The sequence below is a fragment of the Glutamicibacter soli genome (assembly GCF_003309065.1).
GTDB lineage: Bacteria > Actinomycetota > Actinomycetes > Actinomycetales > Micrococcaceae > Glutamicibacter > Glutamicibacter soli.
Genome location: NZ_POAF01000006.1, coordinates 167,463 through 225,133, shown reverse-complemented (window position 1 = coordinate 225,133; position 57,671 = coordinate 167,463). Strand labels below are relative to the sequence as shown.

Annotated in this window: 48 protein-coding genes (2 of these 48 cut by a window edge); 24 read left to right on the top strand and 24 right to left on the bottom strand. The window is 65.0% G+C overall.

Translation table 11 applies throughout. The annotated features are described in order from the left end of the window. Window positions 1-483, bottom strand: the 5' portion of a protein-coding gene (locus C1H84_RS13505) for an IclR family transcriptional regulator (RefSeq protein ID WP_160309066.1). 252 nt of this gene lie to the left of the window's left edge; the window shows 483 of its 735 coding nt (coding positions 1-483); the start codon lies at window positions 481-483; its stop codon lies beyond the left edge, outside the window. A 413-nt stretch (window positions 484-896) separates the two neighbouring features. Then, complete coding sequence (locus C1H84_RS13500; RefSeq protein WP_181728143.1) at window positions 897-1,592, bottom strand: phosphatase PAP2 family protein; 696 nt, start codon at window positions 1,590-1,592, stop codon at window positions 897-899. A gap of 65 nt (window positions 1,593-1,657) precedes the next feature. Here C1H84_RS13500 and C1H84_RS13495 point away from each other — a divergent pair, with 65 nt between their 5' ends. The 5 genes from C1H84_RS13495 to C1H84_RS13475 all read left to right on the top strand — a co-directional run bounded on the left by C1H84_RS13495 (window position 1,658) and on the right by C1H84_RS13475 (window position 9,744). Beyond that, on the top strand, window positions 1,658-2,116 hold the full coding sequence (locus C1H84_RS13495; protein WP_181728142.1) for a 23S rRNA (pseudouridine(1915)-N(3))-methyltransferase RlmH: 459 nt from the start codon (window positions 1,658-1,660) through the stop codon (window positions 2,114-2,116). A gap of 44 nt (window positions 2,117-2,160) precedes the next feature. Continuing rightward, the gene (locus tag C1H84_RS13490) at window positions 2,161-6,825 is read left to right on the top strand and encodes an ATP-dependent helicase (RefSeq protein ID WP_113607652.1); all 4,665 of its coding nucleotides are present in this window, start codon (window positions 2,161-2,163) and stop codon (window positions 6,823-6,825) included. Window positions 6,826-6,879: 54 nt separating this feature from the next. Beyond that, window positions 6,880-7,707 carry a DNA-formamidopyrimidine glycosylase family protein gene (locus C1H84_RS13485; RefSeq protein ID WP_113607651.1) on the top strand — a complete coding sequence of 276 codons (828 nt, stop codon included), beginning with the start codon at window positions 6,880-6,882 and terminating at the stop codon, window positions 7,705-7,707. Window positions 7,708-7,754: 47 nt separating this feature from the next. Then, the gene (locus C1H84_RS13480; RefSeq protein WP_113607724.1) at window positions 7,755-8,768 is read left to right on the top strand and encodes a pseudouridine synthase; all 1,014 of its coding nucleotides are present in this window, start codon (window positions 7,755-7,757) and stop codon (window positions 8,766-8,768) included. 76 nt (window positions 8,769-8,844) lie between these two features. Further along, a complete protein-coding gene (locus tag C1H84_RS13475; protein WP_146956076.1) occupies window positions 8,845-9,744 on the top strand; it encodes a hypothetical protein in 900 nt (299 codons plus the stop codon). A gap of 24 nt (window positions 9,745-9,768) precedes the next feature. Here the strand turns inward: C1H84_RS13475 and C1H84_RS13470 are convergent, their stop codons facing one another. Both C1H84_RS13470 and C1H84_RS13465 read right to left on the bottom strand, forming a co-directional pair. Further along, window positions 9,769-10,545, bottom strand: coding sequence for an SDR family NAD(P)-dependent oxidoreductase (locus C1H84_RS13470; RefSeq protein WP_113607649.1), 777 nt, complete (start codon window positions 10,543-10,545; stop codon window positions 9,769-9,771). A 159-nt stretch (window positions 10,546-10,704) separates the two neighbouring features. After that, entirely contained in the window at window positions 10,705-12,132 is a 1,428-nt protein-coding gene (locus tag C1H84_RS13465) for an MDR family MFS transporter (protein ID WP_244910909.1), read from the bottom strand. Between the two features lie 216 nt (window positions 12,133-12,348). Here C1H84_RS13465 and C1H84_RS13460 point away from each other — a divergent pair, with 216 nt between their 5' ends. Next, entirely contained in the window at window positions 12,349-12,888 is a 540-nt protein-coding gene (locus C1H84_RS13460; protein ID WP_047118032.1) for an NUDIX hydrolase family protein, read from the top strand. Here C1H84_RS13460 and C1H84_RS13455 read toward each other — a convergent pair. After that, window positions 12,885-13,985: an FUSC family protein gene (locus tag C1H84_RS13455; protein ID WP_244910908.1), complete on the bottom strand. Its 1,101-nt coding sequence runs from the start codon at window positions 13,983-13,985 to the stop codon at window positions 12,885-12,887. The genes C1H84_RS13460 and C1H84_RS13455 overlap by 4 nt on opposite strands. 143 nt (window positions 13,986-14,128) lie before the next feature. Between C1H84_RS13455 and tgt the strand changes: the two genes are divergently transcribed. Then, window positions 14,129-15,427, top strand: a complete 1,299-nt coding sequence (gene tgt / locus C1H84_RS13450) for a tRNA guanosine(34) transglycosylase Tgt (RefSeq protein WP_047118034.1) — start codon at window positions 14,129-14,131, stop codon at window positions 15,425-15,427. 51 nt (window positions 15,428-15,478) lie between these two features. Here tgt and C1H84_RS18285 read toward each other — a convergent pair whose 3' ends face one another. The 3 genes from C1H84_RS18285 to C1H84_RS13435 are packed head-to-tail and all read right to left on the bottom strand — an operon-like array spanning window position 15,479 to window position 18,506. Further along, window positions 15,479-17,047 carry a DUF6297 family protein gene (locus C1H84_RS18285; RefSeq protein WP_220124913.1) on the bottom strand — a complete coding sequence of 523 codons (1,569 nt, stop codon included), beginning with the start codon at window positions 17,045-17,047 and terminating at the stop codon, window positions 15,479-15,481. Beyond that, complete coding sequence (locus C1H84_RS13440) at window positions 17,037-17,732, bottom strand: ABC transporter ATP-binding protein (protein WP_113607646.1); 696 nt, start codon at window positions 17,730-17,732, stop codon at window positions 17,037-17,039. Before C1H84_RS13440 ends, C1H84_RS18285 begins: the two co-directional genes overlap by 11 nt. A gap of 60 nt (window positions 17,733-17,792) precedes the next feature. After that, window positions 17,793-18,506 (bottom strand): queuosine precursor transporter, encoded by a 714-nt coding sequence (locus C1H84_RS13435; protein WP_047118037.1) that lies wholly within the window; start codon window positions 18,504-18,506, stop codon window positions 17,793-17,795. A gap of 337 nt (window positions 18,507-18,843) precedes the next feature. Between C1H84_RS13435 and C1H84_RS13430 the strand changes: the two genes are divergently transcribed. The 5 genes from C1H84_RS13430 to C1H84_RS13410 all read left to right on the top strand — a co-directional run bounded on the left by C1H84_RS13430 (window position 18,844) and on the right by C1H84_RS13410 (window position 25,686). Beyond that, entirely contained in the window at window positions 18,844-19,548 is a 705-nt protein-coding gene (locus C1H84_RS13430; RefSeq protein ID WP_113607645.1) for a TetR/AcrR family transcriptional regulator, read from the top strand. 144 nt (window positions 19,549-19,692) lie between these two features. Then, window positions 19,693-20,307 (top strand): hypothetical protein, encoded by a 615-nt coding sequence (locus C1H84_RS13425; RefSeq protein WP_146956074.1) that lies wholly within the window; start codon window positions 19,693-19,695, stop codon window positions 20,305-20,307. A 36-nt stretch (window positions 20,308-20,343) separates the two neighbouring features. Then, window positions 20,344-21,168, top strand: a complete 825-nt coding sequence (locus tag C1H84_RS13420) for a hydroxymethylpyrimidine/phosphomethylpyrimidine kinase (protein ID WP_113607643.1) — start codon at window positions 20,344-20,346, stop codon at window positions 21,166-21,168. Window positions 21,169-21,553: 385 nt separating this feature from the next. Then, on the top strand, window positions 21,554-22,042 hold the full coding sequence (locus C1H84_RS13415) for an FBP domain-containing protein (RefSeq protein ID WP_047118042.1): 489 nt from the start codon (window positions 21,554-21,556) through the stop codon (window positions 22,040-22,042). A 380-nt stretch (window positions 22,043-22,422) separates the two neighbouring features. Then, on the top strand, window positions 22,423-25,686 hold the full coding sequence (locus C1H84_RS13410; protein WP_113607642.1) for a S8 family serine peptidase: 3,264 nt from the start codon (window positions 22,423-22,425) through the stop codon (window positions 25,684-25,686). Window positions 25,687-25,803: 117 nt separating this feature from the next. Here the strand turns inward: C1H84_RS13410 and C1H84_RS13405 are convergent, their stop codons facing one another. From C1H84_RS13405 to C1H84_RS13395, 3 genes are read right to left on the bottom strand one after another with little or no spacing between them, the layout of a single operon-like run. Next, window positions 25,804-27,093 (bottom strand): glycoside hydrolase family 3 protein, encoded by a 1,290-nt coding sequence (locus C1H84_RS13405; RefSeq protein WP_181728140.1) that lies wholly within the window; start codon window positions 27,091-27,093, stop codon window positions 25,804-25,806. A gap of 56 nt (window positions 27,094-27,149) precedes the next feature. Beyond that, entirely contained in the window at window positions 27,150-28,442 is a 1,293-nt protein-coding gene (locus C1H84_RS13400) for a Y-family DNA polymerase (protein ID WP_113607640.1), read from the bottom strand. After that, window positions 28,432-28,878 carry a LexA family protein gene (locus tag C1H84_RS13395; protein ID WP_244910907.1) on the bottom strand — a complete coding sequence of 149 codons (447 nt, stop codon included), beginning with the start codon at window positions 28,876-28,878 and terminating at the stop codon, window positions 28,432-28,434. Before C1H84_RS13395 ends, C1H84_RS13400 begins: the two co-directional genes overlap by 11 nt. Before the next feature lie 166 nt (window positions 28,879-29,044). On the opposite strand from C1H84_RS13395, the gene C1H84_RS13390 reads away from it, so the two are divergent. Continuing rightward, the gene (locus tag C1H84_RS13390; RefSeq protein WP_113607639.1) at window positions 29,045-29,899 is read left to right on the top strand and encodes an NAD-dependent epimerase/dehydratase family protein; all 855 of its coding nucleotides are present in this window, start codon (window positions 29,045-29,047) and stop codon (window positions 29,897-29,899) included. A 96-nt stretch (window positions 29,900-29,995) separates the two neighbouring features. Here C1H84_RS13390 and C1H84_RS13385 read toward each other — a convergent pair whose 3' ends face one another. Continuing rightward, window positions 29,996-31,270 (bottom strand): NAD(P)/FAD-dependent oxidoreductase, encoded by a 1,275-nt coding sequence (locus C1H84_RS13385; RefSeq protein WP_047118047.1) that lies wholly within the window; start codon window positions 31,268-31,270, stop codon window positions 29,996-29,998. 308 nt (window positions 31,271-31,578) lie between these two features. On the opposite strand from C1H84_RS13385, the gene C1H84_RS13380 reads away from it, so the two are divergent. Next, window positions 31,579-32,802, top strand: coding sequence for a hypothetical protein (locus tag C1H84_RS13380; RefSeq protein ID WP_113607638.1), 1,224 nt, complete (start codon window positions 31,579-31,581; stop codon window positions 32,800-32,802). 88 nt (window positions 32,803-32,890) lie between these two features. On the opposite strand, the gene C1H84_RS13375 is transcribed toward C1H84_RS13380, so the two are convergent. The 3 genes from C1H84_RS13375 to C1H84_RS18035 all read right to left on the bottom strand — a co-directional run bounded on the left by C1H84_RS13375 (window position 32,891) and on the right by C1H84_RS18035 (window position 35,275). Next, window positions 32,891-33,511 carry a malonic semialdehyde reductase gene (locus tag C1H84_RS13375; protein ID WP_047118049.1) on the bottom strand — a complete coding sequence of 207 codons (621 nt, stop codon included), beginning with the start codon at window positions 33,509-33,511 and terminating at the stop codon, window positions 32,891-32,893. A gap of 341 nt (window positions 33,512-33,852) precedes the next feature. Beyond that, window positions 33,853-35,037 carry a sensor histidine kinase gene (locus C1H84_RS13370; RefSeq protein ID WP_113607637.1) on the bottom strand — a complete coding sequence of 395 codons (1,185 nt, stop codon included), beginning with the start codon at window positions 35,035-35,037 and terminating at the stop codon, window positions 33,853-33,855. A 46-nt stretch (window positions 35,038-35,083) separates the two neighbouring features. After that, the gene (locus tag C1H84_RS18035) at window positions 35,084-35,275 is read right to left on the bottom strand and encodes a hypothetical protein (protein ID WP_146956072.1); all 192 of its coding nucleotides are present in this window, start codon (window positions 35,273-35,275) and stop codon (window positions 35,084-35,086) included. An 85-nt stretch (window positions 35,276-35,360) separates the two neighbouring features. Between C1H84_RS18035 and C1H84_RS13365 the strand changes: the two genes are divergently transcribed. From C1H84_RS13365 to C1H84_RS13335, 7 genes are all read left to right on the top strand, one after another. Beyond that, entirely contained in the window at window positions 35,361-36,038 is a 678-nt protein-coding gene (locus C1H84_RS13365) for a response regulator (protein WP_053797285.1), read from the top strand. Window positions 36,039-36,161: 123 nt separating this feature from the next. Beyond that, window positions 36,162-38,717 (top strand): ATP-dependent Clp protease ATP-binding subunit, encoded by a 2,556-nt coding sequence (locus C1H84_RS13360; protein ID WP_113607636.1) that lies wholly within the window; start codon window positions 36,162-36,164, stop codon window positions 38,715-38,717. Window positions 38,718-38,848: 131 nt separating this feature from the next. Further along, window positions 38,849-39,205, top strand: a complete 357-nt coding sequence (locus C1H84_RS13355; RefSeq protein ID WP_113607635.1) for a VOC family protein — start codon at window positions 38,849-38,851, stop codon at window positions 39,203-39,205. 4 nt (window positions 39,206-39,209) lie between these two features. Next, on the top strand, window positions 39,210-39,797 hold the full coding sequence (locus tag C1H84_RS13350; RefSeq protein ID WP_113607634.1) for a hypothetical protein: 588 nt from the start codon (window positions 39,210-39,212) through the stop codon (window positions 39,795-39,797). A 94-nt stretch (window positions 39,798-39,891) separates the two neighbouring features. After that, window positions 39,892-40,800 (top strand): hypothetical protein, encoded by a 909-nt coding sequence (locus C1H84_RS13345; RefSeq protein WP_113607633.1) that lies wholly within the window; start codon window positions 39,892-39,894, stop codon window positions 40,798-40,800. Window positions 40,801-40,818: 18 nt separating this feature from the next. Further along, the gene (locus C1H84_RS13340; RefSeq protein WP_113607632.1) at window positions 40,819-41,487 is read left to right on the top strand and encodes an alpha/beta hydrolase family protein; all 669 of its coding nucleotides are present in this window, start codon (window positions 40,819-40,821) and stop codon (window positions 41,485-41,487) included. A 165-nt stretch (window positions 41,488-41,652) separates the two neighbouring features. Next, complete coding sequence (locus C1H84_RS13335) at window positions 41,653-42,201, top strand: AAA family ATPase (protein ID WP_181728138.1); 549 nt, start codon at window positions 41,653-41,655, stop codon at window positions 42,199-42,201. Between the two features lie 186 nt (window positions 42,202-42,387). Here the strand turns inward: C1H84_RS13335 and xsc are convergent, their stop codons facing one another. Then, window positions 42,388-44,229 (bottom strand): sulfoacetaldehyde acetyltransferase, encoded by a 1,842-nt coding sequence (xsc, locus tag C1H84_RS13330; RefSeq protein WP_220124912.1) that lies wholly within the window; start codon window positions 44,227-44,229, stop codon window positions 42,388-42,390. A 188-nt stretch (window positions 44,230-44,417) separates the two neighbouring features. Here xsc and C1H84_RS13325 point away from each other — a divergent pair, with 188 nt between their 5' ends. The 3 genes from C1H84_RS13325 to C1H84_RS13315 are packed head-to-tail and all read left to right on the top strand — an operon-like array spanning window position 44,418 to window position 47,971. Continuing rightward, window positions 44,418-45,245, top strand: a complete 828-nt coding sequence (locus tag C1H84_RS13325) for an IclR family transcriptional regulator (protein ID WP_053797278.1) — start codon at window positions 44,418-44,420, stop codon at window positions 45,243-45,245. A 5-nt stretch (window positions 45,246-45,250) separates the two neighbouring features. Next, window positions 45,251-46,267 carry an AAA family ATPase gene (locus C1H84_RS13320; RefSeq protein ID WP_113607631.1) on the top strand — a complete coding sequence of 339 codons (1,017 nt, stop codon included), beginning with the start codon at window positions 45,251-45,253 and terminating at the stop codon, window positions 46,265-46,267. Further along, entirely contained in the window at window positions 46,268-47,971 is a 1,704-nt protein-coding gene (locus C1H84_RS13315; RefSeq protein WP_113607630.1) for a cobaltochelatase CobT-related protein, read from the top strand. It abuts the gene before it with no gap. A 69-nt stretch (window positions 47,972-48,040) separates the two neighbouring features. Here the strand turns inward: C1H84_RS13315 and C1H84_RS13310 are convergent, their stop codons facing one another. From C1H84_RS13310 to C1H84_RS13275, 8 genes are all read right to left on the bottom strand, one after another. Next, window positions 48,041-49,606 (bottom strand): APC family permease, encoded by a 1,566-nt coding sequence (locus C1H84_RS13310; RefSeq protein ID WP_425323567.1) that lies wholly within the window; start codon window positions 49,604-49,606, stop codon window positions 48,041-48,043. After that, complete coding sequence (locus C1H84_RS13305; RefSeq protein ID WP_220124911.1) at window positions 49,603-50,643, bottom strand: phosphate acyltransferase; 1,041 nt, start codon at window positions 50,641-50,643, stop codon at window positions 49,603-49,605. Before C1H84_RS13305 ends, C1H84_RS13310 begins: the two co-directional genes overlap by 4 nt. Window positions 50,644-50,660: 17 nt before the next feature. Beyond that, entirely contained in the window at window positions 50,661-52,055 is a 1,395-nt protein-coding gene (locus tag C1H84_RS13300) for an aspartate aminotransferase family protein (RefSeq protein WP_113607628.1), read from the bottom strand. Between the two features lie 97 nt (window positions 52,056-52,152). Then, the gene (gene alr / locus C1H84_RS13295) at window positions 52,153-53,355 is read right to left on the bottom strand and encodes an alanine racemase (RefSeq protein ID WP_113607627.1); all 1,203 of its coding nucleotides are present in this window, start codon (window positions 53,353-53,355) and stop codon (window positions 52,153-52,155) included. Window positions 53,356-53,463: 108 nt separating this feature from the next. Then, complete coding sequence (gene pdxR, locus C1H84_RS13290) at window positions 53,464-54,978, bottom strand: MocR-like pyridoxine biosynthesis transcription factor PdxR (protein ID WP_113607626.1); 1,515 nt, start codon at window positions 54,976-54,978, stop codon at window positions 53,464-53,466. A gap of 3 nt (window positions 54,979-54,981) precedes the next feature. Beyond that, entirely contained in the window at window positions 54,982-55,881 is a 900-nt protein-coding gene (locus C1H84_RS13285; RefSeq protein ID WP_113607625.1) for a universal stress protein, read from the bottom strand. A gap of 28 nt (window positions 55,882-55,909) precedes the next feature. Beyond that, window positions 55,910-57,400 carry a helix-turn-helix transcriptional regulator gene (locus tag C1H84_RS13280; protein WP_181728137.1) on the bottom strand — a complete coding sequence of 497 codons (1,491 nt, stop codon included), beginning with the start codon at window positions 57,398-57,400 and terminating at the stop codon, window positions 55,910-55,912. Between the two features lie 118 nt (window positions 57,401-57,518). Next, on the bottom strand, window positions 57,519-57,671 hold the end of the coding sequence (locus C1H84_RS13275; RefSeq protein ID WP_113607623.1) for a CobW family GTP-binding protein. 813 nt of this gene lie beyond the right edge of the window; only the last 153 of its 966 coding nucleotides appear in the window; its start codon lies beyond the right edge, outside the window; its stop codon occupies window positions 57,519-57,521.

Below are 57,671 nucleotides of genomic sequence, written 5' to 3'. Positions count from 1 at the left end.
ATGGAAGTCGAAGATTTCGGCGCGTTGCTCCCGGGACATCAGGGCCATCAGCATGGTGCCCGAGGCCCCGAGGGTCAGCGGGTGGGAAGTGCCCACCGAGTAGCTGCACCGCAACGCCTGGGTGGACTCGATGGTTTCCACGCACACCGATTCGGCGCCATGGGCCACGATGAAGGCGGCGAGTTCGCCGGAGTCCTGCGACAGCTGGCGCAGGTAGGGGGCGACGGTTCCGCTCGCCAGGCTGGAATCCCAGTAACGTTCGGCAAGCTGCACGGCCGCGGCGCCGGCGCCGTAGTGTCCGGAGGAAGTTTTGTGGACGAAGCCGGAGAACACCAAGTGGTCCAGCAGACGGTACACCGAGCTCACCGGAATGCCGGTTTCGGTGGACAGCTCGCGCACGCTTGCCTGCGGAACCTTCGCCAATGCAGAGAGAATCCACAAGACCCGTGCGGTCTGTGAATCGGACTCTTTCCTTACGCTCATGGCACCTTCATCGAGAGGCCGTGGACGGCCGTGAACAACTTTTTCGTGCGGGTCCGCCCGCCGGCGGAAATTGGCACAATGAACCATTGTTCTGTCATGTATGCGGCGAGGACAAATCGAAATTCTCACCGAGTGAGAAAGAATCGGGGCAAATTCTCAGTCGCTGGAAAAAGGTGTGCCTCGCCGGCAGCGCCCCGGAATCATGCCCAAATTCTCCAATGGATTGTTGAACAACATGAAATCTCCCGAGGTTCCGCGTACTGACGTGCGCTAAAGCGGCGCTTTTGAACTCCGGGCTAGTTGAGCAACACCAATAGGGTCGTTAAGCAGCGCATCGCAGGCCGATAAGTCGGCCCGCGATGTCGGAATCATATTTGAAGTTAATGTCACATCCACCGGGGATGTTCAGCAAGCTAGGAAGATTGCCGAGTCCTCTTCGAGGGGACGAAGAAATAGTGCAAGATAGCGACAACAGCCGCCCAGCCTGCGCCAATGAGCAAGCCGACCAGGACGTCAGAAACCCAGTGGTGGGAAAGGTAGACCCTGGAGGCTCCCATGGCCACGACGAACAACACCGCTATGCCGCCCAGTAGGTATGCGTAGCGACGTAATCCGTAGACCACAGCCAGGTAGGTGGCGATGCCAATCAGCGCTGCCGCATTCAGCGTGTGCCCGCTGGGGAACGAGAAGGACCCCGGCGGCGCAGGGCCTCCGGGCACGCCAGTCGGGCGCGCAACCTGCAGCACTGATTTGAGCACCACCGTCAGCAGCACCGACCCCAAGGCGGTGAAGGCTACCGTGGCCAAAGGCCACCAGCTGCGCGCCCACAGGCAAATGATTGCCGTCAGGATCACCATGGTCACTGTCATGCCGGGCGTTGATCCCCAGAGATAGAGCACGGTGGCAACCGAGTGCCACACAGGATCCTGGTGAGCCAGAACCCACTGCTCGACGGGCAGGTCGACATCCTTGGACCATCCCCCGATCCTGAGGGAGACCAGCATTCGCCGGGTGAAATAGAACAGCACCACGATGAGTCCAAAGGCGATCCACAACGCCTGCACGCCGCGTGATCGCTGACCCGGGCGGAAAAACCATGAAGATCGCATGGTCTCCATCGTATCCACAGACCCACTGTGTTCGCTGACCGTCGGCTATGCGGAAGAATAGAACCATGACAATCAAGGTGTTGGCCGTCGGCAAGAAGCATGAGTCTTGGGTGGACGAGGGGATCTCCCGCTATGAGAAGCGGCTGAAGAAACCCTTCGACCTGTCGTGGCAGCTACTCTCGCATTCCTCGCGGGAAAACGACGCGGCACGCACCGAGGAGTCGGCCCGCATCCTGGCCAAAATCGACGACCGGGACTTCGTGGTGCTGCTCGATGAGCGCGGGAAGAACGTCGACTCCCCAGCGCTGGCCAATACCCTGCGCACGCCGATCGACTCCGCGCGAAATGTCGTGATCATCATCGGCGGAGCCTACGGCGTTGATCCAACCGTTCACGCGCGGGCGAACTTCACCTGGTCGCTGTCCAAGCTGGTGTTCCCGCACCAGTTGGTCCGCCTGATCCTCACCGAGCAGCTGTACCGCGCCCAGGACATCGCGGCCGGCGGCAAGTACCACCACGTTTAACCCAGTCTCTCCAGCTGTCCGTGCCAGAACGTAGGATCGATTCCATGAGCGATGTCCTGACCCGCTTCGGCGCGGCCACCCAGAAGTGGTTCACCGAAGTCTTCACCGAGCCGACCACCGCACAGGTCGGTGCCTGGACATCCATCTCCGAAGGCAACCACACGCTGGTCATCGCCCCGACCGGCTCCGGCAAGACCTTGGCGGCCTTCCTCTGGGCGCTGGATCGGCTGCACCACGCGGAATTGGATGCCCCGGCGCTGCCCGGACTGGACCAGGACAGCGACCATCCGACGGGCACCGGCACCAAGGTGCTCTACATTTCGCCGCTGAAGGCCCTGGGCGTGGATGTGGAGCGCAACCTGCGCTCCCCGCTGGCCGGCATCCGGGCCACCGCCCACGAGCTGGGACTCTCCCAGCCCTCGGTCTCGGTGGGCGTGCGCTCGGGCGACACCCCCGCTTCCGAGCGCCGGCAGCTGCTGCGCAATCCCCCGGACATCCTGATTACCACACCCGAGTCGCTGTACCTGATGCTGACCAGCCAGGCGCGCACCACGCTGTCGCAGGTGCACACGGTGATCATCGACGAGATCCACGCGATCGCCAACACCAAGCGCGGCACCCATCTGGCGCTGTCCCTGGAACGGCTGGATTCCCTGCTCGCCGCCCCGGCACAGCGCATCGGCCTGTCAGCTACCGTCGAGCCGCCCGAGGAAGTCGCGCGCTTCCTGGCCGGCTCCGCCCCGGTGAACACCGTGCGACCGGAATCCACCAAGCAATGGGAGCTTGAGGTGCGGGTTCCGGTCGAGGACATGACCGACCTGCCCTCCGCTGCCGCCGCCCACGACCTGGGCCCCGGCTCGTCTCCGGCAGCCGCGGCCAGCATCTGGCCGCACGTGGAGAACCAGCTGGTGGACCTGGTGCTGGCCAACCACTCGACCATCATCTTCGCCAACTCCCGGCGGCTGGCCGAACGGCTGACCGGGCGGCTGAATGAAATCTATGCCGAGCGCGAGGGCTTCGCGGTAGAGAACCAGCTGTCCTCCTCCCCCGCGGTGATGATGGCGCAGGCCGGGTCCACCGCGGCCGCGAATCCCGAGGCGCCGCTGCTGGCCCGCGCCCACCACGGCTCGGTCTCCAAGGACGCCCGCGCGGCCATCGAGGAGGATTTGAAGCTCGGCCGGCTGCGTGCGGTGGTCGCCACCAGCTCGCTGGAACTGGGCATCGACATGGGGCTGGTGGACCTGGTGATCCAGGTCGAGTCCCCCAACTCGGTGTCTTCCGGACTGCAGCGCGTGGGCCGCGCAGGCCACCAAGTGGGTTCGGTCTCCCAGGGAATCTTCTTCCCCAAGCACCGCGCCGACCTGCTCTCCACCGCGCTGGTGGTCACCCGCATGCGCGAGGGCAAGATCGAGAAGATGGCGATCCCTGCCAATCCGCTCGATGTGCTGGCCCAGCAGACCCTTGCTGCGGTGGCCATGGAAGACCTGGACGTCGAGGCATGGTTCGACACCGTCCGGCGCGCGGCCCCCTACCAGCAGCTGCCGCGCAGCGTGTACCTGGCCACGCTGGACATGCTCACCGGCAAGTACCCCTCCGACGAATTCGCCACGCTCAAGCCGCGGATCATCTGGGACCGCGACGCCGGGGTGCTCTCCGCGCGCCCCGGAGCGCAGCGCCTGGCCGTGATCTCCGGCGGCACCATCCCTGACCGCGGGCTGTTCGGCGTGTTCCTGGCCGGATCCGAGGACGACAAGGCGCCCAAACGCGTGGGCGAGCTGGACGAGGAAATGGTCTACGAGTCCCGGGTGGGCGACGTGTTCGCCCTGGGCGCCACCAGTTGGCGCATCGAGGACATCACCCACGACCGGGTGCTGGTCACCCCCGCCTTCGGCCAGCCCGGCAAGCTGCCCTTCTGGCACGGCGACGGGCTGGGCCGCCCGGTGGAGCTGGGCGCGGCGTTGGGCGAATTCACCACCGGCCTGCTGGCCCGCGAACGCTCCGAGGCCGCCGAAGAGCTGGGCGCAGGAGGACTGGATGCCTTCGCCGCGCAGAACCTGCTGAACTACCTGGGCGAGCAGCGCGAGGCCACCGGGCAGGTCCCCAACCACCAGACCTTCGTGGTGGAGCGCTTCCACGACGAGCTGGGCGACTGGCGGGTGATCCTGCATTCGCCCTTCGGGCTGGCGGTGCACGCCCCGTGGGCGTTGGCAGTCGGTGCGCGGGTGCGTGAACGCTGGGGGCTGGACGCCTCCGCGATGGCCGCCGATGACGGGATCGTGCTGCGCATCCCCGCCATGGACGACGAGCCGCCCGGGGCCGAGCTGTTCGCGTTCGAGTCCGACGAGATCGTGGATCTGGTCACCGGGCAGGTGGCCAATTCGGCGCTGTTCGCCGCGCGCTTCCGCGAATGCGCCGCCCGGGCGCTGCTGCTGCCGCGCATCAACCCGACCAAGCGCACCCCGCTGTGGCAGCAGCGCCAGCGCGCCAGCCAGCTGCTGGACGTGGCCCGCAACTACCCGGATTTCCCGATCATCCTGGAAACCGTACGCGAATGCCTGAACGACGTGTACGACCTGCCAGCGCTGACCCGGATCCTGTCCCAGGTCTCTTCGCGCGCCATCCGGCTGGTGGAGGTCACCACCGAGCTGCCTTCGCCCTTCGCGCAGTCGCTGCTCTTCGGCTATGTGGCGCAGTTCCTCTACGAATCCGACGCTCCGCTGGCCGAACGCCGGGCCGCGGCGCTGAGCCTGGACCCGGTGCTGCTGGGCGAGCTGCTGGGCCGCAACGACGTGCGCGAGATCCTGGATCCGCAGGTCATCGCCGAGCTGGCGCAGCAGCTGCAGTACCTGGCCCCCAAGCGCCGGCTGGCCGGCATGGAGGGGGCCGCGGACCTGCTGCGGCTGCTGGGCCCCCTGACCGCCGCTCAGCTGGCTGAACGCCTGCGTGATCCTGCCGACGAGCAGGCCCCGCTGGCCGAGGCGGCGGCCCGCGCGCACGCCGAATCGCTGGTGGCCACCCGGCGTGCGTTCACCCTGCGGATCGGCGGGCAGCTGGCCTACGCGGGAATCGAGGACGCGGCCAAGCTGCGCGACGCACTGGGCACCCCGCTGCCCACCGGCATCCCCGCCGCCTTCCTGGAGCCCGCGGCCCAGCCCGTCGAGGACCTGGTTTCGCGCTATGCCCGCACCCACGCCCCGTTCACGCTCACCGAGATCTCCGGGGTGCTGGGCCTGGGCGTGGCGGTGCTGCGTCCGGTGCTGGATGCCATGACCGCCGCCGGGCGGCTCTCGCTGGGAGCCTTCCGCCCGGTGGAGCTGATTCCCGAGGGCGTCAGCGGGGACGAGTACTGCGACGTGCAGGTGCTGCGCACCATCCGCACCCGCTCGCTGGCCGCCCTGCGCGCCGAGGTGGAGCCGGTGGACCAGCTGGCTTTCGCGCGTTTCCTGCCGGCCTGGCAGCAGGTCGGCTCCCGGCTGGAGGGCAGCGACGGAGTCTACGAGGTGGCGATGCAGCTGGCAGGCGTCGAGCTGCCCGCCTCCGCGCTGGAGTCCTTTGTGCTGCCTGCCCGGCTGCCCGGCTACCAGAGCGCCTGGCTGGACGAGCTGACCAGCGCCGGGGACGTGCTCATCTGCGGCGCCGGCGCGGCCGGGGGCAAGGACGGCTGGCTCTCGCTGCATACCGCCGAGCATGCCCCGCTGAGCCTGCCGATCCCGGACCCCGCGCCGCTGGATGCGCTGGCCCGCCGGGTGCTTGAATCCTTCGACCCGACCGGCGCGTACTTCGTGCAGGAGATCGCCGCGCGCATCCACCCCGGCGAGGGGCGCCCGCCCAGCGAGCAGGAGATCACCGAGGCTTGCTGGCAGTTGTTCTGGGCCGGGTTCATCTCCCCTGACACCCTGGCGCCGGTGCGCGGCTACCTGGCCGGGGGCAGCACCGCGCACAAGATCGCCAAGCCCGCGCCGCGCGCCCGCGCCGCCCGGCTGAACCGGCTGTCCGGACTCAGCCGCATGGCCCGCGAGCAGGGCGTGGTGCATGCGCGCAGCACCCGCGGTTCGGCGCGCTGGGCGCTGCTGCCCGAGCCGGTGCGCGACCCCACCATCGCCGCGCACGCCACCGCGGAAATCATGCTCGAGCGCTACGGGGTGCTGACCCGCGGCTCGGTGGCCGCCGAGGCGGTGCCGGGGGGCTTCGGACAGCTTTACCGGGTGCTGTCCAAGCTGGAGGAGGCCGGGCATGCGCGCCGTGGCTACTTCATCGAGAAGCTGGGCGCCGCGCAGTTCTCCACCTCGAACACCATTGACCGGCTGCGCGGCTTCGTGCTGCCCGAGGACCCGCGCCGCCAGCCCGAAGCAGTGGTGCTGGCCGCCACCGACCCGGCCAACCCCTATGGCGCGGCGCTGCCGTGGCCCGCCACGCAGACCGGGCACCGTCCCGGGCGCAAGGCCGGGGCGATCGTGGGCATGCTGGACGGCGAGCTGGTGCTGTACCTCGAACGCGGCGGACGCACCGTGCTGGCCTTTGGCGAACCCGGAGAGCAGGCCTGGGCGCTGCTGGCGGCCAGGCTGGTTGCGGCGCTGCGCCGTGCCGGGGTGGACAAGATCGCCATCGCCACGGTCAACGGCGAACCTGTGCAGGAGCACCCGGCGGCCGCCGCCCTGCTGGGCGCCGGTTTCTACTCGACCCCGCAGGGCATCCGCTTCCGGCGGTAGCCTGGACACCAGCGCGCTGTACGCGGCGGCTGGCAGCAGCAAAGGAGATGCACCATGCCGGAAGGCGATTCCGTTTACCGGGCCACCGCAAGGCTGCACCATGCGCTGGCCGGGAAGAGCATCCTGCGTTCGGACTTCCGGGTCCCGGCACTGTCCACGGTGGACCTGGCCGGCTACACGGTGTCCGAGGTCCTCCCGCGCGGCAAGCACCTGCTCATGCGGCTGCAGCCTCCCGCCACGGCGGAACCTGCCTTCAACCAGCCGCCGCTGACCCTGCATTCGCACCTGCTCATGGAGGGGCGGTGGGATCTCTACGGTCCGGGAGCCCGCTTCAAGCGTCCGGCGCACACCGCACGCGTGGTGCTCGCCTGCGACGGCGTCGTGGCGGTCGGCTTCGACATCGCCCAGGTCAAGCTCGTGCCCACTGCCGAGGAAGCGCAGCTGGTCGGGCATCTGGGCCCGGACCTGCTGGGGCCCGGCTGGGACGCGCAGGCGGCGGCCGCGAATTTCCGGGCGCAGCCGCACCGCGGGATCGGCGAGGCGCTGCTGGACCAGCGGCTGATGGCGGGGGTGGGCAACATCTACCGCTGCGAGGTCCTGTTCCTCACCCGGCTGCACCCACTCACGCCCGTGGGACAGGTCGTGGACCTCGGGAAGGTCATCGAGATGTCGCAGCGCCTGCTGGAAGTCAACAAGGACCGGCCGCGCAGGGTGACCACCGGCCTGGCCCGGACCCGCGAGCCCTATTGGGTGTACGGGCGCGCCGGCAAGCCCTGCCTGCGCTGCGGCGCGAAGATCCAGCTGCTGAAGATCGCGGCCGAGGATTCGGGCCTGGAGCGAGACTGCTACTTCTGCCCTTCCTGCCAGCCGGCTGCGCACTGATGAGGACAACGGCCCGGGGCAAAGATGAAAGAATGGGAGCCATGGCCATGGCATCTCCGCTCCCCGTCCGCAACGGCGTCAACGCCACCCGTCTGCACCTGCCGCGCACCGGTCCATGGGACACGGTGGCCCAGTATCTGCTCGAACGGTTCGGGCATGTGGACCCCGAGGGCATCCTGCGCCGCTTCGATGACGGCGAGATCGTGGGAATCGGCGGGGTGAAGCTGGACCGGCAGACGCCTATGGGCGAGCACGAGTTCATCTGGTACTACCGCTCGCTGCCGGTGGAGACCCCGATCCCCTTCGAAGCCAAGATCCTCCACCAGGACGAGCACCTGCTGGTGGTGGACAAACCGCACTTCCTGCCCACCACTCCGGGCGGCAAGTTCATCCAGGAATCCGTCCTGGTGCGGCTGCGCAACCAGACCGGCATCGACGATCTGGTGCCGATGCACCGGCTGGACCGGGCCACCGCCGGGGTGATCCTCTTCGCCGTCAACCCGGAAACCCGCGGCGCCTACCAGATGCTCTTCGAGCGCCGCGAGATCGCCAAACGCTACAAGGCGGTGGTCGCGCTGGCCCCCGGCGACGGGCTGGAGACCGGCGTGGTGCTGCAGGCCAATGGGGAGCACAGCCAGCAACGCACCAGCGAAGAACTGCGCGCCCTGCTGGCTGGCATGCCGATGACCTACGAGAACCGCATGTCCAAGGTGAAGGGCCAGCTGCGCTCGATCGTCGAGGACGGCGAGCCCAACGCGCAGACGCTGATCAGCGTGGAGGCCATCGGCCGCAGCGCCGGATTCCACGCGGGCACCGAGGTGGCGCTGATGGATCTGGAGCCGCATTCGGGCAAAACCCACCAGCTGCGCATCCACCTCGCCTCGCTGGGCCTGGGCATCGTCAACGATGCCTTCTACCCGCGGCTGTGGGACCTGGCGCCGGACGACTACGACCGCCCGCTGCAGCTGCTGGCGCACACCATTTCCTTCACCGACCCGATCACCGGCGCCGCGCGCAGCTTCAGTTCCGCGCAGAGCCTGCGCGAAGCCCCGGCCGCCTAGCGCCTCTTCTCACCTCGGCATATTTACCCTAGGCTGTTGCACACCCCTGCACGGGCCCGACGAAGGATGGTATGCCATGGCCGAGCCACAGCCCAATATGCAGCTGCGCACCCTGGTGGGCTCCGCCCAGCGGGCCATCGCCGAGTCCACGCGCAGGCCTGCGTTCGAGCTGCCCTATACGGCCCCTGACCTGCGGCCCAATCCCGCGGTGGAAGTCTTCGACAAGGTCCGCGCCGGGCTGTTCGCCCTGTCCGGGGTGCTGCTGCTGGCCACCTCGCTGGCCTTCGGCGCCGGGATGGATGCCCGCAGCCAGGCCAGCCTGCTGGATACCGGGCTGGTGCATGCGGTGATCTGGCCGGTCATCGGGATCGCGCTGATCGCCAGCGCCGCCTTCAGCGCCCTGCCCGCCCAGCTCTCCTCGCGCCGGCAGCGCGCCGCCGGCATCCATGCGCTGAGCGCCGCGGCCCTGCTGAGCTGCGCGCTGACGCTCGCCTCCGGGTTCCTGCCCTGGACCGCCGCGGCGGTCTCCGCGGCGGCCGCCGGGATCGCGCTGTACGGGGTGCACCAGCTGAACCTGAATACCGCCCGCAACCGGACCGAGCGTATCGCCACGGACATGCCGCTGGGCTTCTTCGCCGGATTCGCCCTGGTCTACACGCTGCAGCTGGTGTTCGCAGCCGCCGGCTGGAACGAGCCGGGCCATGCGCTGGCGGTGTCGCTGGTCGCGGTGGCCGCCGCGGTGCCGGCGGCGGTGTTCGCCCACTCCGAACGCGGCAGGCATGCCTTCGCCAGCGGGTTCGGCCTGGCGCTGGCCGCTGCCGCGGCCCAGGGCTGGATGCTGGGCGCCACCCCGCTGTGGGCCTGCGTGCTGTGGGTGTTCCTGGCGATCGTGGTGTTCGTCTGCGCGGAGAACCGGCGGTTCCAGATCAGCCACGCCGAGCACCGGGTGCAGGCGGGCCGGACCCTGGATTTCTGAGTCCGGCCCGCCTGCGCCGCGGGTTCAGCGCGGCGCCATGCGGATGGCGCCGTCCAAACGGATCGTCTCCCCGTTGAGCATCGGGTTGGCCACGATGTGCTCCACCAAGGCCGCGTACTCCTCCGGGCGGCCCAACCGCGAGGGGTGTGGCACCTGCGCGCCGAGCGAATCCTGCGCCGCCTGCGGCAGCCCTGCCAGCATCGGCGTCTGGAAGATGCCCGGGGCGATGGTCATGACGCGGATCTGGTGCTGCGCCAGCTCACGGGCCAGCGGCAGCGTCATCGCCGCCACAGCGCCCTTGGAGGCGGCGTAGGCCGGCTGCCCGATCTGCCCGTCGAAGGCCGCCACGGAGGCGGTGTTGATGATGACCCCGCGCTCGGCGGTGCCCTGCGCATCGATGAGCGACTCGCTGTGCGCCATCAGCTCGGCACCCAGGCGGATCACGTTGAACGTGCCGTTGACATTGATCTGGAGCACCTTGGCGAACTTCTCCAGCGGCAGCACGCCCTCGCGTCCCAGCACCTTGCCCGGGGTTGCCACCCCTGCGCAGTTCACCAGCACCCGCAGCTGGCCCAGCTCGCGCACGCGCTCCATCACGTCGGCCACTTCCTCGGAACTGGTGACGTCCGCCGGGACGTAGCGCACGTTCGCGCCGATCGCCGCGGCGATTTCATCCCCGTCCTCGCGCGGCAGGTCCAGCACCACCACGTGCTTGGCCTGCGCAGCCAGTTTCTGGGCCGTGGCCCGTCCCAACCCGGACAGTCCGCCGGTCACCAGCGCGACCGAATCCCGTAGCTGCATGCAAACCCCTTCGATAGTCGTGAATCTCCGGTCAGCCTATCGCCCGCATGGACAAAGGTGAAGATCCGGATCCCGGTGCCCGGGAGCCCGCGCGCACGCAAAAGCCCGGCACCACGAGGGTGCCGGGCTGCGCGGCAAAGCCGAAGAATTCCGCTCTGGCTAGTGGGATGCCACCGGAGCCTGGTCGGAAGGCTGCTGGCTCTCCTGCTTCTTGCCGCCCAGCAGGATCCCGATGACCAGGATGCCGATGCTGCACGCGGCGCCCACCAGGAAGCCGGGCTTGAAGCCCTGAACCGTCGCGGTGACGACGTCCGTGCCTGCGGCGATCTTCGAGGCGGTGGACGCGGCCACCACGCCGACGATCAGCGCGGTGCCCATGGCGCCGGCCAGCTGCTGCAGGGTGGAGAGCAGCGCCGAGCCGTGCGAGTGCAGGTGGTGCGGCAGCGGGTTCAGCGCGGTGGTGAACGCCGGGGTGAAGATGAAGGCCAGGCCCAGGCTCATGACCAGGTGCAGCAGAACCAGCAGCCAGATCGGGGTGGCGGCGTTCAGGATCAGCGCGTAGCCGAACAGCGACGCCAGCAGGATGATGGAGCCCGGAACGATCAGCGGGCGGGCGCCGACCTTGTCGTAGAGCTTGCCGACCAGCGGGGCCAGCAGGCCCATGAGCAGGCCGCCGGGCAGCATGATCAGGCCGGTGGTCAGCGTCTCGATGCCCAGCACCGTCGTGAAGAACAGCGGTAGCAGGATGATCACGCCGAACAGGGAGATCATCGCGCACATCATCAGCGCCAGCGACAGCGTGAAGTCGCGGTAGGTCAGCGAGCGCAGGTCCAGCAGGGCCTTGTCCCCGTGCTGCAGCTTGACCTGCAGCAGCACAAAGGCGGTCAGGCACAGCACCGAGACCGCCAGGATCCCGAGGCCCAGCGGGGTCACGCCGGCCGACAGGCCGCTCAGGCCGTAGACCAGGCCGCCGAAGCCCGGCACGGCCAGGATCAGCGACGGGATGGACAGCGGCGCGGAGTTGTCGCCCGGTTCGTTGGACAGGCGCGGGGTGCCGATCAGCAGCGCCGCCACGGCGATCGGGATGATCACGATGAACATGAACCGCCAGGACAGGTACTGCAGGATGATGCCGGACAGGGTCGGGCCGATGGCAGGGGCCACCGAGATCACGATCGACACGTTGCCCATCAGCACCCCGCGGCGTGCCGGCGGCACCAGGTCGAGGATCGTGGTCATCAGCAACGGCATCATGATCGCGGTGCCGCAGGCCTGGATGACGCGGGCGACCAGCAGCACGGAGAAGCCCGGGGAGACCGCGGCCAGCACGGTGCCCAGGGTGAACAGGCCGATGGCCAGCACGAAGACCTTGCGGGTGCTCAGCCGCTGCAGCAGGAATCCGGTGGTCGGGATGACCACCGCCATGGTCAGCATGAAGATCGTGGCGAGCCACTGGATGGCGTCGGCGGTGACGTTGAATTCCTCCATCAGCACGGGCAGTGCCACGTTCATGATGGTTTCATTGAGGATGACAACGAAGCTGGAGACGATCAGCACGGCAATCGTGGTGAAGTTTTGTTTGCTCAAGCGGTCCGGAGCGTGTGACACAACAGGTCTGCTTCCAAGAGAAGTGCGGGAATGGTCGGCCGATCCAGGGTCAGATGCATTCTGATTGGGATAGCCCAATCAATTCTACAGAGCGCCTCGGCGCGATACTAGGGCACGGGCGTAGCAGATTGGTGAGTTGCGCAACACGGATACAGATTCATGGCCTAAGAGGTGTTTGTGTACCAAGATGGAACCATGAACGTGCGCACGCCTGATCCCTACCCTGGATGGCTCTCTGAGGAAGATCTCTACGAGGCCCGCCAGCGCCTCCCCATGCTGTACGTCGAGGCCATTCCGGTGCGCCTGGACCCGCTGGGCTACGTCAACGAGGTCGGCCTGCTGCTGACCGCGGACAACGACGGGCGCATGTTGCGCACCTTCGTCTCCGGACGCGTCATGTACCGCGAAACGATCCGTGCCGCATTGATCCGGCACATCGAGAAGGATCTGGGCACCATGGTGCTGCCGCAGCTCCCGGCGTCCCCGGTGCCGTTCACCGTGGCCGAGTACTTCCCGGCGCCCAGCGAAACCGGGCTGACCGACGACCGCCAACATGCGGTCTCCATGTGCTATATCGTGCCGGTGCGCGGCGAGTCCTCGCCACGCCAGGACGCGCTGGAACTGACCTGGCTCACCCCTGCCGAAGCGCTGAGCAGCGACATCCAGGGCGAGTTCGCCGGAGGCCGCGAAAATATTCTCCGTCAGGCATTAGCCCACGTCGGAGTGAATATCTAGAACTGCTTGCCCGGGTTTGGCGGGTCGATGCCGGCCTGGCGCCGCTTGATCCCGCCAAACCAGCTCCCCAGGAGCACCCCGAGGATGCCGACCACGGAACCGATCACGGTTTCCACCATGCGGTCGTAGAGCAGCGCCGTGGACAGTCCCGACATCACGGAGACGCCCACCAGCGCCAGCGGGGTGACGAAGATCTGCGCCATGAAGTAGTTGCGCATGACCAGCATCTCGGCCATGAACTGGAAGAATCCGATCAGCGTCAGCAGCAGCCACAACGGCGGATTCAGCACGATCAGCAGCGCCATGAGCACCAGCCCGACCAGGGTTCCCAGCACGCGGTGGATGCCGCGGCGCATCCTGAGCTTGGTGGTGTGCCCGACCAGCGGCACCACCGCGGCCACCATGGCCCAGTAGTTGTGGCCGGCTTCCAGCCGACTTCCCACGATGTTGGCCAGGGCTCCGGCGATGCCGGCGGTCAGGATGTAGAACAGCCCTTCCCACCAGATCGCGGAGCGGACGTTGTCCGACAGCGGTGGCAGCGGCGTGCGCTGCCACAGGCTCGACCACTGGCCCAATGCTCCGGCCGCGCCGATCACCAGCGCCAGCATCATGGTCAGCACCGCCACCAGCAGTCCCTGCCAGGCCGGGACCGGGTTGGAAATGGAGGCAATCGCGGCAAACGCGAAGATGTGGAACAGCGAACCGGCCGGACGCAGCCGCAGGAATCCAGCGAGCACCGAGCAGAGCCCCGCAACCAGCGTCGTGGCGCCGACGATTTGCCATGCCTTGAGCTCCGGCTGGTCGTGGGCGATCCACAGGTGGGAAGCGGCCAGCGCCGCGGCGATGACGCCGAACAGCAGCGCGCTTGAACGCACCTGCATGCGCAGGCGGTTCCAGTAGCCGTCCACCCGGCCGTAGACGCCGACGAAGGCGCCGAAGACCGCGAACACCACCAGGTCCAGGCGGTCGATGGCCATCAGGAAGATCAGCGGGGCGAAAACGCCGACGGCGGTACGCAGGCCGATCCAGTGGTCCTTGCGGGCAGGGCCCAGCGTGATCAATGACTTCGCGGATTCTTTCAATTGCTCTAGACCCACAGCTTCCTTCCGTCGCGTTGCACACAACAAGACAGCCTCCATTATTCGCTCTTTCCCATGTGAAAGCCTAGGTTTCGGGGCCGGATCACACTGTCGTTTTACTCACCGGCTCTTTAATACGGCAAACTTGGTACGTGCCCGATATGAACTTTGATCCCAGTGCCCCCCACCCGCGCCAGCAAGAATTCGGCTTTGAAGTCGGGACCCGACTGACTGCCGAGGACGGAACCCCGATGCTCGGACGCACCGGCGTGATCCGCACGCCGCATGGCGAAGTGAAGACCCCTGCGTTCATCGCCGTCGGCACCAAGGCGACAGTCAAGGCGCTGACCCCCGAGCACGTCAAGCAGCTCGGCGCCCAGGCGGTGCTGTCCAACGCCTACCACCTGTACCTGCAGCCGGGCGCCGACATCCTGGACGAGGCCGGCGGTCTGGGCAAGTTCATGGGCTGGGACGGCCCGACCTTCACCGACTCCGGCGGATTCCAAGTGATGAGCCTGGGCTCGGGTTTCAAGAAGGTCATCGACATGAAGTCCGTGGACCAGTCAGGCCCGGACGACGCGGTCGCCCCGGGCAAGGAACGCCTGGCCAACGTGGACGAGGACGGCGTCTGGTTCAAGTCCCACCTGGACGGAAACCGCCACCGCTTCTCCCCCGAGATCTCCATGGGCGTGCAGCACCAGATCGGCGCGGACATCATGTTCGCCTTCGACGAGCTGACCACGCTGCAGAATTCGCGCGGCTACCAGGTCGAGTCGCTGGAGCGCACCCGCCGCTGGGCCGAGCGCTGCATTGCCGAGCACTTCTCGCTGACCGATTCCCGCGAGGGCAAGGACTACCAGGCGTTGTTCGGGGTCATCCAGGGCGCGCAGTACGAAGACCTGCGCCGCAAGGCCTGCCGGGATCTCGGCGCCATGGCATTCGACGGCTTCGGCATCGGCGGCGCGCTGGAGAAGGAGAACCTGGGAACCATCGTCGGCTGGTGCGCCGAGGAGCTGCCCGAGGACAAGCCGCGGCACCTGCTGGGCATTTCCGAGCCGGACGACATCTTCACCGCGATCGAGAACGGCGCTGACACCTTCGACTGCGTCTCCCCGACCCGCGTCGCGCGCAACTCCGCGTTCTACACCCCGTGGGGCCGCTTCAACCTCTCCGGAGCACGGTACAAGCGCGATTTCACCCCGCTGGTGGACGGCTGCGAATGCTACGCCTGCCAGAATTTCTCCCGCGCCTACATCCACCACCTGTACAAGGCCAAGGAGCTGCTCAGCCACACGCTGATCTCGATCCACAACGAGCACTTCACCGTGAGCCTGGTCGAGTCCGCCCGCCAGGCGATCGAGGACGGAACGTTCTTCCAGCTCAAGGAGCGGGTGCTGGCCAGCTACTACGCCGGCGCACCGGACCCGCAGGGCCAGCCGGTAGCGCAGCCTGCCAAGTAGGAGCCGCGCACCACCCGCCGGGCGGCGAACCTCCGCAGGATTCGGGGTTCGTCACCCGGCGATCTTTTTAAGCGACGGGGCGGCGCTGAGCAGGCACACCGCCCAGATCCCCCACGGGACGGCGGCCGTCGGGGCGAGGATCAGGACATACAGCGCAGCTCCCGAGGCGGCTGCGCGCAACAGGGTCCAGGCCTGCTGGATGAGCACCGCCGCGAGGGACATCTCATTCGCGGCTCCGGCGAAGATTTCTTCCCAGTCGCGCTCCGCACGCCGCGCGTGCGCCAGGCCTGCCGAGGCCAGGCCCAGCGCGGCGAACAGCATGGCCGCGGCCCAAGCCCACCAGGTCGCCTCCGCCAGCGCTCCGATACCCCACAGCCCGAGACTCCAGAAGCCCAGGACCGCCAACGACAGTCCCACAGCGACCACGGTCATTGCGCGCTCCATCTGGCTGCGGGCCACCCCGATCATCAGCCCGAGCTCCGGCTGGGTGGCGGTGGGCCGGAGCACCTCGGCCAGGCTCGTGCCCAGGACCACCAACAGGATTGCCAGAGCCCCGGCCAGTGCCAGCGGATTGGCCGCAGCGCGGACACTGAGCAGCAGCACCAGGATCGCCGCGCTGAACCCCAGCGCCGGCTTCCAGTAGCCTCCGCGCACGCAGCGCAGGACGATAACCGCTAGGGCCACCGGCAGCCCGCGGGCAAGCCGGCCACTGCCGCGGTTCCGCCTGCGGCCAGCATCCAGTTGCACGCCGCGCGCATCGGCCTGCATGATCGCTCCGGCAAGCTGCTGCTGGCGCAGCCCGCCCTCGCGCAGCGCCGCCCCGGGGGTTCCGGCAAGCCGCCGCGATGACCAGAGAATGCATGGCACGGCGGCGGCCAGGGCGCCGCTGCACAAAATCATCCAGAGCCCGACCTCCAGCAACGACTGCTGCCAGGCCACCAGCCCGGCGTCGGCTGCGCCCATCCCGAACAGCTGCGACGCCCACAGCAGCACATAACTGGCGGCGAGCACCCGCAGCCCTGCGGAGCAGAACCGCCTCGCGGCCTGCTGGCGTCCGGCGCCTTGAAGCACTCCGGCCGCTGCCGCCGAGCCGAGCCCGGCCAGCGCGAAAAAGCCCACTGCCCACAACAGCAGCGGCGGGGACCAGGTACCCGTCAGCGCGAAGAGCGCCAGCACCCACAGCAGCCCGAGGAAAATGCCGGCAGCGGCGCCCAGCCCCAGTGCACGGCGCCAAGCCGGGAGCAGCAGCACCCGGCGGTCCGCCGGCAGGGGCAACCACCAGTCGGCCTGCTGGGGTCCCACGGCGTTGGGACCGAGATAAAGCATGAGCCGGAAGACCAACAACAGCAGCACCGGCAGCAGGAACAGCACGACCGCATCAAGGCTCCAGCGCGCGCTGGCCAGCTCCAGGTGCGGCACGCCTTCGCCCAGCAGCACGAAGATCGTTCCATAGAGGGCGCTGGCCAGATAGGTCAGCGCCACGATGGCGGCGAGCACCCAGACGTAGATGTCGGAGAACGAGTCGAAGCGTTCGGAAAAACTGCGCGCCGAACGCACACGTCGAAGGATCTCGCGCGGATCGTAACTGGTGGCCGATGGCATGCCTGGACTAGCGTTCAAGCCACTGCGCTCCGCGCTCGGACTCCAGGTATTCCCCGGTGTCGCCGTCCAGCAGGAGCGCCTGGTCCAGGCACAGCCGCAGCATGGCAGGATCGTGCGTCACCGCCAAGATGCTGACCGCTTCGCGGCGCAGCCCGGCCAGCCGCTCGTAGAACTGCTGGCGGATCCTCAGGTCCAGGCGCTGTTCGGGCTCGTCGAGGATCAGGAGCTCGGCCGGGCGGATCAGCGTCGCGGCCAGCAGCAGCTTGCGCCGTTGTCCCGAGGAGAGGTCCCCCGGAAGGTGGCCGGCGACCGTCGTGAGCTCGAAGAACTCCAGCTCGTTCTGGACTTTCTTTTCCCAGCCGGGCACCGAATGCCCCCGTGCCACCATTTCCAGGTGCTCGGCGACACTCAGTTCTTCGAAGAACGCGCCGTCGCTGACCTGCACGGCAACGTTCCGGCGGAAGTCCAGCGAATCCTCGTCCAGGGGCAGGCCGCGGAACGCTGTTTCACCGGATTGGGCCGGGGTGCGTCCGAGCAGGGTTGCCAGCAAAGTGGATTTGCCGCTGCCGTTGGAACCGATGATTCCCAGCCCGTCGCCGGTGCCGATCTTCAGGTTCAGGGGGCCGCAGATTGTGCGCTCCGGATAGCCGATGACCAGTCCGCGGGCTTCCAGATGCGTCCGGGTCTCTGATTCTGTCGCCATCTGCCCAGCGTATCGAGCGCGAGCACGGCATGGAGTCGCTCGAAATGATGACTTGGAGGATTACTCCTGTCCGGCGGCCAGCCGCCCGTATCCCGGCTCGCGCTTCTTGAACCAGCGGATCACCAACGAGGTGACGGGGACGAAAATAATCTCCACGGCGGTCTTGTAGAGGAAACCGACCACCACGTAGTTGATGAACGTCGGGGCGTCGGCAATGCCGATGACCGGAGCTGCGATGGCGCAGAAGATGATGGTGTCCAGCAGCTCGCCGACGCCGCTGGAACCGATCAGGCGCGCGACCAGTCCGCGTTCGCCCGTGCGTTCCTTGAGCTTGACCAGCACCCACGAGTTGGCCAGCTGGCCCACCAGGAAACCGGCGGCCGAGGCGGCAACGATCTGCCAGATCGGTCCGAGCGTACGCTCAAGGGCTTCTTGGCCGTCGTAGAAGTCGGCGGCTGGCAGCTGGATCATGATCCAGAAGCAGGCCACCGCGAAGAATGCGAGCACGAAGGTGGTGATGATCGACCGCCGCGCCGCCTTCAGCCCGTAGACCTCGGAAATGACGTCGCCGAGGATATAGGCCAGTGGAAACAGGAAGAACCCGCCATCGGTCACCAGCGGGCCTAGGGTGACGCCCTTGGAAGCGCCGATGTTCGAGAGGATGACCACCGCTCCCATCAGGGTCAGAACGGTGGAGAAGTACGGGGACCCCGCAGCGGCGAAAACCGCCTTTGAAGATGGGGGCAGAGTGGTTTTGGCGTTGGATTCGCCCATGATTATTTTCCTTGTCAAAGTGGTTCGCCAGGACCGCCCTTGGCCGATGCCGCCTCGCCACGGTACGTGGTTCGAGATGCGCAGGGCGTTCAGCATGCTGTCCCGCTGTATTAGCACTTACCCAGCAAGTATCCCATGCACCAGCACGCCCCGCCGAGTGACCTACTTCATAGTAACAATGATTCGCGTATTCAAGAGTTGCAAAAGAGACATCTCACTTGAACTTCTTTGGAACATGAAATCGAGGTACGAAGAAGCCTGGTGACGAGCCTCCCCTACTTCCGCATGAACTCGACATGTTTTTGAACGCGTTCAAAAACTCGGTAGAATCGTCCACATGACCATTCAGCCGCGCACGCTCAAAGGGCAGGAAACCCAAGCCAAACTCCTGCACACGGCGCTGGACTGCTTTGCCGCCGAAGGGTATAAAGCCTCCAGCATGCGTGTCATTGCCGCGCGCGCCGGGGTCTCGCTTTCCCACGCCTACTACTACTTCTCCTCCAAGGAGGACATCGTCGCCCGGCTGTTGCTGAATCTGCGCACCGAGCAATTCGATCAATGCCACGCCGCACTCAATGAAGGAAACACACTCGAAAGCAACATCCGTTCAGTTTTCACCTCGGGCCTGCATGTCATGCAGCCCTACCATGAGTTCGGGCCCGCATTCCTGAAGGTTCTGCTGTCCCAGGATCTGATGGACAACGAACTTTCCGCGGTGGAATTCTCCCTCTGGGAAAAAGCCGTTTCCGGCGCACGGCCGCTGCCCCCATTGGGCATCCGTAGGGATCTGCCGAAATTCCTCTGGCTCCTGTCGCGGCAGCTGTTCTCCGCCTGGGCCTACGACCAGTCAGCCAACCAGCGACGCTCGATGCTGCTCATGAACAACGCCGCGCCCGTGGTCGCAAAGTTCGCGGTGCTCTGCAGGCTGCCGGTGGTGCGCTCTTTGTTCGAAGATGTCCTGTCCCTCATGGATTCGGGAAACTCGATTCGGGATCAAGAGGAAGGCCAAGCATCGGATCCGAAGGTTTTCAAAGCTTCTTGATTCGGGCCCCTGCGCGGCAAGCGACAGCGGAGCTCCACGCCTCGCACAGGACGTTCACGGTTCGCATTCTGGCGGTGCCATGTTTTGGGCGTAAAGTCGGAAGTGACAACCGGTGACACTGGCTTCGAAGGAGTGCGATACAACATGAGCGGAACACGACGTGAATTGCCAGCCTGGACCGAGGCGTACGCGCTCCTGCGGGACCGCATCGCTTCGTTTCCCACTCCCGGCGAGATTCGTTCGGTTAACCTTGACGGCGAAGATGTCGAGGTCCTCGGATACTGGCCGGATGCCTCCTGGACCGCTCCGGCCGATGCCCAGCGACTGATCTTCCTCGGACCTGTCGACGAACAGACCGCGGCAGGCCTGCAGGATGCAGGCTGGAAGGAAACCGCGAAGATGTCGCTGCTGGCAGGCAAGCCGGAGGACGTCGAACAGGTCGTGAAACTTCCCGACACCTCGGCATTGTTCGAAGCCCCCATGAACGACTACGACGTCGTCGAGGTCACGGACTTCGATCGCCCGGTTGCCCGCGGCCGAATGCACTACGGTTCCAACTTCGGCCTGCTGTCGGATCCCGACCTGCATGCGCCCAGCGACCCCGATACCGCCCGCCGGGCGATTCTCGCGAACTTTGCCGGAGCTGCCTATGGGCACGGTATACCATGGCTGTTATTGGTCGCGTCCAGCGAAAATGCGGGAACGTTGGCCGAAGGCTGGTCCAAGGCCACCGACCTCAGCTTCTGGCAACAGGGCTAAAAGTAACCACCAGTACGCACAACCATTCATGGGACTATGACTAATACAAACACCGGAAGCAGCCCTGCGCTCACCCTGACCATCGCAGGCTCCGAGGCCACCGGCGGCGCCGGTGCCCAGGCCGACCTGAAGACCTTCCAGGAACTGGGAACCTACGGCATCGTCGCGCTGACTTGCATCGTGTCCTTCGACCCCAAGGATTCCTGGAACCACCGCTTCGTGCCAGTGGATCAGCAGGTCATCGCCGACCAGCTCGAAGCCATCCAGACCTGCTACGAAGGCAAGCTCGGCACCGTGAAGCTGGGCATGATGGGTTCGCCTGCCACGATCAACACCGTCGCCACCGCACTGAAGTCCCAGGAGTGGGACAATATCCTGCTGGATCCGGTCCTGATCTGCAAGGGCCAGGAGCCAGGCCATGCCCTGGACACCGACGAGGCGCTGAAGGCCAACCTGCTGCCGCTGGCCACCTTCGTCACCCCGAACCACTTCGAGGCCGAACAGCTCTCGGGGCTGACCATCACCTCGGAAGAGGATCTGGTGGCCGCGGCCAAGAAGATCCATGAAATCTCCGGCGCAGCGGTGCTCGCCAAGGGCGGAGTCCGCATCGCGGGCGACGACGCCGTGGACGTGTTCTACGACGGCGAGACCCTCGAAATCCTGCGCGAGAAGAAGATCGGCGAAGTCGCCGTTTCCGGCGCCGGCTGCTCCCTGGCCGCCGCAGTGACCTCCGAACTGGCCAAGGGCGCGACCCCGCTTGAGGCTGCACGCACCGCGAAGGCATTCGTCACCGAAGGCATCCGCAACCGCGTCGCCGGCAAGACTCCATTCGACGCCCTGTGGCAGGGCGGCCGCCGCTAGTCCGTCCCGCACGCGGAACCGCCGACGCCGAGGAAAACCACCGTTCTCCTCGGCGTCTGTATTTAACCACCTGACCAGACGTTCTTGGGGGCAAGCGGGCTGGCTTGCTAAAGTGGTTGAAGTATCTCAATTTGTTGCGTGCCTGGGCACGGGAAAGGGCGGTCGGCGATGCACGCCACTTTGACGCTCTGCCCGTTCGTCCCTGCGGCGGACGGGGCAACTGGCAAATAGCACGGCTTCAACTCCAGCGTTGACGGCCAATGCCTTGCTGCCCTGCATCGTTTCCGCGCCTTAGACGGGACCCGATCCTTCCCACTATTCAGCGCCTTTGGCGCGCCGTCCGGCATTCCCGCCGGGCACCGGACGGAACCTCCAAGGAATTACCATGCAGCCATTGACCGAAAAAACCATCCGCGCCAGCTTCATCAACGCCAGCCGCCAGGAAGCCAAAAAACTCACCCTGCCGGAAAACTTCAACAGCCTCGACTGGGAGTCGCTGGAATACCTCGGATGGCGCGATCCCAAGATGCCGCAGCGCGGCTACATGATCTATACGAATACCGCAGGGGAAACCCGCGGCCTGCTGCTGCGCGCCACCGACGGCGCGCGCAAGGGTGGCAGCGCCGCCATGTGCGAGATGTGTCGCGACGTCACCTTGCCGTGCGCGGTGGGAATGTTCACCACCCGCCGCTCCGGCCAGGCCGGCCGCGACGGGGACACGTTGGGCACCCTGCTCTGCACCCGTTTCGAATGCTCCGCCAACGTACGCATCGCTCCGCCGAAGGACCCCATCAATCCCGATCCCATGGCGGTCGTTGCGCAGCGCATCATCCAGCTCGATGAGCGCGTGGACAGCTTCATCCAACGCGTCTAGCTGGCCTCCGGCGGAGCAGGGAAACATGCCTTGTTCCGCCGGCGTCGCCTCCTCTGCCGATGCACTTTCCGTCACAGGCCGCGTGCCCCGGAACGGAATAATCTAAAAATTTTGGCTCTCGCACGTTGACCTATCGGCGATTCTCCGTTGAAATTTCCGCCAACTGAATATGAAAGACGGATTCAGGCCGCCCGCCGGGCCCGCAATAATTGTTCAATATCCCCTTGATATATGGCGTGCGTCACCTATGATTCCAGACTAGGGGCTTGATGCTTCGGCGGACGTCGGCCCCTGGACGATCATCATGGCACGCACCGCTTTGTCGTATCGGCCGCCCGGCCTCGGGAGCATTTCCGCTGTCCAGCTCGGCTAGGAGAATCATGGTCATACGGCGCACTGGCACACTGCCGCGCCTGCTGCTGGGATCAGCCACTGCTTTGGCATTGGCGGTCACCATCGGCGGTCCGGCAAGCGCAGTCAATATTCCACAACCTGCGGACGGGGATGAGGCAGCTTCGCTGTCCGTCACCCGCAGCGATACCCTTTCAAACCTCAAGGTTTCCAAGCCCTTGGCCAAGGCCAGCGGAGAAGTCTCGGTCTTCGTCCAGCTGGAAGGCGACGGAGCCTTCCAGGAGGTCAAGAAGTCCGGCAAGTCCAAGGATGCGGCCAAGGTCAAGAAGATCCGCTCAGAGGTCAAGCAGAAGGGCAAGGAGCTCGCCGCCCAGGCGGATTCCGAGGTCATCTACTCGACGTCCAACGCCGTGCGCGGCGTGGCATTGACCGGTGACGCAGACGCGCTCCGGGCACTGGCCGAGCGCACGGATGTCGCCAAGATCAGCGCCATTGTTCCCAAGAAACCATCCAACCGCGGGTCGGTTATCGATACCGGCGCGCTGGAGTCGTGGACGGCACTGGACAAGACCGGTGACGGGGTGAAGATCGCGGTGCTGGACACCGGCATCGACTACACCCACGCCAGCTTCGGCGGCCCCGGAACCCTGGAGGGCTACAAGCAAGCCCAGGCATCGAAGGGCCTTCCCGCTGCGGATTCTGGCCTGCTGGACCCGAAGAAGTTCATCGGCGGCTGGGACCTGGTCGGAGACAACTACAACGCCGACCCGGATGCCGACGACTACCAGCCGATCCCGAATCCTGATCCCAACCCGTTGGACTGCGAACTCGCCGGGCACGGATCCCACGTGGCAGGCACCGCAGCCGGGTACGGCGTCAACGCGGACGGCACCACCTTCACCGGCGACTACTCCAAGCTCAAGGCTGACGACGTCATGGGCATGAAGGTCGGTCCCGGTTCCGCCCCGGAGGCGCAGCTGATCGGCATCCGCGTCTTCGGCTGCACCGGTTCATCCGACGTGGTGGGCCAGGCACTTGACTACGTACTTGATCCCAACGGCGACGGCGATTTCTCCGACCGCGCCGACGTGGTGAACATGTCCCTCGGTTCGGACCACTCCCCAGTGGAAGATCCGGAAAATGACATCGTCGATGCGCTGTCGGCTGCAGGCATCCTCTCCGTGGTGGCCTCCGGCAACGCCGGCGACGTCACCGATGTGGGCGGCTCGCCGGGCAACTCCCGCAGCTCGCTCACCGTGGCAAACTCGGTCGGCTCGAAGCTCACCATGGACAAGATTCGCGTCGACGCCCCGGCAGATGTCGCCGGTGACGTGGCTGGCCAGTACTCTGCGAACTTCAATTACACCAACGCAGATCCTGCCGAGCTGACCGGCGAAGTTGTTATGGCCCCCTCGTCCAACGCCTTCGGTTGCAGCCCGTTCGAGCCCGGTTCGCTGAAGGGCAAGTGGGTCTGGCTGCAGTGGAGTGAAAACGGCGAATTCCCCTGCGGTTCCGCAGCTCGATTCAATAACGCGGAGGCTGCAGGCGCCACCGGTGTCCTGCTGGATTCCGAAGCCAACGTCTTCGACGCCGGCATCGCCGGCAACACGACCATCCCCGGCGCCCAGCTGACCTTGGATAATTCCACCAAGCTGCGCCCTGCCGCCGAGGCCGGAACGCTGAAGGTCACCCTCTCCCCCGACTTCGCCGGCGCGGCTTCCAGCCCTTCCGGTGTGCTCGATACCTTGAACTCGTCCTCGTCGCGAGGCGTGCATGGGTCCAACGGCATCGTGAAGCCGGATGTCGCCGCCATGGGTACCCAGATCGGTTCGGTCGGCGTGGGCACCGGCAACGGCGTCGCCGTCATGTCCGGTACGTCCATGGCCACCCCGCTGGTTGCCGGCATTGCAGCACTGGTGCTTGAGGACACGGATCTGACGCCGGCCCAGGCCAAGAGCATCGTGATGAACACCGCCGCCACCGACATCAAGGATGCCGACGGCGACGTCTACGGTCCGAACCGCGTGGGCGCCGGCCGCGTCATGGCAGACAAGGCCATCTCCACTCCGGCCTACGCCTACGCGTCCAAGGACTCGGATCTGACCAGCGTTGTCTTCGGGGTTGTCGAGCTTGAGGGCAAGAAGAAGTACAAGGCCAGCCGCGACATCACGGTGAAGAACACCAGCAAGAAGACCCAGACCTACGCGGTGAAGTATGTACCTGCCACCGAGATTCCGGGTGCCACCTACAGCCTCGACCGCCGTTCGGTGACTGTCGCCCCGGGCAAGAGCACCAAGGTCAAGGTCACCTTGCAGGTTGATCCGAAGCGTTGGGCCAAGACCATGGATCCAACCATGGACGCCCAGCAGTCGGGCCTCGACCGCGCGTGGCTGGCAGACGCCACCGGACGCGTAGAGCTGACCAGCAAGTCCGCGCCAACCCTGCGCGTGCCTGTCCAGGCTGCTCCGAAGCTAGTCGCCGACATGTCGGCCAAGGTCAAGAAGGTCAAGAACGGCAAGCACGATTCGGCTCTGGAACTTTCGCTCAAGGGTGATGACGTCATCGCGGGCCAGGGCCCAAGCCAAGTCTTCTCCCTGATGGGAGCCTTTGAACTGGGCGCTAGCAGCAAGCGCGGCCCGTCCTCGCTGGACGCCATTCCAGGCGCACGGTCGATGGACCTGCAGCACGTCGGTGCCTCGACCACAGCTCCGCGCACCGGTGTCGCCGACGGTCTGCTGAATGTCGGTATTTCGACCTACGCCAACTGGGCTCACCTGGCCGGCGGAACCGAGCTTGATGTCGAGATCGACACCAACAACGATGGCGAGGCCGACTTTGTCAGCTTCACCACCGCGATCGACGAGATCGATCTCGATCTGGTGGCAACCTTCGATTTGAAGACCCTCCAGCAGGTCGACCTGCAGCCGGTCAACGGCGTACTGGGCGATGTGGACACCAACAGCTTCGACACCAACACGGCAATCCTCCCGGTGTCGCTGGCTGCTCTGGGCCTGACCGAGAAGTCGTCGGACATCTCCTACCGCGTGGCGAGCTACTCCTGGTACAACACCAACGAGGAGGGTTCGATGGTTCCGATTGACGAGACCGGATGGGTCAAGTTCAATGTGACCGCTCCGAAGGTCGACTTCGGCGCAACCGGAACCTTGTTCACCGACCTGGACGACACCCGCCTGCCAGTCTCGGTTGCCCGCAACGCCAAGGATGCCAAGGCGCTGCTGCTGCACCTGCACAATGAGTCGGGCGAACGTGCCCAGGTGCTCAAAATCCGCTAGGACCGCAGGCTCCCAGCCAGCGTCCCAGCAATAGACCGGCCCGGACGGCTTCTTCGCGAGTAAGAAGTCGTCCGGGCCGCCGCCTGTTAAAAACGATTCCCCCGAGGTGCAGTCTGGCTATCTTCCTTCCAGCTTCTCCTCCAGCACCATCACCGCCGCCTCGCGGACCTGGGCAGCGAACTGCTTGTCGGATTTGGCTTCACGAGCCAGCGCCGCGGCCATCGTGACGGCGTCCGAAGTATTCACGCACAGCGGCACGGTGCCGCCGGCCGCAACGAATTTCACCGCACGCTGCCCCACCGAAACGCTCGACACCTGTTCCGCCTTGCACAGGTCATCGGAGATGACCAGTCCGTCGTATCCCAGCTTGTCGCGCAGCAACCCGGTGATCACCTTGGACGAAAATGGCGCGTCGTTCTTCCCATCGATCTGCGTGTAGCGGGCGTTGGAAACCATCACCCAGGACAGGTCCTGCGCAATCGCTTCCTTGAAGGGCTCAAGATCCTGGGACCCGGCGCCAACCGATGTGTCAGTGACGGAGCTTGAGGTGTCGGTATTCGCGGTGACTCGCCCCAGCCCCGGGAAGTGCTTGACCACCGGCTGGACACCTTCGGCCGCCAGCGCCTGGTTGATCGTCAGCACGTCCGCGGCGGCATCCGCGGCGTTGTTCGCATACTCGCGGCCGAAGTAGCCGATCGGGTCGTTGGCCGTGCCGATGCTGGAAGGAACCACATCGGCCACTGGCGCCAGGTTCACGTTGATGCCTGCCTCGGCCAGTTCGCCGCCAACGGCGGACATCCTTGATTTCAGCGTGGCCTGGGACCAGGCACCCTGTGTCAACGCAGTGGGCAGTTCGGTGAACCCGGGGCCCTGCAGGACTCGGACGAAGCCGCCTTCCTGGTCGGTGGCCACCCATACCGGCAGCTTGCCCGGGACATTCCGGTCCAGGGCGTCGGTGATTTTCCGGACCTGCGCCGCAGTTTGGGAGACCGAGAGCTGCGAGCGTCCGCGCAGGAAGACATTCGAGATACCCTGCTCCTCCAGCGCGGCGATCTGCGCTGCGCCGGCGCCGGTGGCTGGAACACCGGCCATCACCAGGCTGGCCGCCTGGTCATCCAGAGTCATCTCATCAACCAGCGCCTCGGCCTGCTCCCGCACGCCGGATCCGCCAGCGGGCGTCGAGGACTCGGTGCCCTGGCTGGATGGCGCTGAGCTCTGCTCCGGGCCTTCGGTCGGAGTGGAGGACGGCTGCGGGCTTGCGGACGCTGAGCTGCCCACCCCCGGTGCAGACGTTGCGGACGCGCTGGGGGTGGGGTTCTGGTTGCCGGGCTGGGCGGCGCTGCAGCCGCCCAGCACCAGGACGGAAAGCATACCCAGCGAAACAAGCCGGCACGTACAAGGTGTCATGGGAACATTCTTCCATTCGATCCTGCGAGGAAACTTGGCTTGGCGGGCCGGGAATCTCAGGCCTTCACCAGGGGCAGCTCGTCCCACTCGGTGGTGTAGCGCTGGGAGATGTGCTCCCGCTTCATCGACCATGCCGGAGCCTGCGCGATCCCCGCGCGTCCAAGGCCAATGGCCTTGGCCCCGAATCGCGCCGAGATGTCCTGCACCACGCCCGAGACGTTCACCGGTTCGTGCTCCGGATCATTCCCGCCCTGGCCGAAGAGGTCCAGCTGCGCTTCGCCCGGGGAGTCGCTCAGCCCGGAGAGGATGACTCCGCCGCGCACATAGTCCACGCCGGTGTGCATCAGCCCGTTCATGGCGGCCACGGCCAGACGCGTCAGCAGGATCGGGTCGCGGGTGGGTTTGGGCAACCGCACCTGGGTGCTGGGGAAGGAGGCCTCCCCCTGGGCGAAGCGGCTGGTCCCGGCCATCACCGTCAGCAGCGACGCATAGCGGCCTTCCTTGGCCAGGCGCGCGGCGGCCTTCTGCGCGTAGATGGACATGACTTCTTCCATGGCTTCGCGCGTGCGCACCGGGGAGGAGAAGGATCGGGTGAACATCACCTGCCCCTTGTCTCTGCGCTCCTCGACCGGGCCGATGCATCGTTGCCCGTTGAGCTCGAACACCGTGCGTTGCAGGACCACCGAGAATTTTCGCCGGATCAGCATCGGATCGGCTGCTTCGAGGTCCGCAATGGATTCGATGCCCATGCCGGCCAGCTTGGCGCCGGTCTTGCGCCCGACGCCCCAGACATCCGTGGCTGGCACCAGCGACTTGATCCGTGCGAGCACGTCCGGGTCCATGAGGTCCTGCACGCACACCCCGCCGAGGTTCGCATTGTGCTTGGCGACGTGGTTGGCGAACTTGGCCAGCGTCTTGGTCGAGGACACCCCGACACACACCGGGACCCCGATCAGGCGGTCGATGGACGAACGGATCTGCGCGGCCGTGGTACGCACCTGTTCCAGGCCGCCCTCCAGTCCGACGAATGATTCGTCGATGGAGTACACCTCATGCCAGGTGCCGAAGCGGCCGAGCAGTTCCATGACCCGCGCCGAGATGTCGCCGTAGAGTTCGTAGTTGCTTGAGCGCACGGCGAGGTTGTGGGTTTGCATGTAGCGCTGCACCTTGAAGAACGGCTCGCCGGTCCCGATGCCCAGGTCCTTGGCCTCCTGGGAGCGGGCCACCACGCAGCCGTCGTTATTGGAGAGCACCACAACCGGCCGGTTCATCAGCGAGCGGTCGAAAACACGCTCGCAGGAGACGTAGAAGTTGTTGACGTCGACGAGCGCGACGTGTTCACCGGACATGGTGCAGGCACCTCGTGACCACTCCGAAGACGCTCACGTCGTCTCCCTCGGCGAGCACCACCGGCAGCGTGGACTCGTCGCACAGCAGCCCGACCCGCTGTCCGTCGATCTGCCAGCGGCGCACCAGCAGCTGGCCGTTGAGCGTCAGGACCACCACGGAGTTGTGGCGCACCGGCATCGAGCGGTCCACGATGATCTCGTCGCCGTCGTAGATTCCGGCGGACTGCATGGATCCTCCGCCCACGCGCATGATGAAGGTGGATACCCGGTCCTTGACCAGCAGGCGGTTCAGGTCGAATCCGCCGTCGAAATAGTCGCGGGCGGGGGAAGGAAAGCCCATCGCGGAGACCGCTTGCACGGGCCCCTGGCTGGCGCCTTCCGGCACGTACGGCTGCGCATCTGCCACCGCTGTCTCACCTGCTTCGATCCATCCCACGGAGAATTTATTCGCATAAACTTTCGAACAATTGGAATTGTACCCTGTTTGATCGACACCGTGCCGACGACTATTTGTGAAGCCCAAAATGGCCAGGACACACGGCTGCACCTACGCTGGGAGAGCGCGGCATCCGCAGCCCGCACCGTTCCAGCCAAGGAGTACCGTGAAAATTCTGCTGATCAGCTGCGGCGACGTGGCCACCGAAGCCGGGCTGCGCTTCGCCGCCCTCGGCCACGAGGTGACCGGATGGCGCCGGAACAGCTCCAAGCTGCCCGCGCCGCTGCACGGCCAGGACGTCGATTTGCAGGGCGACGAGCCCTGGCCGCGGATCGACCCGGAAACCCGGATCGCGGTGCTCACCCCGGTGCCTGCCAGCCGCGACGTGCCGGGCTACGAGCGGGCCTACCTGCAGGTGGCCGACAAGCTGGTCGCCGCACTCAAGGAGCAGGCGCCGCAGCTTGAGCGCATCATCTATGTTTCCTCCTCGGCGGTCTCCGGCGGAGACCACGGAGACTGGGTGGACGAGTCAACCCCTTCGGAACCCAACCGCGAAACCTCGGTGGTGCTGGCCCGCACCGAGCAGGCACTGCTCGATTCGGGGCTGCCGGTGACGGTGCTGCGCGCTTCGGGCATCTACGGACCGGGACGCAACCACCTGATCACCCAGGTGCGCAACGGCACCGCACGGCTGCCTTTCGGATCCCACTGGACCAACCGCATCCACCGCGACGACCTGGCCCGGGCCATCGTCCATGTGGCGGAACTGGGCGACCTCGCCGAGCAGCTGTATCTGGTGACCGACAACGAACCGGCGCAGCTGGAGGACATCTTCACCTTCCTGGCCGGCGAGCTGGACCTGCCGGTTCCCCCGGCGGCCACCGAACCCGCCGCCCGGCGCGCCGCGGACCGCAGGATCGATAACTCCAAGCTGCTGTCCACCGGCTTCACGCTGGCATTCCCCGGGTACCGCGAAGGCTACCGCTCGGTGCTGGCCGGGGAATCATCGCGCCACCCCTGAACAGCGGTTAAACGTATACGAACCGGCTTGCACGACCCGAATGGGTGCGTGCAGGCCGGTTCGCCTTTTCACGTTCCGGGTGTGGACCGAAACGGGCTAGAAACCCTTGCGCAACGGGTTGAAATGGCGGGAAATGGCCGGTGCGGCCTGGCCGGTGATCTGGGCGGCAAGGATCTTGCCGGTCAGCGGGCCGAGGGCAACGCCCCACATGCCGTGCCCGCCGCCGACCGAGACGCGCGAGGAGGAGGTCTGGCCAACCAGCGGCAGGCCGTCAGCGGTGCACGGGCGTCCGCCGACCCATTCTTCCTTGCGGTTCTCCCAGTTGATTCCCTTGTAGACCGGGGTGGCCGCGGCCACGATGGCCTCGATGCGCTTCGGTTCCAGCTTGTGGTTGACGTCGCGGAACTCCATGGTGCCGGCCACGCGGAAGCGGTCGCCGAGCGGGGTGCAGGCCACGCGCTGGGACGGGAAGTAAATCGGGTGGGTCGGCATGCTCTCCGGTTCCACGGTGAACGAGTAGCCACGGCCTGCCTGGACAACCACCTTGACGCCGAACTTGGCCGCCAGGTCGGTCATCCATGCGCCGGTTGCCAGCACCACGTGGTCGGCGGTGATGGCGCGGCCCTCGGAACCGATCACGGTGACCGATCCACCGTTGTCGCGCACATCGGTGACGTTGAAGGCGCCGATGATGTCGCCGCCGCGGGCGACCACGGACTCGGCGAGCGATTCCATGAACTTCGGCGGGTTCAGGTAGCGCTGGCCCTTGATGGCGATGCCGGCGGCAACGTTGTCCGACAGGGTCGGCTCGATGCTGCGCAGCTGGTCCCCGGAAAGCAGGTCGAAGTCGACATGGCCACCGGTCTTGTGGATCATCTCGAACTCATGCAGCAGCGCGTCGCGGTCCTTCATGGAAACAAAGCCGGTCAGGAACGGGTCTGCAGGCTTGGTCAGCTCGCGGGCGCCCGGTCCGGCGGAGGTGTCTTCGGCGATTTCGTCGAATGCGTCCAGGCCGGTGTGGCCCACCTCGGAGAAGATGCGCATGGCTTCTTCCCACTTCTTCGGGGTCGAGTGCCAGGCGAAGCCGAGCAGGAAGCGCAGCAGCTTCCCATCGGCCTTCAGCGGAATGTAGAGCGGCGAAGCTGGATCCAGCATCATCTTCAGGCCGTTGGAGAACACCGACGGTTCGGCGATCGGCAGGGTCAGCGCCGGGGTCAGCCAGCCGGCATTGCCCCACGACGAGCCGGAGGCCACGCCGCCGCGGTCCACGACGGTCACCTTGACGCCGGCTTCCTGCAGGTACCAAGCGGTCGACAGGCCAACGAAACCTGCGCCTACAACTACAACATGATCAGGAACAGCTGCACCCATGATCCACACTCCTAAGTTTTCAGAGCCCCTCCACACGGGGCCGTCGCAACTCACTTTTGCGTGAAACAGGGCGAAAATCAACGAGTCCTGAGGATTCGACGGTGAGCGAGGACACACCAACCTGTGATCTGCGTTTTATACGGAGATCAAACTCAAGCGCCGTATTTATTTCGGCCAATCACACTTCGACGGATAGAAAGCCTCCGGAGCACCGTTGATTCGCACAGTTGTGGGTCGAGGATTTTGCTGCCTGCGTAGACTGGAGTGGAATCATCTTTCCTGCCTAGCTAAGGAAAATCAGCAAACTTATGGCATCACGCAAACCAGCCAAGAAAAAGCAGTCGCAGGGCCATCCAGCCCGCCGTGAAGGCGCAAGCTCGGTTCCCTTTGAATCCGAGGTCCGACAGGATCTGCAGCCTTTCAAGTCCCAGCTCTTCCGCCATTTCCAGGAAGAGGGCCGTCCTGCCAGCGAAACCCGTGCGGCGCTGGAAGGGCTGACCACGCTGCTGACCGTGCACGCCCAGCTGCGCAAGTCCGTGGACGTGAAGACGCTTGACCCTGAAGTTCTCGGCGAACAGCTGGGCCATCTGTCGTCGCTGGGCAAGGAAGTTGCCGAGGCCAGCGCCGCGATCCTCAAGCACTATTTGACCTTCCTGGGCACCACCGCCAACTTCGGCGGCAGCGTGGATGACTTCAAGCAGACCTTCGAGTTCCTCTCCCGCATGGCCGGCGATTCGCCGATCATCGCACCGTTCCTCGAAGACGACGAGGCAAACGCCGCGCTGGAATCCATGCCTTACGTTTATGCCGCCCGCGAGCTGGTCAACTGGGTCGGCGAAGGCAAACCCACTTCGCCTTCGGGCGTGCTGACCGGCCAGACCCTTCAGGATGCGGCGTCCGCACTGGGCCTGCTGGTCACCGTCGACGAGAGCGCGGAACCCGCGGCGGCCGGATCGGTCCTCTGGGAGCCGGAAGACGGCACAACCGTATCCAGCCTGGCCGAAGTCCCGCGCCTTTCGGCCTACTGGGACGCGCTGATCGGCACCGCCATGCTGCGCTACCAGGCACCGAACGCCATGCCGACCGAATCTTTGGCCCAGGCATTGCTCGGCTCGACCGGCCCCGGCTCACGCCTGGTCAAGGAACTCATCGCGGAAGTCCTCTTCTCGCACGTGCTGATCAATACGCTGGAAACCCCGGGCCAGTCGACCATCGCGGAAATGACGGCCGGCGTGCTGAGCAACGCGGCCTCCAGCACGCCTCCGCGCACGGAGTTCGCGCTGCAGGTTCCCACCACCGACGACCTGCCGGAAGAGCAACACCACCTGATCCCGAGCCTTGAGATTGTCGTCCCGCAGGTCGAAAGCCTGCTGCGCAATTTCGAGCGCGAAGGACTTGTCGTGATCGACGAGGAGATCACCGTCCCCGTCGTACTGCGCTCGGCGCTGGAACGCGCGCTCGCCAAGGTTTCCGACCACGTACTTGGCGGCAACGCGGAATCCGAGGATGCTGAGGCCGATGTGGCCAAATAGGGCGCATCGCGGAAAACCTTAAAGGCTGAAGGAGTGCGACAGATGCGTCGCACTCCTTCAGCCTTTATTTCCTTGAACAACCCATCCGCTAGATGCTGCGGGTTGCCAGCTCGCTTGAGTGGCGCGGCAGGCGGTCGAACCACGGGTTCTCGCCTGGCTTGCCGACGTTCACGATCAGGAACGACTTGTGGTTGTTGTCCGCGTTGATGGCCTGGTCGACAGCAGCCTTGTCGAAACCGCCCATGGGGCCGGCAGCCAAGCCGACGGCGCGCACGGCCATGATGAAGTATCCGGCCTGGAGCCAGGCATTGTTGTTGCCCACCGCGGTGCGCACGTCGGGATTCTCGAACATGGACTTGCGCTCTGGAGCGTGGGGGAAGAAGCTCGGGAATTCTTCATGCCACTCGGTGTCGAAGGACAGCACCGCCAGCGCAGGCGCGGTCAGCGCCTTCTGCGCATTCGTTCCCGACATGGTTCCAGCGATGGTTTGCCGTGCTTCGTCCGATTTGACCCAGGTAATGCGAAGCGGCTGATTGTTCATCAGCGTAGGACCCATCTTCATCGCGTCGTAGATGGCATCGAGGGTTTCATCGGATACTGGCTCATCGCTGAATGAATTCGCGCTGCGGGCTTCGAAGAAAAGTTGATCGGCGGCAGCCGGATCGATCGAAAGTGCTTCGTAGATGCTGGATTCAGCTTGAATGGTCATGGGCTCGCTTTCGCAGTTTTCACGGATCCTTGGTGAATAGGATATAAAGTTCCCGTGCCGCTATTGCCGCTTTGTGAACACTGTCACTAGAATGCGCATAAGCCCTGCGTTATAAAAGGTACGTTACGTCACTTGCGGACAACGGCGTGCGATGGGGGCACAACGCCGATGAAAGATCGTCCGCTCAGTAACGCAACGTACCTTTTAATCACCTTGGTCCTTCGTGGTGCCACTCGCAAAACACCACCAAGTACCTAACCGGTGATCGGTCTTCACCGATACATCTATAACTTATCGTGTCTGCAAGAATTGCGAAATCATACTTTAGTAGGAGGGTAGGCCTAGAACGGGATACTGGCCGTCAAAATCCAGCGCCCATTGCGCTCTGAAGTATTGAATCTTCCACCGAAAGCCTTCATGCGGTCCTCCATGCCAATGAGTCCGCTGCCGCCAATTGGCAGCGAGTTCTTAGGGCTACCCAGATTTGGTACCTGATTAGTAATTTTAAGCTTTGCTTCCGTGCCTTGGGCCGTCAGTGAAATCGAGCATTCACCGCCCGGCAAAGCATGCTTGATGACGTTAGTCGTTGCCTCTTGCATAACCCGATAGAGTGCGGTCTGCGCAGAGCGCGGTAGTTCGGAAATTTTTTCTTCGGTGTGAGATGACACAACAAAGTTTGCTTCACGGAGCCGTTGGGAGAAAAGTTCGACGCCCTGGACCGCATAAACCGTGGTTGCGGCTGGCTTGTCATTAACGCTCACTGCCGGGTCTGCCATGGTTCCGTCAGTACGCAGAACGTTGAGCATCAAGCGCAAGTCATGCAGGGTTTCGGTACTGAGTTTGGCGATGACGTCAATAGCATCTAAGGCCATCTGTCCGTCATTGGCGAATTTTGCCGCTTTGGATTGCATCGCGACCACGGTGATGTCGTGAGCCACGATGTCATGGAGATCGCGTGCGATATTCTTTCGCTCGGCTTCAATGGCTTGTCGCGCTCTTGCGTCGGCCTCTTCCATTTCCTTGCTTGTTCTCGCGTTCCTCTCCCGCAAGACGAAGATGCTCCGAGTTAGGGCGAATGCCGATAACGCGAGGGGAGCAATGAGCACGAGCAATATGGCATCATCGCCAGCTCGAATGATGAACTGAATCATCCAGCCCACCAAGATGGTCAAGTACCAGACCCGGATGTGTCGCGACAGAGCCGTAGCCGCCAGAGCTGAAAAAATTACTGCTGAAAGCACCATCCAGATCAGCAGCATTCCATTACCAAAGAAGAAGAACGCTGTTGCCAGATATATACCCAAAGAGGCAGCTACCCAACGGCGCCCAATTATGAGCGCGATGCACAAGATCACTCCCGACAACGCCCCACGGATCGAGGTGCTAGTAGAGGCAACGAAACCATCTTGCAGGATCGAGATAATCTCAGTTGCAGAAACTGCTAAAAGTGCTGCTACCCCTAGCAAAATAATGACACCCCGACCAGAAAACTGCTTGGTCAGGGTGTCTTTAAGTCGTGCTTTCATACGCCGAATACTTCACTGGCAGAGCCATGAAGTCAAGCGGATACGCTTAGCCGCATGCAAGGCCGTAGTTCTTGCAGAACCAAATAGAAAGGTCGTTGCCCCAGCCAGCAGGCGTTGCAACTGCGCCACCCTTCGAGATCAGCTGGCTGCCAGCGGTTGCGGCCGATGCCGGAGCTGCAACTGCAGTAACCGGCGCGAGTACCAATGCCGCTACCGCGAGCATCTTCAGTGCCTTCATAACACACCCCATGTTTGAGTATTCTTATATATAGTTTCGAGTGAGCAGTCCGGACCTGGCCTGCAGTATCTTTCTAAGGAAACTGATGGAGCAGATCAAAGTGCTCATCGTCGACGACGAGCCTCTAATTCGGAATGCGCTGGGCACAATCCTAGCAACGGATCAGAGAATTGTAACGCTTGAATCTGTAGATAACGGTTTAAAAGCGGTTGAATTTTGCCGGGACAATGAAGTCGACGTTGTTCTGATGGATTTGCAGATGCCGATCATGGACGGCGTCGAGGCCACACGCGAAATTAAGACGGCTCGAAACAGCCCTGCAATCCTGGCCATCACCGCCTTTTCCTCGGACGATTACCTCGTCCCCGTGCTGGCTGCCGGAGCCGGAGGCTACTTGGTCAAAGACACCGAACCGGCAGAGATCATCAGCGCGATCCATGCGGTCCACAACGGCACCGCAGCCATTTCCCCCTCGGTGTCTTCGGACCTCGTCTCCGCAATTCAATCGGCATACCGGGACACCAGTCAGGAAGTCCGGGATCTGATCGAGGATCTCGGCCTCACTGCGCGAGAGGTGGAAATTCTGAACCTTCTGGCGAACGGACTTAATAACACTGAAATCAGCCGAAAATTGAAGATTTCAGAAGCCACCGTAAAAACGCATATGGCCAAGATCTTCTCCAAGCTCGAAGTCCGCGACCGCGTCCAAGCGCTGGTCGCCGCTACACGCATGGGTCTCATCGAGATTCCACGCGATCAGTAAGCCGCTTCGCCGATGGTGAAATAGGTCTCCTAACACGCCTTCCCGGCAGGTGCCGGGAATAGATTTGCGCCGAATACGTTGAACATGAGCATAGACCGCTCAAGTTTCTACTAGGAGGCTCACTTGCCAGCATTCTTCGGCTCACCCGACAACGGCTCGTTCGAGGAATTCCTCTCCCGGTTCCTTTCCTCGCGCGCTCAAGCTGCCCGGCCGATCGATATCACCCGCCTGCTTTCCACACGCACCCATGAGGCAGTCACCACCGCAGCCTCGATTTCGCATGAGCACGGCCATGACGAAATCGATTCGCTCCACCTTCTCATCGCGCTGCTGCGCACCGAACCCATCCGTTCGCACCTCGAAGCCATGGGCACGGACATCGAGTCCCTGTCCAAGGACGCCATCGCCCACCTGCCGCAGAGCCAGGACCAGCAGGAGAAGCCGACCCGGCTTTCCTCCGCCGCACAGCGCAGCCTGTTCGACGCCTACCAGGTGGCGCGCAACTACGGTTCGACCTACATCGACCCGGACCACCTGTTCCTTGCTTTCGTCTTCAATCCGGAATCCCCCGTCAGCAACCTTCTGGCCCAGCACGGGATCACCGGCCAGTCGCTGCAGCAGGCAGCCATGGAGCAGGTCCAGCGCGCCCAGTCCGGCCAGGCGCAGGACGCCGAGGAGTCCGACGTCTCGATGCTGGAGCGCTACGGCACCGACCTGACCGCATTGGCCGCGGACGGCCAGATCGACCCGGTCATCGGACGCGACGACGAGCTGGCCCAGGTCATCGAGATCCTGGCCCGCCGCACCAAGAACAACCCGGTGCTCATCGGCGAAGCCGGCGTGGGCAAGACCGCCATCGCCGAGGGGCTGGCCCGCGCCATCGTGGCGGATGAGGTCCCGGAGCAGATCCGCGGCGCCCAGCTGATCTCCATCGACCTGCCCGGCATGCTCGCAGGCACCCGCTACCGCGGCGACTTCGAGCAGCGCCTGACCGGCCTGCTGGAAGAGGTCGCCGACGCCGAGGGCCAGGCCATCGTCTTCATCGACGAGATGCACCTGCTGGTCGGCGCAGGCTCGGGCGAATCGGGCAACATGGACGCCGCCAACATCCTCAAGCCGCGCCTGGCGCGCGGCGAACTGCACCTGATCGGCGCCACCACGCTGGACGAGTTCCGCAAGGTGGAGAAGGACTCCGCGCTGGCCCGCCGCTTCGGCAAGGTCACCGTGGAGGAGCCGTCCCAGGAGATCGCTCTGGCGATCCTCGAGGGCCTGCGCGAATCCTACGAGGACCACCACCAGGTGCAGTACACCCCTGAGGCGCTGAAGGCCGCGGTGAGCCTGTCGGCCCGTTACCTGACGGACCGCCGCCTGCCGGACAAGGCGATCGACCTGATCGACATCGCCGGCGCCCGCCGTTCCATCGCGGCCGGGGACACCGAGGACGTCCAGGGCCTGCGCGCCGAGCTGGTCGATGCAGAGCGCGACAAGGCCCGGGCGATCTCCGAGGAGCGCTTCGAGGACGCCGGAGCCTGGCGCGACCATATCACCGCGCTGAGCGAGCGCATTGCCGCGGCGGAGCAGGCCGGCGACGCCGGTATCACCCGCGTGGTCGACGAAGCCCAGATCTCCGAGGTCATCTCCCGCTCCACGGGCATCCCGGCCTCGCGGATCTCCGGAGACGACAAGGCGCGCCTGTCGACGCTGGAGGAGTCGCTGCACGCCTCGGTGATCGGCCAGTCCGAAGCCGTGGCCGCGGTGGCCCGCGCGGTGCGCCGCAACCGCACCGGTCTGTCCCCCGTCCAGCGCCCCATCGGCTCCTTCCTGTTCCTCGGCCCGACCGGCGTGGGCAAGACCGAGCTGGCCAAGGCCCTGGCGACCAATCTGTTCGGCTCGGCCGACGCGATGATCCGCGTGGACATGAGCGAATACGGCGAGAAGCACACGGTGGCACGCCTGATCGGAGCGCCTCCGGGCTACATCGGCCATGACCAGCCCGGCCAGTTGACCGAAAAGGTGCGCCGCAACCCGTACTCGGTGATCCTGCTCGACGAGATCGAGAAGGCCCACCCGGACGTGTTCAACGTGCTGCTGCAGGTGCTCGACGACGGCCGGCTGACCGACTCGGCCGGGCGCACCGTGGACTTCTCCAACACGCTGATCCTGATGACCAGCAACCTGGGCGGCGAGTACCTGGCCAACAAGGCTGGCAACTTCGGCTTCACCTCGGCCAATGCGGCCAGCGAGGCCGGGGAGATCCGCGCCAAGGTGATGGGCAAGGTGCGCGAGTTCATGCGCCCCGAGTTCCTGAACCGGCTGGACGAGGTGCTGCTGTTCAGCAAGCTGAGCCAGTCGGAGATCGGGCAGATCGTCAAGCTGGTGCTGGCCGAAACCGGCGAGCGCCTGGCCGACCAGGAGCTCTCGCTGGATGTCAGCGACGCCGCCGTGGCCTGGCTCGCCGACGAAGGATACGACCCGGAGTTCGGCGCCCGCCCGCTGCGCCGCCTGGTGCAGCGCAAGGTCCAGGACGCGATTGCCGACCTGCTGATCAACGACGCGGTCTCCGCCGGGGACACCATCGCCGTGGACTACGCCGACGGGAAGCTGAAGGTCGCCAAGCAGGTCGCGCCCCCGGCTCCGCCGGCAGCCGAGGAAAAGGTCATGGACTTCTTCGGCAGCTAGCCAGCGCAGCCAGGCCAGCGAAGGGCGGCCTACGGGAACCGGCAATGGTCCCGCAGGCCGCCCTTCGCCGTCCCGGTCAATTGCTTGCGTTGCCCTACCCAAGATCCCCGCGCCCCGGTAGGTTGGTACCCATGGCGAATATCGGCATGATCACTCTCGATACCCTGGACGAGCAGTCGGCGGCTGCCTGGTGGCGGCTGGTGCTGCACGGCGAATACGCGGGCCAGTACCCCGGCTTCACCATGCTCTCGATTCCCGGGTTCCCGGCCAGAATCGGCTTCCAGCAGGTCGACGAGGTGACTGAAGGCAAGAACCGGGTGCATCTGGACCTTGAGGCCAAGGCCGACCGTGCCAAGGAAGTCGGCGAGCTGCTGGCGGCCGGGGCCACCCTGGTCGAGGAGCACACGGATGACCCCGACTTCGGGTGGAGCGTACTGCGTGACCCCTTCGGCATCGTCTTCTGCTTATCGGATCCCCACGGGGACTAGTCTCATGGGCCTTTTCTCCAAGAAGTCCGCGCAGCCGGCAACCCACCGCATCGATGTGCATTTCGCGCAGCCGATGACCGTCCGCCTGCGCCAGCAGCAGGAGCAGGCCCTGCTGGAAGTGGCGGCGGCCAAGCAGCAGTGCGCCGCGCGCGTGGTCGCTTCGGGAACCGCGATCTCGGAGCACGAGGAACCGCTCTCCAGCGATGTGCAGTTCGAGGTCTCCTGCCCGGACCTGAAGAAGCTGGTCGCGGCCTTGAGCGGTTGGCTGGTGGCCAACGGGCTGGCGCGCGGTTCATGGATCGAGGTCGACGGCGAGCGCACCGCGCTGGGCACCAGCGAATACGTGCTGCTGCGCACCCGTCTGGCCGAGGAATCAGATGCGGATCTGGAGGCAACCGTGCTGGCGCTGCACCGTGCGCTGGGCGACGGCACCATCGGATGGCATGAGGATGTCTATTTCCGCTTCGACGGGCCGGTGTTCGTCTTCAACGGCGACTCCGCGCAGGCGATCCTGGACGCGCTGGGCGGGGAACTTGTCAAGCACCCGCTGCTCCGCAAGGCCGAACTGGTGGCAGCGACCCCGGCCAGCTAGCGTATTTCCGGCCGCGTTCGGCGAATTGTTCACTTTTGCGTGCAAAGAAGGCTCTTCTCGGCCGTGCACATAGACTGGAGATCCTGCCATATCCTTGGAGGTCGTCATCCGAAACCGCATTCTGGGCCTGGCAGTCGCCGCAGCATTCCTGCTGTCTGGTTGCAGCTCCACCCCGCCACAGCAGCCCGAGGTGGCTCCCCCGGCAGTGGGTTCGACCGCGTCGAGCCCTGCCGCCGAGGCCGTAGCACCGTCATCTGCCCAGACCGCAGAACAATCGGTGGAACCACTCCGGAATTCCGGGCAGGACTGGGCCGACGAGAAAATCCAGATGTGGGTGGACAATTCCGGGATCAAGTCCACCAAGGGATTCCTGTACCCCTACAACTTGATGACCGGCTGGACCTCGCCCAAAGCCGGAGTCATCGACATCAAGCTCGCGAATGACATGGTCTTCAACAAGGACGGAATGCAGGAGTCCTACCAAGGGCCGACCGATGAGCTTCGATTCATGGGTCTGATCATGTTCGAGAGCATCGGCAAGGACTCGCCCGAACTTGAAACCATTACGTTCTCCACCGAAAACAACAAGTACTCAGGCACCTACACCCGCGCATTGACCGGGGCCGATCCGGAGGACCGCGAAGCCTGGGCGCAGGAGAAATACGTCCAATGGCTGAACAGCATGAACGACACCTACGAATCGTTCTGCAAAGCGGAAATCACCAGCCTCAAGATCTACCGTCAGTGCATTCCGAGCGATCCGCATGCCTACATCGACAAAGTTGAATCTCCCGCACCCGGTGAACTTATGGTAACCCTCGAGGATGGACCATGGATGGACGGCACCTACGATTTGCCGGCATCAGGGTTTGTATCCAGCAACATGATGATCCGCATCACCGAAAAGAACGACGGTCTGCAGCCTTTGGAGAAACTGACCGTCACAGCACGCGGCGGCGAAGACACCAGCGTCGAAGAATACGATGAGTCCATCAATGGCTAAGCCATCTACGCTGGTCCCATGAGCCTAGAACTTTCAATCCCGGTTGAATCCGGTGCGGTCAGCGCCCTGCTGGACACCGCGGATGATCCAACCGCACTGCTGGTCGTAGCGCACGGCTCCGGAGCCGGCAAGGACCACCCGTTCATGGCCGGCTACGCGCAGGCGGTCGCCGCACTGGGTATCAGCGTCCTGCGCTTCAACTTCCCCTACATGGATGCAGGCAAGAAGTTTCCGGACAAGGCGCCGACGGCTGTCTCAGTATGGAATCACGTGCGCGACTGGGCCGCGGAGAACCTTGCCGGCGATCTTCCCATCTTCGCCGCCGGCAAATCCTTCGGCGGCCGCATGGCATCCGTGGCCGTGTCCGTGGGGATGGACACCGCAGGCTTGGTCTTCCTCGGCTACCCGCTGCATGCGCCGAAGAAAGAGGAGAAGCTGCGCGACGAGCACCTGTACCCGTTGCAGGTTCCGATGCTTTTCCTCGAAGGCACCCGAGATCCCTTCGCCAACCCGCAGATCATGGCGGATGTGGCATCCAGGCTGAATAACCGCACCGAACTGGTTTGGTTCGAAGGCGGAGACCACTCGTTCAAGGTGGCACGCTCGGGGCGCACCCCGGAGCAGGACGGGTCAGGTCTTGCCCAGGCCACGGCTCGCTTCATTTCCGCATGCCTTTCGCTACCCTGAAATCTGTTCACCGAATTCACAGCTTGATTCTGGAATCCACTCTTTTGCTCGTTCGTTCTACTACTACACCCGCCACGTCCATCAGGAGCATCCATGGCGCTAACCGTTATAGAACCCCGAACCGATTCCCCGCTGCCGACTGGGGGCTCCCGAACACTCATCATCGTGGGCAGCGATGGAAGCGGCAAGACCACCACCATCAATGCCTTGGTCGATGAACTCGTACGCGATGGAATAGCCGCAAGAAATGTCGCAAACCCGGCTGGGCGTCGCTGGTTCACCCGTCAATTCACGGACAAGGGCCGCACGATCCCCGTACGAATGCTCGACCTGTTTGAATCGTGCATTCGCACGCTCAATGTCGCAGTCAATTCCTTTACCGCAACGCGTTTCGACGGCTTAACCGTCATGGATCGCCACTTGCACTGCCAGTTGGTGCTCCGCAGGCTCCGCGGCCAGCCAGCGGGCCTGCTGCTTCCCAAACTTGCGAAATATATGGTCCGGGAATCCCAGATCATCGTCTTGGACGTTGACCCCGCACTCGCGCAGGAACGTATCGTTGCGCGCGCGGAGGATTTCGAGACACTGGATTATCTGGTTTCGAGTCGACGAGAATATCTGACGATGGCGGCACAGCAGGGCTGGACCGTCATCGATGCATCCGGCACCGTTGCCCGAACGGTACGACAGATACGCAACACGCTAGGTTGCTAGGTTGCTAGGTGCCAACATCACCGGCGCCGAGGGACTCGCAATTTTCCGGCAGCCTCCGAAGCATGCCTCGGGATGGCTTCCTGCCTTGCCAGCGGCTGAATCAACGCTGGATTCGAGATACACCGATGCCCCTGGACCATAAACGGTTCAGGGGCATCGGAGTGTTGAGTTGCTGGCACCTATGACTTATACGTAGTCCTGGTACTTCTCAAGGTGGCGGACCGGGGTGGAGAGCGCATCGCGGCGGAACGGATCGCCCAGCTCGCGGGTGCACATGATTTCGATAACCGTGGTCTTGCCGTCGACCATCTGCGCGTCGATGGCTGCCTGCAGCGCAGGACCTACGTCTTCCAGCTTGTCGACAACAACACCCTCGGCACCCATGCTGCGTGCCATTTCTGCAAAGCTCTCGCCGTTGTCCAGTTCGCCTGCCACGAAACGGCGTCCGTAGAACTCGACCTGGTTCTTCTTCTCGGCGCCCCACTGGCGGTTGCGGAACACGATGGCAGTCACCGGGATGTCATGGCGTACCGCGGTGAGCACCTCGCCCATGCTCATGGCCCAAGCTCCGTCACCTGCGTAGGCGATTGCAGGGCGCTCCGGAGCCGCGGCCTTGGCGCCGATGATGGTCGGCAACGCGTAACCGCAATTGCCGAAGGACATCGGTGCGAAGAAACTGCGCGGACGTTCGAACCGCAGGTAGCTGTGGGCTACCGAGTTGATGTTGCCGATATCGGTGGACACCATCACGTCGCGAGGCATGGCCTTTTCCAGCTCGCGCAATACCTGACGAGGGTGCAGCCAGTTGCCTTCTTCCTGCTCCGCCTCCTCGATGACGTCCAGGGAGTAGTCGTCCTTTTCATGGGTCCAGTTATCAAGTTCCGCTTCCCACGACTGCTTGGCGTCCTGGATCGTCGCCGCGCGCTCGGCCTTGGTGGCGTCCGAGGCCAACGCCTGGTTCTTCAGTCGTGCAACCAGCTCGGTGGCCACTGCCTTGGCGTCGCCGCAGATACCCACGGAGATCTTCTTGACCAGTCCAAGCATCTTGTGGTCGGCGTCCACCTGGATGATCTTGGCGTTCTTCGGCCAGTATTCCTGTCCGTACTGCGGCAGGGTACCGAATGGGCCAAGCCGGGTGCCCAAGGCCAGAACCACGTCCGCCTGGGCAATCAGGCTCATGCCTGCCTTGGAGCCCTGGTAGCCCAGCGGGCCAGCCCACAGCGGGTGGCTCGCAGGGAAGGAGTCGTTGTGCTGGTAGCTGTTGACCACGGGGGCGCCCAGGCGTTCGGCTAGGGCCTTGCACTCTTCGACGCCGTCTGCCATGACGATGCCGCCGCCGGAAATGATCACGGGGAACTTGGCCTCGGCCAGCAGCTGCACCGCTTCATCCAGGGACTTGGTTCCACCGGCGCCGCGGTCCACACGACGCGGCGCCGGAATCTCGGTGACACTCTCGCTGTAGAAGTAATCGCGAGGAATGTTCAGCTGCGTCGGGCCGATCTCGCTCATGGCGCGGTCGAAGCAGCGTGCGGTGTATTCAGCCATGCGATGCGGATGGGTGACATGCCCCTGGTACTTGGTGAACTCCTGGAACATCGGCAGCTGGTTTGCCTCCTGGAATCCGCCTAGGCCGATGGTGTTGGTGCCGGCTTCCGGAGTGACGATGACAACCGGGCTGTGGGCCCAGAATGCTGCGGCAATTCCGGTCACGCAGTTGGAGATGCCCGGGCCGTTCTGCCCGATCACCACACCGTGGCGGCCGGAAGCGCGGGCATAACCGTCGGCCATGTGCGCTGCACCCTGTTCATGCACCACGGGAACCAGGCGGATGCCTGCCGGAGCGAAGATGTCCATGGCATCCATGAAGGCTGATCCCATGATTCCGAAGATATCGGTGACGTCATTGGCAACCAGCGTTTCAACAAAAGCCTCGGACGAGGTCATTTTCTGCGCGCCCTTGACCGCTTCGCGTTTGGCCACCGAGTTCTGAACCTCGGCGTTTGCTGATTCGATGATCTGCTCGGACATGTTGCCCCCTTCGGACATCGGACCCCTAAGGAGCCATTTGATTGTGTCTCATTTTTTGCCTGCATATTCCACAAAAAGTGGGATTGAGATCAAAACTATGCGTCGCGGGTCACATTCGTCAACCCCTGTTCAGCTTTTTGTTTCAAATGCTAATATTTAATGAAACTCGCAAGGCTAGGAGCTAACTAATGGAAAACCTCACCGAACCCTCCTTGGGCCCCAGCGGAGCAGTACAAGGTGAAACGCCAGCTCTGCGAATGATCGCGCTTTTGGAACTCATCACCACCCGCGACCAGCTGTTCACCCTGCAGTCACTCGTCGACCAAACCGGCATTCCCAAACCCACGTTGCACCGCATGCTGCAACAGCTGGAAAGTTCCAACCTTTTGACCCGGCACAGCGACGGCCGGCATTACGCAACAGGCTCGCGCATGCGCCGGCTTGCCGAGGATACTCTTCTCAACGACACCCGCAACGGGGCGCGCAACGCCATCCTGAAAGACCTCGTGGCCCAGATCGGCGAAAGCTGCAATGTCACGGCGCTGTCCGGGAACGAGGTCATCTATCTGGACCGCGTGGAGACGACCGAACCGATTCGCGTCCACCTGGGCCCGGGTTCCAGGGTTCCGGCGCATTGCTCTGCCAGCGGCAAGTTGATTGTTTCGCAGTTCGGAACCGCGCAGCGCGAAAGGCTGCTGAACAACGATCGGCTCACCCGCTTCACCGCCCACACGCTCACCGACTACCCCGCACTGGAATTCGAACTCGCACGGATCCGCCAGCAAGGCTACGCGCTGGATCAGCAGGAATACCTCGACGGACTGGTGTGCCTCGCAGTGCTCGTCCCCAATGCATCGGGACGATCGAATATGTGTGTTGCGGTGCAAGCCCCGATCATGCGCAAGAGCGCAGCTGATCTCGAAGGCCTCCTTCCCCTGATGCAGCGCGCCGCCGCGGACATTGCCCGTATCGAAGACCTGACCGACAACTCCGAACTCCAAGCATCAGGATGGTGAGCCCCATGAACGTCCCGGAAACTACCGAAATCCCTCAAGCGGTCGCCGAGGAAAACGCACCGGACAGGGAAAACGTCAACGTCCGAGGGCTTTTCGGGATCGACAGCAACCTGACGGTGAGCCGTTTTACCCGCGCCACGGCGCAGGTCCCGACGCTGGACGCTTCATATCAATTCGACAAGTCAACTACCCTCGCCATCCTGGCCGGCTTCACGCACAAATCCCGCGTTCTGGTCCAAGGCATGCATGGAACCGGCAAGTCGACCCACATTGAGCAGGTCGCGGCCCGGCTGCGGTGGCCGGTGATGCGGGTGAACCTCGACGGGCAGCTGAGCCGACTGGACCTGGTGGGAAAAGATGCAGTCGTCCTGCGCGACGGCCAGCCGATGACAGTCTTCCAAGAAGGCGTCCTGCCCTGGGCCATGAGCCAGCCGATGGCGCTGATCCTGGACGAATACGACGCGGGACGACCTGATGTCATGTTCGTGATCCAACGCCTGCTGGAACAAGATGGTGCTTTGGTTCTCCCCGATCAGAACAGGGTCATCCGGCCGCATCCCGACTTCCGGCTTTTTGCCACTGCCAATACCGTGGGACTGGGCAATCTTACGGGTCTCTACCACGGCGTGCAGCGCCTGAACCATGCCCAGCTCGACCGCTGGAATGTCGTGGCCAGTTTGAATTACCTGCCGGCCGAGCAGGAACTGGACATCGTCGCATCGCGTGTCCCGCATCTGGCAGCCCGAAACGCCGGCAGGACGCTCATTGAACGCATGATCGAGCTGGCGGCCTTAACCCGCCAAGGATTCGCGGCAGGAGACCTCTCCACGCTGATGTCGCCGCGTACGGTGATCACCTGGGCGCAGAACATCGAAATCTTCCAGGACCCGGCACTCGCCTTCAGGCTGTCGTTCTTGAACAAATGCGATGATGCCGAGCGCCCGCTGCTGGCCGAGTACTACCAGCGCTGCTTCGACGTGGATCTTGCCGAATCCCTGGATTCTTCTGATTTGGTGGCCTAGATGGGCGCCGCACAGGGCACGGAGCTGCTTCGGCGGCTGCAGGCCGCGAGCCTGCGCGCGGTCAGCTCCGAGCCGCAGCTGGAGCTTCGCGGCGGAACTGCGTGGAAGCATGGCTTGCCGCTTCCGTATAACGCAGGGCACCTGTACCCGAGACTCGACGGCAGCGATATCCGTCTGGCGCGCGGGGCCAGTGACGGGCTTGCGCTGCGCACCAGGCACTCGTCCTTGGAATGCCATCAAAGCCGCCTGCCGGAATCCGACGGCGGACGCTTCATCTTTGAACTGCTCGAACAGCTGCGCTGCGAATCCCTGTGTTCCCTGCCGGGAGTCAAGGCAAATCTCAGGCACACTTTCTGGCACTGGGCCTGGCAGTTTCACGGGTCGACGCTGGCGGAAACCGATCTGGGCCAGTTGCTCTGGGCCGTATGCGTTCTCGCCCACGCCAAGGTCAACGGGGTCGAACTGCCCACCGACATCGGCGACCGCATCGAGACGACCAGGGCCGCCTTCCCTCCCGGGCTCGGCGCAGCCATTTCCAATTTGCGCGCGATCCGCCATGACCAGCAGGCCTATGCATTAATAGCGCAGGAAATCGCCTCGCTGGTTGACGCGGATATTTCCGCACGGCGGGCGGCACGAGGCCGGTCTCAACCCCCTGCACGCTCGGCAAAGGACGTGCGCGGATTTACCCTGCATCTTGATGTCGCCAACGAAGCCCAGCACTATGGCAAGGCGGCCTTGTCCGACGGCGGCGCCAGCGCGGCGGACCCCGGAAACTACCGGATTTTCACCACGGCTTTCGACCGGCAGATACCTGCCGCCCAATCCATACGCCGTGCGCAACTCGAAAAATACCGCCAGACCGTCGACGACATCGCCGCGCGGTCCGGGGTCAACCAGCCGCTGCTGTCCCGACAGCTTCGGGCCCTGCTCTGCCAGCCGGATGTCGATGGGCGCTGCGGTGGCGCGGAGCAGGGATTGCTCGATGGCTCACGGCTGGCCCAGCTTGTCGCCATGCCGCAGGAACGGCGCATCTTCCTCGAAGACCAGCACTGCTCGGCGCCGTACGCCGCAGTGAGTTTCCTGGTGGACTGTTCGGGTTCCATGCGCCATCACGCGCCGCAGGTCGCCGCGTTCCTGCACCTGTTGCTGCGCGCCCTTGAGCGCTGCGACGTGCCCAGCGAAGTCCTCGGATACACCACCGGGAACTGGAACGGCGGCCGCGCGCTGGCTGCATGGCGCAAGCAAGGCGCTGAGCCGAACCCCGGCCGCCTCAACGAACTGGCCCACCTGGTGTTCAAGACCGAGGAGCAAAGCTGGCGGAACAGCCGGCTCTCCCTGGGGGCGCTGCTGCATCAGCCCCGCTACAAGGAAGGGATCGACGGGGAAGCTGTTCGCTGGGCCGCTGAGCGGCTCGGCCAGTCCCCTGCCGAGCGCCGATTGCTCATTGTCCTGTCGGACGGCAGCCCGTCGGACGCCGCCACCGGCAATGCCAACGGTGAGTCATATCTCCAGCACGACCTGGTCAACGCCGTCTGGGCCGCGCGAGGCACCGGGCTCGACGTGGGCGCGCTCGGAGTCGGATTGGACATGAGCAACTACTTCGGCGACTGCAGCACCACCTTGGACACCGGGCAGTTGGCCACCGCCCAGGGCATTCGCGAATTCCTGCAGCTGCTGCAGCGTATGCTCCGCATCCGCTGAAAAATACCGTTGTTGGCGGCCCCTTCCACGAGCCGGCAACAACGGTATTCTTGTGGGCAGTGCTGCTTCCTAGCTCCTGGAACGCTGGCGCAATTCGGTGCCCTTTGGCCGCGGAGCGCCCAGCACCAGCATGTCGACCTGTTCATCGCTCAGCGTCTTGTTGTGCTTGCGACGCACCAGGAAGAAGATCACTCCCAGCAGGGTCCAGACCACCAGTGCGATCATCGATTCCTTGCCCAACGCGCCAGGGGATCCCGGGATCAGCAGCAACGCCATGAACGTCAGCGCCGTGATGGCTCCCAGCAGGCTCAGCACCTTCTTGGACGTCGAGTTCACGTCCCCGAGCTCGCTCTGGCCGCGCTTGGAATTCGTGGTTCGGAAGAGCTTGAACGCGCACAGGCAGGTGTAGAGGTAGGCGACGGTCACGCCGACCGCCGACATGTCCACGACCCAGGTCAGTGCCGCACGGCCGAACCAGGGGCTGATCAGGCAGACCGCTGCGACGAAGAGCACGCCGTAGTGCGGGGTCTTGTATTTGGGATGCAGCCGGGCGAAGATCGCGGGAACCATTTGCGCACGGCCCATCCCAAGCAGGATGCGGCTGGCGGATACATAGAATCCGTTCAAGCCGGTGCTCACGCCCATCGTGATGCCGATGCTCAGCAGCAGCATGCCGATTCCGCCCATGACGCCGGTCAGCGCATCAGCGCTGCCCCAGGCCGAGTCGCCGTTGGCGAGGGCTTCCCATGGTGCGCTGAATGCCACCGAGGCGATCATTGCGCAGTACAGCACGGCCGCTGCCAGCAGCGCCAGGACGATCAAGCGCATGGCCTTGGCCGGCGGGAAGTCGAATTCCTCGGCCGCCTGGGGCACGTTGTCGAAGCCGATGAAGGCCCACGGCGCGATGGCCACGATCGCCGCAATGGCTGCCACCGGGTTCACACCCGCAGGGAAGGCGGGGGTGGCGTTGGACAGCACCGTCTGCGGGCTGATCAGCACACCCACCAGGATGCAGGCCACGGCAATCAGCATGATCACGCAGGCGATGAACTGGATGCGCCCCGAGAGCGCGGTGCCGCGGATGTTGAGCAATGCGAACACGACGAGCACGGTCATTGAAATGACCACTTCAACGATGTAGACGTCCCAGCCGGCCACCGTATACAGGTATCCCTGCTGGACGAGATCGGGCATCAGCTTGCGGAAGAGCAAGGCCATGGCCGAGGCGTTCAGCGCCACGATGCACGTATAGCCCAGCGTCAGGTACCAACCGCAGAAGTAGGCGTGCGTCCGGCCGAAGCCGACCAGTGCGAAGGCCAGCTCGCCGCCGGACACGGGGAATGACTTGATCAGGAAACCGTAGCTGACCGCGATCAGGACCATCAGCGCGCCGCCGATCATGAATCCGCTGATCGCCCCGACCGGCCCGCCGACCGCGAGCCAGTCGGTCGGCAGGATGAATGCGCCCCAGCCGACCGCGGAGCCCAGGGCAATGGCCCAGACCCAGCGCGCCTTCAGCGTCTTGGCAAGACGTTCGGGCTGTTCACTGCCCGGGGCCGTGCCGGGCATGCCGGCACCTCCCGAAGACTGGGGTGTTGCCGCCTGGTTGCTGCCTTGTGGTGTTGTCACCTTCATGAGAACCTCGCTCGTTGGTGGTGCGGGCCGCTCTCGCGACGAGTTTCGCCGCCAGGGGGGTTGTAGGCTGCCGCCTGCACCAAGGAAATAAGGGAGACATTGACTATGTCGCTAACACTCGCCCCGCGGGACAAGTCATTCACCGGCGCGGCCAACCCCTGGAGGATGGGGCCGTAGGCCTGCGCGCCCGCGAGCCGTTGGGTGATTTTGTACCCGATGTTTCCGGCCGCCAGGTTGGGGAAGATATAGACGTTGGCCCGTCCTGCGACGGCCGAGTCCGGAGCCTTGGCCGCAGCCACCAGCTGGTCGGCCGCGGCGTCGAATTGCAGCTCCCCGTCGATGCACAGCCCGGGACGCAGAGCGCGCACCCTGGCTGTGGCCTCGCGGACTACCGACACGCTGGCGTGTTCCGCGCTGCCTGCGGTGGAGAAGGACAGCATCGCGACCCGCGGTTCCCCGCCGGTCAGGGCGCGGAAGCTATCTGCCGTGGCGATGGCGATCTGCGCCAGCTGCTCCACCGTCGGATCGGGGATCACCGCGCAGTCGCCGAAGCACTGGTACTCCCCCGATGACAAACGCATCAGGAAGCTGGAGGAGACGGTGCCGCCGGGGGTTGACGGGCCAACGACCCGGAAGGCCATCCGCATGACCTGCGAGGTGGGGCAGGTGGCGCCGGCGACCACTGCCTGCGCCTCGCCTGCCGCCACCGCCGCCATCGAGACCGCCAGCGGATCCTCCAGCGCTTCGGGCAGGGCCTCCGGCCCGCGGGCGCCAAGCGCGCGCTCCAGATGCTCCAGCACCGCAGAGCTGCGCAGCTGCACAAGGTCCTGTCTGGCGGCGCCGGACGAGCTTCCCCCCAGTAGCCGGGGTTCGGCGCCCAGCGACCGCAGGATGTCCGCGGCCTGGCGCACCCGCGCATCGTCGCCCTCCGGCAAGATGATGCGCTGTGCGCCGCCGCCTGCGCGAACCCGGGCAAAGCGTTCATGCAGCATGGGGTCGATGTCCGCGTGCTGCGGCACCGCGCTGGCCAACAGCATGGTGTGCCCTTCCGCCCTTAGGCCCGCGCCAGGGACGGTGCGCCGAGGCGGAGGTAGGAATCGGCCGCGCTCATCACGTGGTCCACCTTGCCCAGCAGGTCGTCCAGCACGTCCTGGTCGGCCACCAGCGGCGGCGAGAGCACGAGCATGGTGGCTCCGCGGTTGTCCGGGCGGGTGATCAGGTTGACCTCGCGCATGGCCTGCGGCATGACCTGCGTGAGCAGCGCCTTGGACTCGTCGGCGCTCAGTTCCCGGCCGCTGTTCCGGTCGCCCATCAATTCGATGGCGTAGAAGAAGCCTGCGCCCCGGTATTCCTTGATGCTTGAATGGGCCGCCACGAGCTTGTCCAGGCCGTTCTGGAAGTAGGGTTCGAGGCTGCGCACGTTGCCGGTGATGTTCTCTTCCGCCAGCGCCTGCAGGTTGGCGACCGCCACCGCGGTGGATACCGGGTGCCCGCCCCAGGTGGCGCCGTGGGTGAAGATGCCTGCCTGCTCGCTGGCCAGCATGGCATCGGCCAGCGGCTTGCGGATGATCACGCCGCCCAGCGGGGCGTAGCCGGAGGTGGAGCCCTTGGCGAAGGTGATCAGGTCCGGGACCACGTCGAACTTGATGCTGCCGAACCACTCGCCCAGGCGTCCGAAACCGGTGATGACTTCGTCGGCGACCAGCAGGATGCCGTGCTTGTCGCAGATGGCGCGCAGTTCCTGCCAGTAGCCGGCCGGCGGCACCAGTGCGCCGCGGGAGTTCTGCACCGGCTCGGCGAACAGGGCGGCGATGGTCTCCGCGCCTTCGCGCTCGATCAGTTCGCGGATGGCCTGCACCGAGGGCAGGTCGGCTGCGCTGCCGCCCTCCGGGATGCTCTCACCCAGGGTGTTCGGCACGTGGAAAACTCCTGGCATCAGGGTGCCGAAGGGCTCCTTGTAGGCCGGAATGCCGGTGACCGCCAGGGCGCCGAGGGTGGTGCCGTGGTAGGCCATGTTCCGGGCGATGATCTTGGTGCGCTGAGGCTGGCCTTGGCCTCGGTGGTACTGGCGGGCGAACTTGATGGCCGACTCCACCGCCTCGGAGCCCGAGTTGACGAAAAACACCGTCTCCAGGTCGCCCGGAGCCAGGTTGGCGATGGCGGTGGCTGCCTCGACGGCTGCCGGATGGGCCGAGCCCCAGTTGGTCCAGTAGGCCAGCTTGGACATCTGCTCGTAGGCGGCCTTGGGGATGTCCTGGCGCCCGTGCCCGATATTCGCACAGAAGAGGCCTGCCAGTCCGTCGAGGAACTTGGTGCCGTCTTCGTCGAACAGGTAGCTGCCCTCGCCGCGCACGATGATCGGCAGCTGGTCGCTGTTCCAGACCTGCCCCGTCGTGAAGTGCGGGTAAAGGTGGCGCTGTGCCCGCGTGCGGATATCTGAAGTCGTCATCGTTTTCCTCCTTTAGTGACCCATGGAGACACCATGTGGTGTGTATCACTCTGCCCGCTTGCTGGGTCCATTCCCAGAGCCAGAATGAACCAACTTTTTAGGTACCAGAAACGTCCGGGGCGGGAATCGACTCGAGATAGATCCTGGGCACCCGAGTTCCGATGCGGGTCAGGATTTCGTACGGGATCGTGTCCGCGGCCTGGGCCCACTGGTCCAGGTGCGGCTCCCCGTCGGTTCCCGGCCCGAAAAGCAGGGCCTGCTGGCCCGGCACCACGGCGTCCGAACCGACCTGGACCATGAACTGGTCCATGCACACGCGCCCGATCACCCGGTACCTCCCGGCGCCGATCTGCACCGGTCCCTTGCTGCTGGCGCTGCGCATCACCCCGTCGGCGTACCCGAGGGGGATGATGGCCAGCTGGGTGGCGGCCGCCGCGCGTTCAGTTCCCCCGTAGCTCACCGCGGCGCCGGCGGGGGCGGCTTTCACATGCGCGACGGCCGCGCGCAGGGTCATGGCCGGGCGCAGGTCCATCCGGGAGGTGCGGTATTCGGGCGGCAGCGGGTTGATGCCGTAGACGGAAATCCCGGGCCGCACCAGGTCGAAGTGGGCTTCCGGGTTGCTGAGCGTGGCCGCCGAGTTGGCGATGTGGCGCAGTCTCGGGGTGATTCCGAGGTCCCGGGCCACGGCGAGCGCGGCGCGGAATGCCGCCAGCTGCATCGAGGTCGACGGGTTCTCCGGTTCGTCGGCCGCGGCCAGGTGCGACCAGATGCCGGTGGCCTCGATCAGCCCGGCGTCCAGGGCGCGCCGCGCCGCGCCGCACAGCCGGGGCCAGTCCTCGGCGCTTGCCCCGCCCCGCCACATGCCGGTGTCGATCTTCAGATGGACGCGCGCGGGCCGCCCGGCCTGCCGGGCCGCGTGGCAGATCTCCTCGAGCTGGGCGCAGTCGTAGGCTGCCAGATCGATATCTTCCTCGATGGCCCGGAGGTAGTTGCTCCCGGGCGCATTGAGCCAAGTGAAGATCGGGGCATCGACTCCTGCGGCGCGCAAGGCGAAGGCCTCCTCCAGGACGGCGGTGCCCAGGTAGTCCGCGCCCCCGCGCAGGGCCGCGCGGGCTGCCGGGACCAGCCCGTGGCCGTAGCCGTCGGCCTTGAGCACCGCCATCAGCTTCGCGGTGCCCGCGATCCCGCGCAGCGTTTCAACATTGCCGCTGATGGCTCCGAGGTCGATCAGCGCGCTGCGCTGCGGGTTCGCGGTGTCGATCCGGGCCGCCGAGTCGAGGAAAATCGTGGGACTGGGCATTGTCGGGCCTTTCTCCTGGTAGCGATTGATTGTCCCAACTGTCACCCATTAACCGCACGGCACCCAGACCCAGTTCGCCCCGATTTTCCTAAGACCAGCGCCGCGGGCTCACGCCTGCCGGCCGAGCAGGGTCTTGATCGTGTCGGCCAGGATCCGCACCCCCGGCTCGATGGATTCCACGTCGATCGCCGCGAACCCGAGGCGGAAGTGGTTCCGGTGCAGCTCCGGGCTGTCGAAGAAGATGTCCCCGCGCTCGATCACCACTCCGCGTTCCAGGCACCGCGCGCCCAGCTCACGGCAGTCGAGGTCCGGCGGCCCCTGGATCCAGATGCTCACCCCGCCCGGGGGCGTATTCAGCTCCCAGGGCAGATGCTCGTGCAGGGCGTCGGTCAGGCTGACCCACTTGCGCTGCAGCTGGGTCCTGCGGCGGGAAATGGTGCGCTGGTATTGGCCCGAATCGATCATGAGCGCCATCGCCCGTTGCGGATGCCCTGCGATATGCCTGACCCGGTACCGGCGCTGGGTGCGCAATTCAGCGATCAGCGCCGCGTCGCCGACCAAGTAGCCCATGCGCAGGCCGGGGGCCAGGAACTTGGTGAAGGATCCCAGGTACACCACATGGCCTGAATTCTTCAGCGCCTTCAGGGCAGGCGTCGGCTTGCCCCGATAGCGGAATTCGCTGTCGTAGTCGTCTTCGATGACCAGCGTGCCGCTGCGCGCGGTGGCGTCGAGGATTGCGCGGCGGCGGGTCACGCTCAGGGTCGCGTTGGTCGGGCTGTGGTGGCTCGGGGTCAGGTACACCGTGTCGATCCGCTCGAACGAGTCGGGCGGCACCATCCCGTGGGAATCCACCTCCAGCGGCAGCAGCTGCGCGCCGGTGCGGGCGAAGGTGTGGCGGGCGTCCACGTAGCCGGGGTTCTCCACCGCCACGGTGGTGCGCGAGTCCATGGTCGTCTGCGCCAGCAGGTCCAGCCCCTGCTGCGACCCGGCGGTAATCAGGATGTTTTCCGGGTGTGCGATGATTCCGCGCGCCGGGAGCACCCGCTGGCAGAGCATGTCCACCAGATACGGGTCGTCTTCGTCCACCGAGTCGCGCAGCGAATAGTGCAGATGCGGCGGGTCCAGTGATTCGCGAAGCGCCCGAGCCCACGCCAAGCGGGGAAAGTCCCGTTCATCCACCTGGCCGGCGACGAATGGGTAGGGGTAGTCCCTCCAATTGCCGATCTTGGTGATCTCGGGGCGCCCGGCCCCGACGCGGGACTTGATGTGCCGCTGCACGTCGATGGGCGAAGCGCCCGAGTTCCCCGGTCCGCGCTGCACGTTCCTCGAGGAGAGCATTTGGGTGTTCACGAAGTATCCGCGGCGCGCCCTGGACTCGATCAGCCCGGAGGCGAGAAGCTCCTGCAGCGCGGCATTCACGGTGTTGCGCGAGAGCCCGAGTTCACGGGAGAGCTCGCGGGAGCTGGGCAGGGCCAAGCCGGGCACGATGCTTCCCGTATGGATCTGGTGCTCCAGGGCCAGGCGGAGCTGCCGGTACAGCGGCTCGGCTGAATCCTCCCCGATGGAAATCGGGGCCAAGGCCTGCGTTTCGACTGTCCGGGCGCCCTCCTCCTGCACGGTCACCGCCTACAGCCTGGCTGCGGGTTCGGAGCCGGCGGCAATGTGGTACCTCGGCACCACCACCATGGGCACCGGCAGGGCGCGCAGCATCTTGTTCGCGGTGGCCCCCATGAAGATCTTGCTGCGCTCGGCCAAACGGCTTGAGCCGATCAGCACCAGCTCTTCCTCGTCCCAGTCCAGGGTGTTGATCGCGGCCTCGATGGAACGCCCCTGGGCCACCTCGGCTGTCACCACGGTCCGGTGGGCGACGGCGCTGACCGCTTCGTCGAGCACGCGGCTGGAATGCGCCTGGGTGCGCTGGCCGAGGTTGCTGATGCCCTGGGCCTGGCTGAGATCCAGCGCAACCAGGGACACCAGACGCAGCGGGACGTGGCGCGCCGCGGCGGCTTCGACAGCCGACTGCAGTACCGCTTCGGACCCCGACCTGGTGCCCAGGGCGCAGGTGATGCGCGTCAGCAGCCGGGGCGGGCGGTACCCCGAGGGGGCCAGCGCCACGGGTACCGGGGAGGAATGCAGCAGCGCGTTGGCGACGCTGCCTACCGTGAAGCGCCGCAGCGGGCCGTGGCTCGCCGCGCCGATCACCACCAGGTCCGCGTTGAAGGCCGCGACGGCTTCAAGCATGCCGCCGGCCATGGAATCCGCGAACCGAATGTGGATTTGCGCGTCGAGCGCCGACGGGACCAGGTCCAGGCAGCGCTGCATCCAGCCCATGGCGGTATCGTATTGAAACTGCTGGAAGGTCTTCTCGCTCTGCGTGGCAGTGTTCTCCGGCGCCTCGCCCCTGATGATGTGCACCAGCTCCAAGCTGACGGTCGACGGGTCGGCCAATGAGCGCGCCAGCGTCAGTGCAAGCGAGATCGCCTCACGGCCGCGTTCATCCGCGGTGCATCCAATCACGTACTTCACGTTTTACCGCCCTTCCGGCGTCAATGGGTTAAGCCTGTTCCTCCAGGAACTTGTAGACCTCGGTCTCGTCCACGCCGGGGAAGGCCCCGGTGGGCATGGCCGCCAGCAGGTGCGTATTCGCGCGCGTGGCCGGCCACGCATTGCCGAACCAGGTGGACGACAGATCCGCCGGAGGGCGGCGGCAGCAGTTCTCGTCCGGGCACTTGGACTGGCAGCGTTCCTTGGTGTCGCGCCCGCGGAACCACTTCACGTGCTCGAAGGGCACGCCGATGGACAGCGAATACAGCCCCGACGAGTGCCGCTCGGTGCGGGCGGTGCACCAGTAGGTGCCGTTGACGGTGTCGGTGAACTGCTCGAAGGCGCGGAACTTGTCCGCCACGTCGAAGACCACCCGGCTGGTCCAGTAGCGGCAGATGGTCTGGCCCTCGATGGCTCCGGTGTGGTCGGCCGGGAAGTTCACCCCGTCGTTCTCATAGGCCTTATGCAGGATGCCCGACTCGTGCACCTTCTGGAAGTGGCAGGTGATGCCCAGGTGCTCGGTGGCCAGGTTCGTGAAGCGGTGCGCGGCCGACTCGTAGGACACCGCGAAGGCGTCGCGGATGTCCTCCACGGCCAGCGCGCGTTCCTTTTTCGCCTGATGCAGGAAGTCGGTGGTTTCCTTCTCCGGCATCATCAGCGCCGCGGCGAAATAGTTCGTGGCCACGCGCTGGGACAGGAAATCGGCGTAGTTCACCGGGGTCTGGTGCCCCAGCACATAGTGGCCCAGCGCCTGCAGCAGCACCGAACGCGGGTCGTGGTCCGCGCGGGTGGACTGGGTGAGGTAGATCCGGTGGTTCTTCAGGTCGGTGACCGAGCGGGTGGAGTGCGGAAGGTTGCCGACGTAGCGCAGGCTGAAGCCCAGGTATTCGGCGATATCCGCCGAGCGGTGGTGGGACAGCGGCCCGCCGGTGTGCCCGGCGGCCTTCAGGATGCGTCCGGCTTCCTGCTCGATCTCCTGGTAGTAGTTGTTGCGCTGGCGCATTTCCTCGCGCAGCTTGGTATTGGCCCGGCGGGCTTCCTCCGGGGTGGCCGCCTGCTCGTCGAGCCGGTGCTCCAGCTCGCGCTGCAGCCCGACCAGGGATTCGAGCACGTCCATGGGCAGCCGGCTGGAGATCCTCACCTTCGGCAGGCCCAGCGAGTCGTAGAGCGGACCGCGCTGCGCGCGTTCGAGCTCGATTTCCAGCGCGGCGCGCCGCGAGGGAGGCTCGGTCCCCAGCAGGTCGTCCACGCTGACGCCGAGCGCCGCGGCCAGCGACTTGAGCAGCGAGAGCTTCGGCTCGCGCTTGCCGTTCTCCACCAGCGACAGGTGGCTTGGCGCGGTTTCAACCAGCGCACAGATGTTGTCAAGGGTCATGCCCTTTTCCTTGCGCAGGTAGCGGATGCGCCGCCCCAGGGCGATCACGTCGAGCTCTTCCTCGACTCCGGCGCCGGCGGCCGGTCCCTCGGGACGGGCATCTCGATTCCATGTGGTAGCAGTCACACGACCAGAGTAAGGGAAGAAGTTGCAAAGTTTCCAGTAGAATCCGGCATATTTCCCATGGTTACCCGCAATTCACCGGCATCGGCGCGAATTATGGTGGAAATTTTCACACTCTCCCTTAGGAGGTTCCATCCGCCGGCGAGGCCTGCAGCTCCGGAAGCGCGGCGGCGATCTGGGCCAGCACGTCCTCGGCGCGCTCGCCGGCGGCGATCAGCACCAGCTGCGGTTCCTGTGCACCGGACCAGGCCCCGCAGTCTTCGAGCTCCAGGCC

Excerpts from the sequence above, each read along its gene's own strand:
- C1H84_RS13500 (WP_181728143.1), bottom strand. The coding sequence starts at position 1,592 with ATGCGATCTTCATGGTTTTTCCGCCCGGGTCAGCGATCACGCGGCGTG.
- C1H84_RS13495 (WP_181728142.1), top strand. The coding sequence starts at position 1,658 with ATGACAATCAAGGTGTTGGCCGTCGGCAAGAAGCATGAGTCTTGGGTG.
- C1H84_RS13490 (WP_113607652.1), top strand. The coding sequence starts at position 2,161 with ATGAGCGATGTCCTGACCCGCTTCGGCGCGGCCACCCAGAAGTGGTTC.
- C1H84_RS13485 (WP_113607651.1), top strand. The coding sequence starts at position 6,880 with ATGCCGGAAGGCGATTCCGTTTACCGGGCCACCGCAAGGCTGCACCAT.
- C1H84_RS13480 (WP_113607724.1), top strand. The coding sequence starts at position 7,755 with ATGGCATCTCCGCTCCCCGTCCGCAACGGCGTCAACGCCACCCGTCTG.
- C1H84_RS13475 (WP_146956076.1), top strand. The coding sequence starts at position 8,845 with ATGGCCGAGCCACAGCCCAATATGCAGCTGCGCACCCTGGTGGGCTCC.
- C1H84_RS13470 (WP_113607649.1), bottom strand. The coding sequence starts at position 10,545 with ATGCAGCTACGGGATTCGGTCGCGCTGGTGACCGGCGGACTGTCCGGG.
- C1H84_RS13460 (WP_047118032.1), top strand. The coding sequence starts at position 12,349 with ATGAACGTGCGCACGCCTGATCCCTACCCTGGATGGCTCTCTGAGGAA.
- tgt (WP_047118034.1), top strand. The coding sequence starts at position 14,129 with ATGAACTTTGATCCCAGTGCCCCCCACCCGCGCCAGCAAGAATTCGGC.
- C1H84_RS13440 (WP_113607646.1), bottom strand. The coding sequence starts at position 17,732 with ATGGCGACAGAATCAGAGACCCGGACGCATCTGGAAGCCCGCGGACTG.
- C1H84_RS13435 (WP_047118037.1), bottom strand. The coding sequence starts at position 18,506 with ATGGGCGAATCCAACGCCAAAACCACTCTGCCCCCATCTTCAAAGGCG.
- C1H84_RS13430 (WP_113607645.1), top strand. The coding sequence starts at position 18,844 with ATGACCATTCAGCCGCGCACGCTCAAAGGGCAGGAAACCCAAGCCAAA.
- C1H84_RS13425 (WP_146956074.1), top strand. The coding sequence starts at position 19,693 with ATGAGCGGAACACGACGTGAATTGCCAGCCTGGACCGAGGCGTACGCG.
- C1H84_RS13420 (WP_113607643.1), top strand. The coding sequence starts at position 20,344 with ATGACTAATACAAACACCGGAAGCAGCCCTGCGCTCACCCTGACCATC.
- C1H84_RS13415 (WP_047118042.1), top strand. The coding sequence starts at position 21,554 with ATGCAGCCATTGACCGAAAAAACCATCCGCGCCAGCTTCATCAACGCC.
- C1H84_RS13410 (WP_113607642.1), top strand. The coding sequence starts at position 22,423 with ATGGTCATACGGCGCACTGGCACACTGCCGCGCCTGCTGCTGGGATCA.
- C1H84_RS13405 (WP_181728140.1), bottom strand. The coding sequence starts at position 27,093 with ATGACACCTTGTACGTGCCGGCTTGTTTCGCTGGGTATGCTTTCCGTC.
- C1H84_RS13400 (WP_113607640.1), bottom strand. The coding sequence starts at position 28,442 with ATGTCCGGTGAACACGTCGCGCTCGTCGACGTCAACAACTTCTACGTC.
- C1H84_RS13385 (WP_047118047.1), bottom strand. The coding sequence starts at position 31,270 with ATGGGTGCAGCTGTTCCTGATCATGTTGTAGTTGTAGGCGCAGGTTTC.
- C1H84_RS13380 (WP_113607638.1), top strand. The coding sequence starts at position 31,579 with ATGGCATCACGCAAACCAGCCAAGAAAAAGCAGTCGCAGGGCCATCCA.
- C1H84_RS13375 (WP_047118049.1), bottom strand. The coding sequence starts at position 33,511 with ATGACCATTCAAGCTGAATCCAGCATCTACGAAGCACTTTCGATCGAT.
- C1H84_RS13370 (WP_113607637.1), bottom strand. The coding sequence starts at position 35,037 with ATGAAAGCACGACTTAAAGACACCCTGACCAAGCAGTTTTCTGGTCGG.
- C1H84_RS18035 (WP_146956072.1), bottom strand. The coding sequence starts at position 35,275 with ATGAAGGCACTGAAGATGCTCGCGGTAGCGGCATTGGTACTCGCGCCG.
- C1H84_RS13365 (WP_053797285.1), top strand. The coding sequence starts at position 35,361 with ATGGAGCAGATCAAAGTGCTCATCGTCGACGACGAGCCTCTAATTCGG.
- C1H84_RS13355 (WP_113607635.1), top strand. The coding sequence starts at position 38,849 with ATGGCGAATATCGGCATGATCACTCTCGATACCCTGGACGAGCAGTCG.
- C1H84_RS13350 (WP_113607634.1), top strand. The coding sequence starts at position 39,210 with ATGGGCCTTTTCTCCAAGAAGTCCGCGCAGCCGGCAACCCACCGCATC.
- C1H84_RS13340 (WP_113607632.1), top strand. The coding sequence starts at position 40,819 with ATGAGCCTAGAACTTTCAATCCCGGTTGAATCCGGTGCGGTCAGCGCC.
- xsc (WP_220124912.1), bottom strand. The coding sequence starts at position 44,229 with ATGTCCGAGCAGATCATCGAATCAGCAAACGCCGAGGTTCAGAACTCG.
- C1H84_RS13325 (WP_053797278.1), top strand. The coding sequence starts at position 44,418 with ATGGAAAACCTCACCGAACCCTCCTTGGGCCCCAGCGGAGCAGTACAA.
- C1H84_RS13320 (WP_113607631.1), top strand. The coding sequence starts at position 45,251 with ATGAACGTCCCGGAAACTACCGAAATCCCTCAAGCGGTCGCCGAGGAA.
- C1H84_RS13315 (WP_113607630.1), top strand. The coding sequence starts at position 46,268 with ATGGGCGCCGCACAGGGCACGGAGCTGCTTCGGCGGCTGCAGGCCGCG.
- C1H84_RS13310 (WP_425323567.1), bottom strand. The coding sequence starts at position 49,606 with ATGAAGGTGACAACACCACAAGGCAGCAACCAGGCGGCAACACCCCAG.
- C1H84_RS13305 (WP_220124911.1), bottom strand. The coding sequence starts at position 50,643 with ATGCTGTTGGCCAGCGCGGTGCCGCAGCACGCGGACATCGACCCCATG.
- C1H84_RS13300 (WP_113607628.1), bottom strand. The coding sequence starts at position 52,055 with ATGACGACTTCAGATATCCGCACGCGGGCACAGCGCCACCTTTACCCG.
- alr (WP_113607627.1), bottom strand. The coding sequence starts at position 53,355 with ATGCCCAGTCCCACGATTTTCCTCGACTCGGCGGCCCGGATCGACACC.